Annotated in this window: 55 protein-coding genes and 1 tRNA gene (1 of these 56 cut by a window edge); 23 read left to right on the forward strand and 33 right to left on the reverse strand. The window is 57.7% G+C overall.

Going from position 1 to position 57,244, the window contains the following annotated elements; all coding sequences use genetic code 11:
- Both VEG30_18810 and VEG30_18815 read right to left on the reverse strand, forming a co-directional pair.
- The coding region (locus VEG30_18810) for a P1 family peptidase (protein HXZ81988.1) at positions 1–860 on the reverse strand (860 nt) is incomplete at its 3' end.
- Positions 853–2,301: an acyl-CoA dehydrogenase family protein gene (locus VEG30_18815; protein HXZ81989.1), complete on the reverse strand. Its 1,449-nt coding sequence runs from the start codon at positions 2,299–2,301 to the stop codon at positions 853–855. The genes VEG30_18810 and VEG30_18815, both read right to left, overlap by 8 nt.
- A 209-nt stretch (positions 2,302–2,510) precedes the next feature.
- Here VEG30_18815 and VEG30_18820 point away from each other — a divergent pair.
- Positions 2,511–2,585: transfer RNA gene (locus VEG30_18820), tRNA-Glu, on the forward strand.
- Positions 2,586–2,600: 15 nt separating this feature from the next.
- On the opposite strand, the gene VEG30_18825 is transcribed toward VEG30_18820, so the two are convergent.
- The 5 genes from VEG30_18825 to VEG30_18845 form a co-directional block, all read right to left on the reverse strand.
- Entirely contained in the window at positions 2,601–3,200 is a 600-nt protein-coding gene (locus tag VEG30_18825) for a hypothetical protein (GenBank protein HXZ81990.1), read from the reverse strand.
- A 150-nt stretch (positions 3,201–3,350) separates the two neighbouring features.
- Complete coding sequence (locus VEG30_18830; protein ID HXZ81991.1) at positions 3,351–4,712, reverse strand: carboxypeptidase regulatory-like domain-containing protein; 1,362 nt, start codon at positions 4,710–4,712, stop codon at positions 3,351–3,353.
- A 51-nt stretch (positions 4,713–4,763) separates the two neighbouring features.
- Positions 4,764–5,039: a hypothetical protein gene (locus tag VEG30_18835; protein ID HXZ81992.1), complete on the reverse strand. Its 276-nt coding sequence runs from the start codon at positions 5,037–5,039 to the stop codon at positions 4,764–4,766.
- Positions 5,036–5,509 carry a cytochrome c-type biogenesis protein CcmH gene (locus tag VEG30_18840; protein ID HXZ81993.1) on the reverse strand — a complete coding sequence of 158 codons (474 nt, stop codon included), beginning with the start codon at positions 5,507–5,509 and terminating at the stop codon, positions 5,036–5,038. Before VEG30_18840 ends, VEG30_18835 begins: the two co-directional genes overlap by 4 nt.
- Positions 5,510–7,549 (reverse strand): heme lyase CcmF/NrfE family subunit, encoded by a 2,040-nt coding sequence (locus VEG30_18845; protein HXZ81994.1) that lies wholly within the window; start codon positions 7,547–7,549, stop codon positions 5,510–5,512.
- A 280-nt stretch (positions 7,550–7,829) separates the two neighbouring features.
- On the opposite strand from VEG30_18845, the gene VEG30_18850 reads away from it, so the two are divergent.
- Together VEG30_18850 and VEG30_18855 are read left to right on the forward strand one after the other, a co-directional pair.
- Positions 7,830–8,240 (forward strand): response regulator, encoded by a 411-nt coding sequence (locus VEG30_18850; GenBank protein ID HXZ81995.1) that lies wholly within the window; start codon positions 7,830–7,832, stop codon positions 8,238–8,240.
- A 149-nt stretch (positions 8,241–8,389) separates the two neighbouring features.
- Positions 8,390–8,569 (forward strand): hypothetical protein, encoded by a 180-nt coding sequence (locus VEG30_18855; protein ID HXZ81996.1) that lies wholly within the window; start codon positions 8,390–8,392, stop codon positions 8,567–8,569.
- A gap of 245 nt (positions 8,570–8,814) precedes the next feature.
- Here VEG30_18855 and VEG30_18860 read toward each other — a convergent pair whose 3' ends face one another.
- Together VEG30_18860 and VEG30_18865 are read right to left on the reverse strand one after the other, a co-directional pair.
- Entirely contained in the window at positions 8,815–9,870 is a 1,056-nt protein-coding gene (locus VEG30_18860; GenBank protein ID HXZ81997.1) for an ATP-grasp domain-containing protein, read from the reverse strand.
- Positions 9,871–9,983: 113 nt separating this feature from the next.
- A complete protein-coding gene (locus tag VEG30_18865) occupies positions 9,984–10,997 on the reverse strand; it encodes a putative zinc-binding metallopeptidase (GenBank protein ID HXZ81998.1) in 1,014 nt (337 codons plus the stop codon).
- Positions 10,998–11,228: 231 nt separating this feature from the next.
- On the opposite strand from VEG30_18865, the gene VEG30_18870 reads away from it, so the two are divergent.
- Positions 11,229–12,566 (forward strand): DUF2252 domain-containing protein, encoded by a 1,338-nt coding sequence (locus VEG30_18870; GenBank protein ID HXZ81999.1) that lies wholly within the window; start codon positions 11,229–11,231, stop codon positions 12,564–12,566.
- Positions 12,567–12,659: 93 nt separating this feature from the next.
- Here the strand turns inward: VEG30_18870 and VEG30_18875 are convergent, their stop codons facing one another.
- From VEG30_18875 to VEG30_18915, 9 genes are all read right to left on the reverse strand, one after another.
- The gene (locus VEG30_18875; GenBank protein HXZ82000.1) at positions 12,660–13,433 is read right to left on the reverse strand and encodes an ABC transporter ATP-binding protein; all 774 of its coding nucleotides are present in this window, start codon (positions 13,431–13,433) and stop codon (positions 12,660–12,662) included.
- A 400-nt stretch (positions 13,434–13,833) separates the two neighbouring features.
- Positions 13,834–14,907: a DUF6599 family protein gene (locus tag VEG30_18880; protein ID HXZ82001.1), complete on the reverse strand. Its 1,074-nt coding sequence runs from the start codon at positions 14,905–14,907 to the stop codon at positions 13,834–13,836.
- Positions 14,908–15,175: 268 nt separating this feature from the next.
- Complete coding sequence (locus VEG30_18885; protein HXZ82002.1) at positions 15,176–17,476, reverse strand: N-acetylmuramoyl-L-alanine amidase; 2,301 nt, start codon at positions 17,474–17,476, stop codon at positions 15,176–15,178.
- Positions 17,477–18,364, reverse strand: a complete 888-nt coding sequence (locus VEG30_18890; GenBank protein HXZ82003.1) for a lytic transglycosylase domain-containing protein — start codon at positions 18,362–18,364, stop codon at positions 17,477–17,479.
- A gap of 454 nt (positions 18,365–18,818) precedes the next feature.
- Entirely contained in the window at positions 18,819–21,647 is a 2,829-nt protein-coding gene (alaS, locus tag VEG30_18895) for an alanine--tRNA ligase (GenBank protein HXZ82004.1), read from the reverse strand.
- Positions 21,648–21,862: 215 nt separating this feature from the next.
- Positions 21,863–22,387: a regulatory protein RecX gene (locus VEG30_18900; protein HXZ82005.1), complete on the reverse strand. Its 525-nt coding sequence runs from the start codon at positions 22,385–22,387 to the stop codon at positions 21,863–21,865.
- A gap of 180 nt (positions 22,388–22,567) precedes the next feature.
- The gene (locus VEG30_18905; GenBank protein ID HXZ82006.1) at positions 22,568–23,728 is read right to left on the reverse strand and encodes a type IV pilus twitching motility protein PilT; all 1,161 of its coding nucleotides are present in this window, start codon (positions 23,726–23,728) and stop codon (positions 22,568–22,570) included.
- Between the two features lie 132 nt (positions 23,729–23,860).
- Positions 23,861–24,229: an STAS domain-containing protein gene (locus VEG30_18910; GenBank protein HXZ82007.1), complete on the reverse strand. Its 369-nt coding sequence runs from the start codon at positions 24,227–24,229 to the stop codon at positions 23,861–23,863.
- Between the two features lie 504 nt (positions 24,230–24,733).
- On the reverse strand, positions 24,734–25,123 hold the full coding sequence (locus tag VEG30_18915) for a DUF5818 domain-containing protein (protein HXZ82008.1): 390 nt from the start codon (positions 25,121–25,123) through the stop codon (positions 24,734–24,736).
- A 346-nt stretch (positions 25,124–25,469) separates the two neighbouring features.
- Here VEG30_18915 and pgsA point away from each other — a divergent pair, with 346 nt between their 5' ends.
- Positions 25,470–26,135, forward strand: a complete 666-nt coding sequence (gene pgsA / locus VEG30_18920) for a CDP-diacylglycerol--glycerol-3-phosphate 3-phosphatidyltransferase (protein HXZ82009.1) — start codon at positions 25,470–25,472, stop codon at positions 26,133–26,135.
- Entirely contained in the window at positions 26,119–26,721 is a 603-nt protein-coding gene (gene amrA / locus VEG30_18925) for an AmmeMemoRadiSam system protein A (protein HXZ82010.1), read from the forward strand. Before pgsA ends, amrA begins: the two co-directional genes overlap by 17 nt.
- A 55-nt stretch (positions 26,722–26,776) precedes the next feature.
- Here the strand turns inward: amrA and VEG30_18930 are convergent, their stop codons facing one another.
- Positions 26,777–27,697 carry a hypothetical protein gene (locus VEG30_18930; protein HXZ82011.1) on the reverse strand — a complete coding sequence of 307 codons (921 nt, stop codon included), beginning with the start codon at positions 27,695–27,697 and terminating at the stop codon, positions 26,777–26,779.
- A 239-nt stretch (positions 27,698–27,936) separates the two neighbouring features.
- Between VEG30_18930 and aroE the strand changes: the two genes are divergently transcribed.
- Positions 27,937–29,511 (forward strand): shikimate dehydrogenase, encoded by a 1,575-nt coding sequence (aroE, locus tag VEG30_18935; GenBank protein ID HXZ82012.1) that lies wholly within the window; start codon positions 27,937–27,939, stop codon positions 29,509–29,511.
- Between the two features lie 152 nt (positions 29,512–29,663).
- Positions 29,664–30,086, forward strand: a complete 423-nt coding sequence (locus VEG30_18940) for a lipocalin-like domain-containing protein (protein HXZ82013.1) — start codon at positions 29,664–29,666, stop codon at positions 30,084–30,086.
- 26 nt (positions 30,087–30,112) lie between these two features.
- On the opposite strand, the gene VEG30_18945 is transcribed toward VEG30_18940, so the two are convergent.
- Positions 30,113–30,589 (reverse strand): nuclear transport factor 2 family protein, encoded by a 477-nt coding sequence (locus tag VEG30_18945; protein ID HXZ82014.1) that lies wholly within the window; start codon positions 30,587–30,589, stop codon positions 30,113–30,115.
- A 232-nt stretch (positions 30,590–30,821) separates the two neighbouring features.
- Between VEG30_18945 and VEG30_18950 the strand changes: the two genes are divergently transcribed.
- Positions 30,822–31,799 (forward strand): quinone oxidoreductase, encoded by a 978-nt coding sequence (locus VEG30_18950; protein HXZ82015.1) that lies wholly within the window; start codon positions 30,822–30,824, stop codon positions 31,797–31,799.
- Positions 31,800–31,852: 53 nt separating this feature from the next.
- On the opposite strand, the gene VEG30_18955 is transcribed toward VEG30_18950, so the two are convergent.
- On the reverse strand, positions 31,853–34,030 hold the full coding sequence (locus VEG30_18955) for a radical SAM protein (protein HXZ82016.1): 2,178 nt from the start codon (positions 34,028–34,030) through the stop codon (positions 31,853–31,855).
- 474 nt (positions 34,031–34,504) lie between these two features.
- Here VEG30_18955 and VEG30_18960 point away from each other — a divergent pair, with 474 nt between their 5' ends.
- The 4 genes from VEG30_18960 to VEG30_18975 all read left to right on the forward strand — a co-directional run bounded on the left by VEG30_18960 (position 34,505) and on the right by VEG30_18975 (position 37,877).
- A complete protein-coding gene (locus tag VEG30_18960) occupies positions 34,505–34,843 on the forward strand; it encodes a DciA family protein (GenBank protein ID HXZ82017.1) in 339 nt (112 codons plus the stop codon).
- Position 34,844: 1 nt separating this feature from the next.
- Positions 34,845–35,174, forward strand: a complete 330-nt coding sequence (gene gatC, locus VEG30_18965) for an Asp-tRNA(Asn)/Glu-tRNA(Gln) amidotransferase subunit GatC (GenBank protein HXZ82018.1) — start codon at positions 34,845–34,847, stop codon at positions 35,172–35,174.
- 130 nt (positions 35,175–35,304) lie between these two features.
- Positions 35,305–36,747 carry an Asp-tRNA(Asn)/Glu-tRNA(Gln) amidotransferase subunit GatA gene (gene gatA, locus VEG30_18970; GenBank protein ID HXZ82019.1) on the forward strand — a complete coding sequence of 481 codons (1,443 nt, stop codon included), beginning with the start codon at positions 35,305–35,307 and terminating at the stop codon, positions 36,745–36,747.
- 644 nt (positions 36,748–37,391) lie between these two features.
- On the forward strand, positions 37,392–37,877 hold the full coding sequence (locus tag VEG30_18975; protein ID HXZ82020.1) for a hypothetical protein: 486 nt from the start codon (positions 37,392–37,394) through the stop codon (positions 37,875–37,877).
- A gap of 40 nt (positions 37,878–37,917) precedes the next feature.
- Here VEG30_18975 and VEG30_18980 read toward each other — a convergent pair whose 3' ends face one another.
- The 3 genes from VEG30_18980 to VEG30_18990 all read right to left on the reverse strand — a co-directional run bounded on the left by VEG30_18980 (position 37,918) and on the right by VEG30_18990 (position 39,917).
- Entirely contained in the window at positions 37,918–38,307 is a 390-nt protein-coding gene (locus tag VEG30_18980) for a PIN domain nuclease (protein HXZ82021.1), read from the reverse strand.
- A gap of 307 nt (positions 38,308–38,614) precedes the next feature.
- Positions 38,615–39,202 (reverse strand): FmdE family protein, encoded by a 588-nt coding sequence (locus VEG30_18985; GenBank protein ID HXZ82022.1) that lies wholly within the window; start codon positions 39,200–39,202, stop codon positions 38,615–38,617.
- 55 nt (positions 39,203–39,257) lie between these two features.
- Positions 39,258–39,917: a hypothetical protein gene (locus VEG30_18990; GenBank protein HXZ82023.1), complete on the reverse strand. Its 660-nt coding sequence runs from the start codon at positions 39,915–39,917 to the stop codon at positions 39,258–39,260.
- Between the two features lie 180 nt (positions 39,918–40,097).
- On the opposite strand from VEG30_18990, the gene VEG30_18995 reads away from it, so the two are divergent.
- Positions 40,098–40,862 carry a dolichyl-phosphate beta-glucosyltransferase gene (locus VEG30_18995; GenBank protein HXZ82024.1) on the forward strand — a complete coding sequence of 255 codons (765 nt, stop codon included), beginning with the start codon at positions 40,098–40,100 and terminating at the stop codon, positions 40,860–40,862.
- 10 nt (positions 40,863–40,872) lie between these two features.
- Here the strand turns inward: VEG30_18995 and VEG30_19000 are convergent, their stop codons facing one another.
- The 3 genes from VEG30_19000 to VEG30_19010 all read right to left on the reverse strand — a co-directional run bounded on the left by VEG30_19000 (position 40,873) and on the right by VEG30_19010 (position 43,378).
- Positions 40,873–41,130 carry a hypothetical protein gene (locus VEG30_19000; protein HXZ82025.1) on the reverse strand — a complete coding sequence of 86 codons (258 nt, stop codon included), beginning with the start codon at positions 41,128–41,130 and terminating at the stop codon, positions 40,873–40,875.
- 201 nt (positions 41,131–41,331) lie between these two features.
- Positions 41,332–42,456, reverse strand: a complete 1,125-nt coding sequence (locus tag VEG30_19005) for a hypothetical protein (GenBank protein HXZ82026.1) — start codon at positions 42,454–42,456, stop codon at positions 41,332–41,334.
- 43 nt (positions 42,457–42,499) lie between these two features.
- Complete coding sequence (locus VEG30_19010; protein HXZ82027.1) at positions 42,500–43,378, reverse strand: sigma-70 family RNA polymerase sigma factor; 879 nt, start codon at positions 43,376–43,378, stop codon at positions 42,500–42,502.
- Between the two features lie 429 nt (positions 43,379–43,807).
- On the opposite strand from VEG30_19010, the gene VEG30_19015 reads away from it, so the two are divergent.
- From VEG30_19015 to VEG30_19030, 4 genes are all read left to right on the forward strand, one after another.
- Positions 43,808–44,344 carry a hypothetical protein gene (locus VEG30_19015; GenBank protein HXZ82028.1) on the forward strand — a complete coding sequence of 179 codons (537 nt, stop codon included), beginning with the start codon at positions 43,808–43,810 and terminating at the stop codon, positions 44,342–44,344.
- Between the two features lie 227 nt (positions 44,345–44,571).
- Complete coding sequence (locus VEG30_19020) at positions 44,572–45,288, forward strand: DUF4386 domain-containing protein (GenBank protein HXZ82029.1); 717 nt, start codon at positions 44,572–44,574, stop codon at positions 45,286–45,288.
- A gap of 52 nt (positions 45,289–45,340) precedes the next feature.
- Positions 45,341–45,832 (forward strand): ester cyclase, encoded by a 492-nt coding sequence (locus VEG30_19025; GenBank protein HXZ82030.1) that lies wholly within the window; start codon positions 45,341–45,343, stop codon positions 45,830–45,832.
- A gap of 299 nt (positions 45,833–46,131) precedes the next feature.
- Complete coding sequence (locus VEG30_19030) at positions 46,132–46,671, forward strand: GrpB family protein (GenBank protein ID HXZ82031.1); 540 nt, start codon at positions 46,132–46,134, stop codon at positions 46,669–46,671.
- 123 nt (positions 46,672–46,794) lie between these two features.
- On the opposite strand, the gene VEG30_19035 is transcribed toward VEG30_19030, so the two are convergent.
- Together VEG30_19035 and VEG30_19040 are read right to left on the reverse strand one after the other, a co-directional pair.
- Positions 46,795–47,868 (reverse strand): aldo/keto reductase, encoded by a 1,074-nt coding sequence (locus tag VEG30_19035; GenBank protein HXZ82032.1) that lies wholly within the window; start codon positions 47,866–47,868, stop codon positions 46,795–46,797.
- A gap of 81 nt (positions 47,869–47,949) precedes the next feature.
- On the reverse strand, positions 47,950–48,432 hold the full coding sequence (locus VEG30_19040) for a DoxX family protein (protein HXZ82033.1): 483 nt from the start codon (positions 48,430–48,432) through the stop codon (positions 47,950–47,952).
- 141 nt (positions 48,433–48,573) lie between these two features.
- On the opposite strand from VEG30_19040, the gene VEG30_19045 reads away from it, so the two are divergent.
- Complete coding sequence (locus tag VEG30_19045; GenBank protein ID HXZ82034.1) at positions 48,574–49,470, forward strand: hypothetical protein; 897 nt, start codon at positions 48,574–48,576, stop codon at positions 49,468–49,470.
- Positions 49,471–49,544: 74 nt separating this feature from the next.
- Here VEG30_19045 and VEG30_19050 read toward each other — a convergent pair whose 3' ends face one another.
- Positions 49,545–50,171 (reverse strand): hypothetical protein, encoded by a 627-nt coding sequence (locus VEG30_19050; protein HXZ82035.1) that lies wholly within the window; start codon positions 50,169–50,171, stop codon positions 49,545–49,547.
- Between the two features lie 235 nt (positions 50,172–50,406).
- Between VEG30_19050 and VEG30_19055 the strand changes: the two genes are divergently transcribed.
- Both VEG30_19055 and VEG30_19060 read left to right on the forward strand, forming a co-directional pair.
- Positions 50,407–52,011, forward strand: a complete 1,605-nt coding sequence (locus VEG30_19055) for a hypothetical protein (protein HXZ82036.1) — start codon at positions 50,407–50,409, stop codon at positions 52,009–52,011.
- 109 nt (positions 52,012–52,120) lie between these two features.
- Entirely contained in the window at positions 52,121–52,447 is a 327-nt protein-coding gene (locus VEG30_19060; GenBank protein ID HXZ82037.1) for a 4a-hydroxytetrahydrobiopterin dehydratase, read from the forward strand.
- A gap of 154 nt (positions 52,448–52,601) precedes the next feature.
- Here the strand turns inward: VEG30_19060 and VEG30_19065 are convergent, their stop codons facing one another.
- Positions 52,602–53,282, reverse strand: coding sequence for an LON peptidase substrate-binding domain-containing protein (locus tag VEG30_19065; GenBank protein ID HXZ82038.1), 681 nt, complete (start codon positions 53,280–53,282; stop codon positions 52,602–52,604).
- On the opposite strand from VEG30_19065, the gene VEG30_19070 reads away from it, so the two are divergent.
- Together VEG30_19070 and VEG30_19075 are read left to right on the forward strand one after the other, a co-directional pair.
- Positions 53,281–54,666 carry a CUAEP/CCAEP-tail radical SAM protein gene (locus VEG30_19070; protein ID HXZ82039.1) on the forward strand — a complete coding sequence of 462 codons (1,386 nt, stop codon included), beginning with the start codon at positions 53,281–53,283 and terminating at the stop codon, positions 54,664–54,666. The two genes, VEG30_19065 and VEG30_19070, sit on opposite strands and share 2 nt — an antisense overlap.
- A 59-nt stretch (positions 54,667–54,725) precedes the next feature.
- Positions 54,726–55,028, forward strand: coding sequence for a hypothetical protein (locus VEG30_19075; GenBank protein ID HXZ82040.1), 303 nt, complete (start codon positions 54,726–54,728; stop codon positions 55,026–55,028).
- Between the two features lie 199 nt (positions 55,029–55,227).
- Here VEG30_19075 and acs (VEG30_19080) read toward each other — a convergent pair whose 3' ends face one another.
- Complete coding sequence (acs, locus tag VEG30_19080) at positions 55,228–57,198, reverse strand: acetate--CoA ligase (protein ID HXZ82041.1); 1,971 nt, start codon at positions 57,196–57,198, stop codon at positions 55,228–55,230.
- A 40-nt stretch (positions 57,199–57,238) separates the two neighbouring features.
- Positions 57,239–57,244 carry the 3' portion of an acetate--CoA ligase gene (gene acs, locus VEG30_19085; protein ID HXZ82042.1) on the reverse strand. 1,902 nt of this gene lie beyond the right edge of the window, so the window shows 6 of its 1,908 coding nt (coding positions 1,903–1,908); its start codon lies beyond the right edge, outside the window; its stop codon occupies positions 57,239–57,241.

Here is a 57,244-nt window from a genome sequence, read left to right on the forward strand (position 1 = left end):
CGCGCTGCCAGGCGCTTCAGGTTGCGCGCGTCTACCGGGGCATCCGTCGCGACCACCACCATCACCGAGCCGTTGCCGCGATCCGTAGCGGCACTTCCCACTTGAAGCTCATCGCGCAGGTAGTAGCGGCCCAGCTCGCGGCCAACCGGAGCACCTGCAATCGTCAGCACACCTCCAAAGTTCGTCTGCACCAGAACCCCGACCGTGTACCCACCCAACTTCGGCGGCAGGCGCCGAGATGCGGTCCCGATCCCGCCCTTGAAGCCAAACGCTACCGTTCCGGTGCCCGCGCCCACCGAGCCTTCTTCGATCGGCCCGCTCCTGGCGTTCTTGATAGCGGCAAACACGTCCTCGCGGGTGATGTGTCGTCCGCGAACGTCGTTCAAGTAACCATCGTTGGTTTCGCCGACCAAAGGGTTTATGGACATGACGTCCAGGTTCCCTGGCAAAGCCAGCATGTAGTCGATCAGAGCATCGGCCACACGCGGCACGCTCAGGGTGGAGGTGAGCAGGATTGGGGTCTCGATCTCGCCAAGTTCGTTGACCTGGGTTGACCCCGCCAGCTTGCCGAAAGCATTGCCCACGAAAACCGCGCCCGGTACCTTTTCGCGGAACAGATTGCCGCCATGGGGCAGGATCGCGGTTACGCCGGTGCGGACATCATTCCCGCGAATTATGGTTGCGTGCCCAACCTGAACTCCAGCGACATCGCTGATCGCATCGAGCGGCCCAGCCGGCAGGATGCCAATCTTTAACCCTAGGCTCGAAGTTCGCGGGCGCGGAGTGCCAGCCGGATTCTGACCGCTAGCCGCTGCGGCGGCCGCCAGCAAGACTGCTGTGAACAAAAGCTTCTTAGTCATGTTCTGATAGCGCGTTCGCCGTGAAGGCTGCCAGTTCGGCGAACAGTGCCTCTGCTCCCGCTTCTCTCTCCTCGCGAGGCAGCGCAAGCTGTCGCTCGATCTGGGCTTTGATTTTTTCCAGAGTCGGATCTGCCGGGCTCACCGGCAGAGACTCAAACAGCTGCTCGTGCGCCCGCTTGCGCTCCATCACTTCCCAGCCATCCAGAATCTGGCGATGCGCCGGTCCCTCCCAGATGGCGAGTATCATGGCCTCCCGCAGCCAGCGCTCCGCGCGAAACTCATGCAGGGTACCCAGCCCCCCATGCACCTCCATTGCCCACTTCGCGGTTTGCACGGCGAATTCCGCAGTCCAGTATTTTGCGAGATGCGCCACAAGGCGGAAAAGATGATAGCGATCCGAATATGGAGGCTTTTGCTGCCACACTTCGTTCAACAGTTCGAGTGCCCACCACGCCAGCTTTGAAGCGGCCCGGAGTTGCCGCAGCCGATCCTCAAACTGACGCCGCATCAGGGGCTGCTCGATCAGCGCCCTGCCAAAGACTATCCGCTGCTGTGCAAACGATAGGGCATCGGCCATCGCCCGCTGCGCCAGCGCCACGCTGCCCAGGCTGTTAGCCACCCGCGAGAGATTCAGGACTTCAAGGATGAGGTAAATGCCATGTTCAGCCTGACCCAGGAGCCAAGCCTCGCTCTCCCGCAACTCAATTTCTCCCGTCGGCACGGATCGCGTGGCGATCTTGTCTTTCAGCCTACGGATCGAGTAATTGAGGCGGCCGTCCTCGCGCTGCCGCGGAAGAAGATAGAGAGCCAATCCGCGCACGCCCGCCCCAGAGCCCTCGGGCCGTGCCGCCACCACCGCCAGCTCAGCCCCGGCATTACTGGCGAAGTATTTGTCCCCAGTTAAGGACCACTGATCTCCCACGAGCCTCGCCGTAGTCTCGACCGTCGCGCCGAGGTCGGAGCCGCCCTTGATCTCCGTCATCCACGTCGCTCCTTGCCAGACAGCGTCATCCTTCCGCAGCAACCTGGCTAAAAAGCGCTGCTGAAGCGCGGCATCGCCGTACTTGATCAGCGGGACGATGGTGCCGAGGGAAACGGTATAAGGGCACGCCAGCCCGGGATCAAAAAATGATGTCACGTAGGTCCCCAAACCGGCGGGGAACAGAGTGTCCTCTTCGAAAACACGCCAGAGAACGCCGCTCTGGTAACCCTGTTTCAGCATTCGCCAGTAATCGGGTGAGTACAGAATCTCATCCACCCGGTTACTGGAACGATCGAACATTCGTAGCCACGGAGTGCCCGCGCGGTCTACCGCATCGGAGATACCTTGTCCTTCCGTCTCCCACCACGATGTGTATTCCTGCAGCCAATCCGGCATGCGCAAGCCACTCACGACCGATTGCAGAAAAGACAGTGGTGACTGGAGGCTATCAAAGCTCATGAGTGGCTCTCACTAGCGGGTTCTCACGGATTATTGATTGCTAGAGAGAGTATCAGGAAGGGCTCTTAGCGCTACCTGGAATCGCGCTTGAGCCGTTCAGCGGGCGTCAGCGTACCGGGAACCCGCTCGTGAAATCCCAAGGCCGCCCCTGCGGCCGAGGGACCTCTGGGCCCTGCGGACCCTTTGTTATAATTTCGATGACCTCAAGTGGCGCTATCGTCTAGGGGTTAGGACGTGAGATTCTCAATCTCAAAACCCGGGTTCGATTCCCGGTAGCGCTACCAAGTTTCGCCGACCGCCTAGTACCAAGCCACCGCCACTTCCACCTGCTCCAGGTTGAAGGATTTTTCTCCCTGAAAAAAGACGCGCCAGGCAGACTCGCTGCGGTCGATATCGCCAACCACGATGAATCCTCCCGGGCAGCCGTAATTGATACGCATGCCGGCGATGGGAGCGGTGGCGCCGGTGAATAGGCTGCAACGCTCGCCATTTGTCAGCTCGAGTGCCCAGGGCAAAGTGTCCTTCTTCCACTCTCGCGACGAATGCTCCGTCGGCAGCGGAGAGGTGAGTGTCACGAGAACCACATTCGTGCTCCAGGGCGATTCCGGACAGGCAAGGAGATTCGGATCTCCCATGACATTCTGAAAGCAAGGGTCATGAATTGCGTTCTCGATGCTGCACCGCCAGGCGTCGGGCCGGCCGGCGGATGCGGCCGAGGCGGCGAAGCACTTTCCATTTCCGCGCGAGCTTGCGGTGAGCCCAGGAGCAAGGCGGCCGGCCTGAAATGGCGTCATGATTTTCACTTGCGTGGCCGGGCCACAGGTCCGGTCGGCCGACAGAGACATAGTGGGGGCCAACAGCAGAATCACAACCGCAAGGGTTACGATCTTGGTGTACACGTTGATCCTCCTTGCCGTTTGACGTAGCAAGAGCTTTTGCTGTCGAGAAACGTAGTATTCAGATGCTTGATGAGACGTTAGCTATTCCAACCATAGAGCCATTTACGATCACTGCGGTTCGAGGGAAGATTGCGACATCCCAGCGGAAGCTCATCCTCGTTGCGTGCGCGCCAGGGCTCGTTTCAGCGTCTGGTCCAGTGCGGACTTCGCCTCTTCGTACTCTTGCTGGTTGACGCGTCCCTGCTGGCGATCGACCTCCAGTTGAAACAGCTCCTCTTTAAGCGCTGCCAGCAGCATCGCCGGATGGCTGCTCGGGGGCGCTATAGCTGTACTCTCAGCTGCGGTAGCTTTCGAAGTTAGTGTCACTGGCATGCCCGTCGAAAGCTTGGAGCTTTGGGTGGAACGACCAGCAGCGGTTGGAACAGGGGCCGGTTCTATGAGATCAGCTGTCGCTGCCCGAGCCCTACCTGTACCCGGCCGGGTTGCGATGTACACTCCACCGGCAACCAAGACTGCCACGACTCCTCCCAGAATCGCCCAGCGGTATTGATGGAGCGGATCAGGCGCATCCACGGGAGGTCCAAGCCCGCCACCGGGGCGATTGTCCCGTCCCATCGCCTGTGCCTGCTGATTGGCCGCGCCGGCCGGCGCTCCCGCCTCGCCTTCTTCCTGCAGCACTCCCGTACCGCTCACCCGGAATGCAAGATCCTTGCCGGGAACTACGCCGCTCGCTACCTCGACGTTCGATTGCCCCCCACCAGGATCGTTCATCGGCGAGTAGGCAGCCGAGTCCTTGGCTTCGAAATTCATCGACTTGGGAAGCACTACCACGAAGTGCTGCATATCGCTGGTTATTTTTGGCGTGATGGTCGCCTCACCGCTGTAGGGGAGATGGTAGGCAATTTCGAAGCGCGTCTCGCCCGGACGCAGGGGGAAGACAAAAAAGTACCTCCCCTTTTCTGCCGGAACAGCGGCCGAATTTACCGGCATACCTCCGGGACCTGAGGCCAGCGACTGATCGATCTGTGCGCCTTCCGGTAAGTAAAACTCATAAGTTCGGTCCGACATTAAGGAGCGCGGCGGTTTGGAATTATTCTTTACAGAAATCAATTCCAACACTTGCAGCTGACCGCCGTCCGCCTGCATGCGCATCACGTTGACGTTGGTGGTGATGCCATCCAGTTTTTTCGCTGCGTCGTAGACTTTGATTTCTACCGAATTCACTCCCGGCCGCACCGGTCCGCCAGAAGGAAAATAGTTCACACCCTGATGATTGACGCGCACCAGATGCGGAACATTTGCGTCATCTATATTCAATGAGAACTTGCCCTGAGCGTCGGTGCGCGTGCGTCCGACCTCGCTCATGCCTTGCGACAGGGCCATCAGTACGACATCGTCTCCAGCCGCGGGCTTACCGGTGGTTTCGTTGGTTACAGTTCCGGTGAGCGTCTCGGCGGACGCAAGCCCACCCGGAAGCAACAGACATGCAAACAGTGCAACGCGGAATTTCAAGTTGAACTCCAGAATTTGATCGATCAGGCCGGCTGGACGAAACACATCCCACTAACCAGCTTTAGCTTTTTCCAGGCGCTCGATTTCACCCAGAATCGCAGCTGCCTCGTCTTCCAGTGAACCTCGCATCGTCAGGTAATCACTCTCAGGGAACTTGCCGGCGTTGTACTCGAAATTCAGATCGCGCAGGTTCTCGTAGACCGCTTCCTTGCGTTCCTGCAGATAAGCCAGTCGAGTTTTCTCCGCGCCAGTATCGTAGTCGCGAGAGGGCGTAAATATGTAGAGTAGCAATCCAATCGTCAGCGCAAGACAAGCCAGCGCGGTCACAGCTGGGTCTCCTGACGCGCCCGCTGACGCAGAGCCTCGAGTTCGGCGGCGTTGAGATTGGTGGCTCCAACCGGCGTCACCCGGTACTTCCATTTCCGAACCAGCACGATTACCAGGCCGATACCCACCATCAGCGCCAAATAGGGTGTGATCCACGCAACTCGATTGAATCCTGAAGTCGGAGGCGCCGCCAGAACCGTAGGTCCATATTTCTGAACGAAGGCTTGCAGGACCAGACTGTCACTGTCGCCGCGCTCCACGCCTGCCATCAGTTCGGCACGCATGCGCTCGGAGTACGAGCAGCCAACATGATTGCACTCCAGCAGGATCTGGTTGCAGCCACACTTGCACATCAGCTTGTGCCCGAGATCCTGGAAGCGTTGCTCCGCGCCATCACCTGCGCCCATGAAAGCCAGGCTGACGAGCACAAGGATCGCGAGCTGCACCGGTCTTTGAATCAAAGCTCGCATTTAATCACCCACCGCCGCCGGATGGCCAGTCTCCTGCTCCACGGTCGCACGGGCCGGCACGCGCGTCGCGATGCGGACAGCAGTGGTGCTGGGTATCAAAGCGATCAGCGTCCCGATAATCACGATCTGGACCCCAATCCATATCCACATCACCAGCGGGTTCAGATGGGCGCGGATGATTGGCCGGCCGCTATCCTGATTCAGTCCGCTATAAACAAGGTATAGGTCCTCTTGCAGGGTCGAACGATTAGCCACAATGGTGGCTGCCTGCTGGCTGGCTTTGTAGAAGCGGCGCTCGGGATAGAGCGTATCCACATGCCTGCCGTTCTTGCTCACGTCGATGATTGCCCACTCGCTGCTGTAGTTGGGATTGTCGTCCTGAGTGTAGGACTTGCACGTCATCGTGTACGGGCCGATCGACATGCTGTCGCCATTGCCCAATTCGCGCTCGATGTCGCGATTAAAGGCGGCGCCGGAGAAGCCGATCATGATCACGATCACGCCGAAGTGCACGATATACCCGCCATAGCGGCGCGTGTTGCGCCGCGTCAGTTGCACCATGGAGGCCAGCAGATTCTGTCCCGTATGCCGTGCGATCACGCGCCCGCCGCGAATGAACTCGGAAAAGACAGTCGCCGCCACCAGCACCGAGAGGCAGATCGTGATCAGGGAATAGAAAGCCGCCGTGTCGCTAAATGGCCGGAAGCCAAAAGCAATCAGGATCACAGCGGTTGCGATCGAGAGACACGCCGGAACGAGGAAATTGCGCTTCAGACTCTCGACCGATGTTTTGCGCCAGGCCAGCAACGGCCCAACTGCCGTCAGGATCAGCAGCAGCACGGCTACAGGAATATTCACCCGGTTGAAAAATGGCGGTCCTACGGTCACTTTTGTTCCCTGTACCCACTCGGAAAGCACGGGGAAGAGCGTGCCCCAGAGAACAGTGAAACAGGCGACGAGCAGCAGCAGGTTATTGAAAAGGAAGCTGGACTCGCGCGAGACCAGCGACTCCAACCGGTTCTCACTGCGCAGATGCTCGCGGTTGCGCACAAACCAGTAAACACAGACAGCAAGCGTCAAGGCCAGAAAGCCTATGAACCAGGTGCCGATTGAAGACTGGGCGAAAGCGTGAACCGAACTCACCACTCCGCTGCGGGTGAGAAATGTCCCGAAGATCGAAAGCAGGAACGTGCAAAAAATCAACCACACGTTCCAAACTTTTAGCATGCCGCGCTTCTCCTGCATCATTACCGAATGCAGAAATGCAGTGCCCGTCAGCCAAGGCAGCAACGAAGCATTCTCCACCGGATCCCATCCCCAATAGCCGCCCCAACCCAGCACCGAGTAAGCCCAGTGCGCGCCCAAGAAAATGCCGCAAGTGAGAAATAGCCAGGTCACCATCGTCCAGCGACGCGTGATATGGATCCACTTCTCACCCGGATACTTCATAATCAGCGCTGCGAGTGCGAATGCGAAGGGCACGGTGAATCCCACGTAGCCGAGATAGAGCATGGGCGGGTGGATCACCATCTCCGGATACTGCAGAAGCGGATTGAGGCCGTTGCCATCTGGAGGAAGCGATCCCTGCATCATGGCAAACGGGTTCGCGGGAAAATTTACCAGCAGGAGAAAGAACACCTGGACCGCTGCGATCACCACTGAAGCATGCGCCACCAGTCGAGGATCGACGCGATAGCGCAGGCGAAGCACCAGTCCATAGCTGGCTAACAGCAGTGACCAGAACAGCAGCGATCCTTCCTGTCCGGACCATAGCGCCGCAAACTTGTAGGGCGCGGGCAAGGCGCGATTGCTGTGATGGAAAATGTAGGCGATGGAAAAATCGTTCTGGAAGGTCGCGACCACTAACACCGCGGCTGCTACCAGCACCGCGATGAACACCGCGATCCCGGCTCGCCGCGCGCTCTCCGCCAGACGGTCTGACGCCTCGCCCTTGCGGAGCAACGCCAACACTCCGGCAACGAACGTGAATGCGCTCAGCCCGAGGGCCAGCAGGAGAGAGTAACTGCCTAATTCGGCCATGGAATGCTACAAGGACTGCCCGATGCGGTCATTGTTTCAGAATCCGCATAGCGTCGCAAGTTGGTCGGGTTTGCGCGCGTGAGCGCAACCCGTGCCCATAGGCAAAATCCCGAGACCGCTCCGGAACAACGCCGTCCCCTTCTGGAAAGGGTTGCAGTTACGGGAATTGACTCCACTCCAAGGATTGTTTTCTTCCTGAAGGTAACCGCCTCCCGCGTTACCGTGGTGACGACTGGTTGCACCGCGAAAAAAATTGCCGTGGTGCTGTGGGAGGATGGAAGTGAAAGCAACAATCCTCATTGCTGAAGCAGACGAAACCGTGCGCAAGCTGATTCGTACAGTTCTCGAAAATGCCCATTACGACATTCGGGAAGCCTGCGACGTCAAATCCTGCCTGGAGACGGCCAGGACGGAACATCTGGACTTAGTACTGCTCGACTGCGTAAGCCTCGACCTCGGAGGCATGACTACACTAAAAAAACTGCGGGTCGGCTACCGCACGGCTGAGATTCCTGTGCTGGTGATGAGCGCCGTGGGGCAATACAGTTACGGCTTTGCGCTCTGGTCAAACGGTTGGCTGGTGAAACCCTTTCGTGTTTCGCAACTGCTGCAGAGCGTCGATCGCGCGCTGAATGGGTGGTCATTCAATCAAAGATCAACACTACCGCCGGCGCTGACGGCTGCGGGATAACCGTGTGCCTCAGTGGCTAAAGCCAGTCTGTCTGTGAACTGTCGCGTATGCAGGGCTAATGCCCTGCTCCAACCGGCCTTAGCGCCCGCGAACGTTTACGCGCTGAAGCCTCTGTCTGTCAGTACCTGCACCATCTTGGAAAGACGACGATGATCATCATTGCGCAAGACGATGAACTTGAATGGCTGCAAGGTTCCACCCACATGGGCGTCAGGCTTCAAAAGTTCAACAATTCCGCTGACGGGACCAACAGCCGTATTCAGCCTGATTTGGGCCAAGGTGCCGGCACTGACCTGGTGAGTGAGCCGGGCAAGGCCTCCGGTGGTTGAAATCTTATGCAGGACCCCAGAAATCCGTCGTCCACCCAAGGCGAAACTCACGGCTTCGGAGTTGGGGACATGCACTCGGGGAGCCCGCAAGGTGGGTTGCGGGTAAGTCACATGGGCCATACGTACAAGCTTCGCAGCCGCCGCAGCTATCGCCTAGATTACCGCGGGGCGTTGTCCGAATTCTTGTGGGTAACCGGTTTCAGAAGTGAAGCCCCAAGAAAGCTAAAGCCCAGCCAGGCAGCAACTTAGCTGATCCCATAACGGGTTTTGGCCATGTCTACGATTTCCCCGATCAGCTGGGTGTAGGACCTGCCGGACTTCTTTGCCGCCATGGCGAACTCCTGGGTGCTGGCCAACCAAGGATTGGGATTGGCTTCGATCACGTAAATCTCGCCCTTATCCGTCAGCCGCATGTCGACGCGCCCATAATCGCGTAGTTTGCAGGATCGGTACGCGCCCAGGGCGGTCTGCTGCAGACGCTGTACCGTCTCTTCGTCCAGGTCTTCCACCGGGGCGGACTTGGTGACCTTGTAGGCTTCCGTTTCTTTGTCGAATTTCACGTCCTGGCCGGCGATCCGCGGCGTGCCCTTGGGCAGCTTGGACAAGTCGAGCTCAATTAAAGGCAAGGCCTCGGTGTGCTCGTAGCTGCCAAGCACCGCGCCATAGATCTCGCGGCCTTCGATGTATTCTTCGATCAGCGCCGGAGAGTCGAACTCCTCCTGGATGTATTGCACTCTCTCCATCATCTCTTTAATGCCATTCACTACCGAGCCGTTGTCGATTCCGATCGAGCCGTCTTCCGAGATCGGCTTCACGATCAGCGGAAACTTGATGTCATCGCTGTAATCAACACGACCTTTATAAGAAGAAGCGAAATAAGGGGTTTTGATTTGATGAAAGGCAAACATCTTCTTGGCGATTGCTTTGTCTTGCGCCAGGAAGAGCCCATGCGGCCCAGTGCCGGTGTAGGGAACGCCCGCCAGATCCAGGTAGGCAGCAATGTTCATGTCCTTGGTATCGTCGCCGGCGTACGATTCGGTGAGATTGAATACCAGGTCTGCGCCGCACTTGGCTACCGCGAGCAGCGATTGGCTACGCCCGTCCAGTACCTGATAAAAAGGTTCGTGGCCTAATTTTTGTAACGCCTCAAAAATTTCTTCGCGGTCGTGCTTCTCTTTCTTCTTCTTAGTTCGCTTCTTGGCATTCTTACGCACGCGAACCTCGGGTTCGGGCTCGGGAGGCGGCGCCTCTTCCTCGCACACGTCGTACAATACCGCGATTTTCAGCTTCTCGCTGGGCATCGCTCGCTCCGAAGCATGTTCCTGATGGGGGAGAAACTACGAGTATGTCCTACCTGCGGGAAATCTTGCCCGTGATGATAGTGACGATCCCGGTACCTCATGGATCGCGAGTTCTACTCCTGCACAAATTTTCCACGCAGCAGATAATTCATTGCCAACGCCGTGGCATATACGGAGATTTCGGCCAGGTATTCGCGTTCGCGGCCGACCTCCGCAAGCAAACCCAGGGCGCCTACTCGCTGCGCTATTGACTCTATCAATTTTCTCACTAACGGGCGCTGCACGCCCGTCCAATACGTCACCTTGTCCACTAGTGTTTTCTGATTTTCGGTGAGCATGTCCGCTGCTGGGCGCACTCCCTTCTTGCGCCGCTTCGATACATTGAAGATGTCCATCAGGTCGGCATCGAGAGCCAACTCCGCCGGAGCGAGTTGCTGCTCCACCGCCTGCTGATAGAACTCCTTCACCGTGGTGGTCATCTCTTCCACGGTGACGTCCGTCTCGCCTTGGGGCTTCAGCGGTTCGACGTCCGCGAGGCGGTGAGCAATGCGGTCCACGTATTTCAACTTCTGCAGGGCGCCCCAATTTTTGTACTTCTCGCGCCAGCGGGAGCGGGGCGTCATCCAGACGGCAAAGGTCTCGGCAAAGTCCTCGTCGGGATGCTTCTGCGCATACCAGCCGGCAATGTGGCGCACGAAGCGGCGCGAAAATGCGATGGGACGATAATTCTCCCGGTAGGGCCTGCGAAACGGACCGAAAAGCTCACGCCACTCTAGCGTCTTGAAGAGCCCATACGCGTAGTTGAAAGCATGACCGGCTTCGTGCCGCAGGTACATCATGATCTCGCGCGTGTCCTCGAGATCGTTCATCTCCTTTTCCAGGCGCGCCAGTTGCGGATTGGCCAAATAAAACGGAATGCCAATTACCGGCTCGCCCGACGGACAGCCCCACTCGTCGGTGAGATAGCACGGAGGATGGAACTTCTTCAGCCCTTTGCGCTCCAGTTCGCGATACAGCTGCTGGACGAATCTCTCCAGCGGCGATCCCTCCAACTTCAGCCCGAGATCACGAATGGGCTTGCTGAGGATCTCCTGGACATCAGGCGGAGTTTTCTCAAACGCACGCACTTGGTTTCCGAAAGATTAGCACGCAGCGCCCGTGGGTACAGATGCCAGCAGGACCGGTCCGGTTGATTGGCAAGCCTTCACCATCCGTTCAACTCTCCTCTGAATTGTCATCACCAGGCCGCTCCAGCGGCCGAGGGATCTGCATTTCTTTTATCCACTGAAGTCGAGGCAGCTCGTCTTAGTGTTCTTTTGGCTAGGGGCGCGTTCTTCGCTACAATTTCCCTCCCACTTATGACGACCACCCCCAACATTCTTGACGTCCAGACTCGCAAGGGCCACGGCCAGAGCAAGCGCAGAACTGTCAAACGTTCTGACCAGGCCCAATGGGATCCCAAGCGCCGCTCTTTCGATCCGGTGTACCTGCTGATCGCCGCTAATCGCGACCGCATTCCCGAACTCCTGCCCATCAAGATGGCCCGTATGGCGGCATCTCCCTTCAGCTTCTACCGCGGATCGGTGCCGCTAATGGCTGCCGATCTGGCCACCCTTCCGGTAACGGAAATCAACGTTCGGATCTGCGGCGACGCTCATGTGCGCAACCTCGGCGCTTTCGCCGGCCCCGATGGCCGCCTCTATTTCGACATCAACGATTTTGATGAGACCGTGGTCGGCCCGTGGGAGTGGGATGTCAAACGCCTTGCCGCCAGCCTGGTTCTGGCGGGACGCGAGGCGGGAAACTCCGATCAGCTCTGCCGCCAGGCGGTTCGTGTCTTCATGAAGACCTATCGCGAGGCGATGCTCCGCTTCTCTGCCATGCCTAAGCTGGAAATGGCAAAATACCGGGTGCATCGCCCGTTCATCGGGCCGCCAGCCAAAAGTGTTCTTCGTAAAGCCGAGCACTCTACGCCGCTGCAAAATCTTGAGAAATTGACGGTCAAGAAACGCAACGGAGCGTTCCACTTCAAGAATGCAAAACCATTCCTGTATCCGGTGTCGAAATCTGTCGCGGCAGCGGTTCTGAAGGCCTTGGCCGGGTACCGCGAGACCCTCAGCCCCGAGCGACGCCATCTTTTCGATTTCTATCAACCCGTCGACGTAGCCTTCAAAATCGTAGGCATCGGCAGTGTCGGGCAGCGTGATTACGTCGTATTGCACTTCGCCGGCGGAGCCGATGACCCTCTTTTTCTCCAGGTGAAAGAAGAAACCCAGTCCTCGTATGCGCCTCTTGTGACATCGACCTCTGATTATCGGAATCAGGGCCAGCGGGTAGTGGAGGGACAACGCGCGATTCAGACCCAGTCTGATCTGCTCCTGGGCTGGACCTCATTCGAGGGCCGCGATTATCTCGTCCGGCAATTGAGCGATCACAAGGCTTCGATCGCGGATGAAGACCTGCGTGGCAAGGGCCTTACTCTCTACGCTCACACCTGCGGAGAACTGCTGGCCAAGGGACATGCGCGCTCTGGTGATCCGTGCACGCTTGCGGGATACTTCGGCACGGGACCGAACCTGGATAAAGCAATCGAACAATTTGCCGTTGCCTACGCCGACCAGGTCACGCTGGATTACGAGAAGTTTCGTGATGCCATCCGCGCAGGGCGGATCAAGGCCGCGCGGAAGGCATCGTGACTTCGGGAACGCCGGCTCGTTGACAACAGATCCCTCGACTGCGAAGCTCGTTCGCGGCGCGAACGATCTTCTTCGCTCGGGATTACGGCTGTGTTACGCCGTGCCCAGATACGCCTCCTGAATATACGAGTTCCCCAACAGCGACGCGCTCGAACCCTTCATGGCGATTCGTCCTGACTCCATCAGGTACGCATATTGGGAAATTTGCAGCGCGTAGTTTACGTTCTGCGCCACCAGCAGAATTGTGACTCCCTGTTTGCCGATGTCGGCAATGAACCCGAATATCTCATCTACCGCTTTAGGCGCCAGTCCCAGCGATGGCTCATCCAACATTAATAATTCCGGTTCAGCCATCAACCCTCGTCCTATGGCGCACATCTGCTGCTCTCCTCCAGAGAGGGTTCCAGCAAGCTGAGCGCGGCGTTCTTTCAAACGCGGCAGAAGCGCGTAAACTTTCTCCAGGTTCGCGGCTGCGCGCTTGCGAAACTCCGCCGGAAAAGCCCCCTTCAGCAGATTCTCCTCAACCGTCATCTTGGGCCATAGCTGCCGGCCCTCGGGCACCAACGTAATCCGCCGTTTCACTCGTTCATGGGGAGCTTCCCGCCCAATGTCCGCCTGTTTGAATTCAATGCGGCCCCTCTTTGCCCTTAGCACACCGACAATTGCGTTCAGCGTAGTCGTCTTACCCGCTCCGTTGGCTCCGATCATGCCTGCCACTTGCCCTCTTGCCAGTTCGAGTGACACACCCCACAACACTTGGACGCTACCGTAGCAGACCTCAAGGTCATCGCCAGCGGTTATCGAGCCGCCGTCGAAATCATCGAAGCCGCTCAGTAAAGCGGCGCGCAGCTCATGCTTCTTCGACATCACCGAGGGATCGCCAGATCGATCTGAATGATTGCGTTGGGATTGAAGTCGAGACCAGCTGAGCTACAAACGAAAAGACCGCCCGGCAACTCAGGCGGCCTTTTCTTAGGGAGAATAGTTCCGAACGGAGGCAAGACCTAACCGTCGAAACTTTCTGGCGAAATCTTATTGACGCTGAAGAAGGGGTGTCAAGAAAATTCTTGGATTTAAATACCTTTAATTTCAATCACTTGCAATTTTGCCACCAGCAAAGTTATGGCGCGAGAAAAGCCAACTTCTCAGGCCACTTGCAACAGTAAAGCGTCACTTTTCAAAAGCTTAGGCTGCAGAATCGCAGTTTGAGACACTTTCCCAAGCATGCAGCAGCCCCGGCTTTTGCCCTTCGTTCCCAGTTCCGGCTCTACTTCCCGATATCCAGGCGAATGATCTCGACGGCCTCGCTGCGATCAAAAATGCGGTCAGGGAAGAAGCGCTTGGCAAGGATGCGAACTCCTCCGAACGCAATTCCCACCACAATCGCCATACCCAGCAGGATGGCAATCAGCACAATAATGTTGACCAACAAGTTCCCAACGTTATTGCGCTTGCTGAAAAACGTATTTTCATTCCATGTGATGTCAGCGTCGTAGTTGACCGAAGCCAGCAGCGATTTGGCTTCGGAAGCAGATATCGACCCTGTTATGACCGCGAGAATCGGCCCGCTTCGCCTGGAGAAAAATGCAACACCACTGTTAGTTTTCTCGGCGTTCTGACCCTCATGGGCAGCATCGATCGTCTTCAGATGGGCAGCGGCGATCTGTGGCGTAGGATATGCGATCAACGTGAGCTGCGCCGTGCCCTTGCCGGTCGTGTATTCTCCCAACGCAATCTCTGCACCTTGCGAGAAGTCCACCTGCTCAGCCGGAAACGATGCTCCCACCAGGGAGAAGCCGATCGGACCTATCACGTACTTAGCCGAGTTGCGAACGTATCCCTGCTTGGGAAGATAGGTGGGCAGAGTGGGCAAGTTCCGAGCACTTCCCGTGGGCAGCGGGATCGAGTCCGCCAACTGCCGCAGATCGGCTGCGGTCATTGCAGTTACAGTATCCAGACTCACGTCCACGAGCACGTTGCCGCGATAGAAGAGAACCTGCAGGTACGATGAGGAAGCCTGGTCTCCAATCTTCTCCGTAGCCATTTCAGGCGTCTTATAGAACGTGAAGGCGCCATAGGATCCGCTGGCATCGTTGAAGCGGGCGGCCTTGACCTTCATCGAATGCCCTGGCTTGGTGTAGGTCGCGGATTCCCCGTCACTGAACCCGAACTCCCTCAGCAATTCTGGGTGGGCCGGATCAGCCTGGCGCGGATCGTTGCTGGTCTGGGAAGCCGACTTCTCCCAGCCAGCAAAGTTCTGCGGAAGCAGCGCTGGACCTGTCGAAGTAGCCGCATATCCCAGCGTGCTCAGCAATAGAATTGATAGAACAACTTGCTTCATGAAGACTGCAGACAACCTCTGAACATTAGACTACCCCCTCATACCGAAAGTTCCAAGTTGAGGCGCTTAGCGGGCGTCCGAGCCCGCTGCCGAAATCCCGAGCATTAGCGAGGGATCTGCAGTTGAAGCGGGAGCCTGCAGGCGAAATGCCGAGCGCAAGCGAGGGACCTGTTGTTGAGGACGATTCGTGTGGGAACGGGCAGTCTTGCCCGTTCAGGTCGAGGCGCAGCCTCGACGGACTTCCCACCTGAGTTTCTGGCAAGGAATGCTACTGGACCCCGGCCTTGCTCATCTTGGTGGCGACTTTAATTCCGCTTAGCCCATTGACGTACTTCGAAATTCCCCGGAACAGGGATTCCGCGATCTTCTGCCGGTACTCTGGAGTCTGCAGCTTTTTCTCATCGCCTGGGTTGCTGATGAAAGAAATCTCCGCCAGGATCGAGGGCATATTTGCGCCGATCAGCACAATAAACGGCGCCTTCTTCACGCCCCTGTCACGCATCGAACTGGCGTGGCCGGAGAGGCCACTATGCATCGCCTGCTGCACGTTGAAAGCGAATTCGCGAGATTCCTCGATCTTCTCCTTGAGGGCAATTTTCTTCACCAGGTCCTGCAATTCGTGAATCGATTTCTCTGAAACCGCGTTCTCTCGTGCCGCCACCTCCAGTGCATCGCGCGAGGAGGTGAAGTTCAAATAATAGGTCTCCACCCCGCGGGCGCCCGGATCGCGGCTGGAATTAGCATGTACGGAGATAAAGAGATCGGCCTCATGCTGGTTGGCGATGGCTGTACGGGTCTCCAGGGGAATGAAGGTGTCGTCGTCGCGAGTGTAGATGACCTCTGCACCCAGCCGGTTCTCCAGCAACTTCCCCAGGCGGAGACTGACATCCAGAACCAGGTCTTTCTCTTCCAGCCCATGAGGACCAATCGTGCCCGTATCGTGCCCGCCATGCCCGGCATCCACAACAATGCGCCCGATCTTCAGCCCCAGGGCACGAGTCAGTGAACGATCACCGGCTAGAGTAGGCTGCGCTTCGCGGGCGTTCGGCTTATCACTGGTCCGGCCTTTTCGAGAGCGGGACTTGGGCGAAGGTCCGGCATCGGTGACCTTCGCAACTACCTTCTTCTCTAGCTGAGGCTGGCTATTGGCTTTCGCCTGATCGTCCGATGGACTGTTCTGAGCCTTGGATTTTTCCTTCGACTGGCTTGAGGGCGGCTCGTCGTCAGCCTCAACGATAGTCTTGGCGACCTGACCGGACGGGCTTGTTTTTAGTGCCGATTGTGCGGGACCTGCCGAAGCACTCTTAGCGGCCTCTGGCTTTTCCTCGATACCTGCATCCGCAGATTTCAGATCCTGGTTGGGGGGATTCGCGCTTTTTGCCGCGGCAAGTTCTACACTCTGCTCTCCGGCCGATGATTGCTTTGCAGCCTTCACATTTGCGCTCGTAGCTTGCGATTTGTCGAACGGCTTCCTGGATAGTGGCTGCTCGGCACGCGCCACTGACTGGCCTGGCTTCTTGCCGTGAATATCAATGATCAGTCGATAGGGGTTGGGAAGCAGAAACGCGGAATATTCCGAGACGTCATCCACATCCAGCACCACCCGGGCCTGATCGGGCAGGTATTGGGCCACGCGTATCTTCTTAAGAAATCCGTCCTCCACGTCAAAGCTCTTGCCGACCAAGGTGGAAGCCAGCCGCGTATCCTTGAGGTCAAAGTAGATCCTATCGGGGCTCGGGATGCGCCAACCCTCGTACTTGACCTCCGCCTCGAGATCAATGGCTACCCTTGTATAGTCTGGAGTAGACCAATGGCGGATTCCCGTCAGAAGGGGGCGTCCCGTCCTTCCGCTCTCTTTTGGCTGAGCGTGGGAGCCTGATGAAGTATTCCTGGACGTTTCCGCCACGGTACCGGCGTCTTCCGCTTCTTTTTTGTTGGCAATCTTGTCGTTCTTCTTCTGCTCTGCAGCTGCTTTGATCTCCTCCAGCGCCTTGCTGGCTTCTGCAGCCTGGGGGGCGTGCGGGTAGAGCTTCAGCAGTTCGTCAAACGTGGTTCGCGCCTGCTCGGGATCATTCAGGTCGTCTTTGTAGATTTGCCCGATGGTGAGCAAAGCCTGTACGCGATGCTTGCTGCCCGGATACTCACGGCGAAGAAACCGATACTGGCCGATGGCGGCCTCCAGCGCGCTATCGTCGTCCAGTGTGTGCCCCTGCTCTGCCAAGAGCTCAGCCACGGCGACTACGCCGGCGACCGCCTTGGAGGAGTTGGGAGCTAGGTGATAGACACGGCGGTAGGCATCCTCCACCCGCTTATATTCGCGCGCGGTGCGTTCTTTCTCGGGGCGGCCATTGAGCGCCTCGCGCATGCGCTCGGCGGCCTCGAACTGACTCTGAGCTTGCTGTTTTCTCTGGCTAGAGTTGGCGGCAAGGCCGGGAAGAGCAGCGAAGGAAACAAGAAACAGAGCCGTAGCGAGGGGAATCCAGGCGATCTTGCTCCGGAGGTTTTCTCCGGGGAGGGTCGAGGAGTCCAATTTTTCGCAACCCGAAGCGGCTCTGGTTGAGAGCGTCATCTAATCCGTGTTCGTTATCCTCAAAACTCCATCGGCCGCCCGTGAGACTCGGATCGGCCCCGCGTTGCTCAGGTACAACTGCATGCCGGAGTTGCCGCCGGCATAAAGCTCCGTAATCCTCTTCACGTAATTGCGCGTCTCCGCATAAGGCGGAATGCCATTGCTGCGGTTCACCGCACCTTCGCCTGCGTTGTAGGCAGCAAGCGACAGCCGCACGTCGCCCCCGAAGTTGTTCAGTAGCTGCTTCAGATGGCGTACCCCGGCATCGACGTTCTGCTGCGGGTCGAAGGGGTTCTTGACCGACAGCAGACGCGCCGTCTGGGGCATCAACTGCATGAGCCCGAGAGCTCCCTTGCGCGAGACCGCGTGGGCGTTGAAGTTCGATTCCACCTTGATCAGAGCGCGGACCAGGTTGGGATCGACGTTGTGCCGCGAGGCAGCCGCTTCGATGGCGTCATCCACTTCCTTAGCAGTTACCGCGCGGCCCTGGGCGACGCCTCGATAATTAGGGTTCACCTGTGCGGGGCTGTTCTCACTTGCGGGCTGTTGTCCGATGTAGTCGGTCACCTCTGCAACCGCGCTACGTGCGGCGCTGGCGGCCGACCGGCTCGGGGCCGGCACAGCTTTCCAGCAATGCTCATTGTTGCTCCAGTAAACGAGACGGCTGGAACGAGCAGGGGAGGACGGTGCTGAAACCTGGGGGGATGCATGCGAAGCCGGCGCTTCATCGTTCACATAAACAGTGCGCCCATAGGAGTCGCGCACTGCCGTAATACCGTCGCCGGCCATGGCGTGGGGAAGGAAGGTCGCAAGAGTGATCGCCGCCAGAACCATGACAGGGAGTTTTGGCGCGGCGGATCGGGGTGGAACCTGTAGCCGTTTACCCATGCAAACGTGTTCCTCGTAAATCGCACGCCCTGGGATTGCGGTGCGCGAATTACCAGCCCCTACCGACAGAGATATCAACCAGAGTGAGTGGATTATAGGCTGCTGGATAGAGGGGTGCAATCCGGCAAAGGGCAGGGAATCTCGGAAGTGAACCTGCCCAAATAGCAGAAAAATCAGCATAAAAGCCGAAAAAAACGGAGCAAAACGCAGCCCGGGTACGGAGGAACATGAACTGCCGGATTCGGGAGGTTACGTGCCGAAATGGACTGCTGATAATGCTGGATTTAGAAGAGTGGTAATCGGGGAAAGGGTAATCGGGTAATCAGAAAGCGTAGTCAGCACTCAGCCATGCTTAATGAATCCTGAGGGTGCCCGTTCAACCCGCTCTACTAATAGCGCAGTCCCACTCTCGCGCCATGAAACCGGGTAGAGCGGGGTTGGGCGGGGTAGTTCATCACTTCAGCAACGATTCCACCACGCCATACGTTGACGCCAGGGCCTCGTCCAGGGCAGCAGCATCTTTGCCCCCGGCTTCAGCTAGATCGGGACGCCCTCCCCCTTTTCCCCCAACCCTTTGTGCGATCGGCCCGATGACCTTGCCCGCCTGCACTCGATCCGTAAGGTCCCGAGTGACCCCAACTATAAGCGCCACATCGCCATTGGAAGACGACCCCAGGGCCACCACGCCCGACCCCAGCTTCTGCCTGAGGTTGTCCACCAGGGTGCGCATCTGCGGGCGCTCGAGGTTGTCCACGCGATGCGCCAGCACCTTCACACCATTGATCACCTTAATTTTGTCGTCGACGGAAGCGGTAGTGGCCGCAGCCGACTTCATCCGCGCCTGCTCCAGCTCCTTGCGCAGGCGCTTCAGTTCCTCGTCGCGCGCCTCCAGTTCATGCTGGAGCGCCGTGGCCAGCGACCCTTCGGCCTCGTGCCCGAACCGGACCAGCTTGCGGGCCACCCCCTCAAGCTGATGGTCAGCCCGGAAGTGATGCAGTGAGCTTTCGCCCGCCACCGCTTCTACGCGCCGGACGCCGGAAGACACGCTGCCCTCGTCGAGAATCTTGATCAGCCCGATCTCGCCAGTGGCGGCCGTGTGCGTGCCGCCGCAAAGCTCGGTTGAAAAATCTCCGATCCGAATGACCCGGACCTTATCGCCATACTTCTCCCCGAACAGCGCCATGGCGTGGTACTGGTTGATCGCCACGTCGATCGGCACGTCTTCGATGACTTCCACCTTCTGGTTGGCGAGGACTTCCTTGTTGATCAGGTCCTCGATATCCTGCAGCTCTTCGTCCTCGACCGCGGTGAAGTGCGAGAAGTCGAAGCGCAGGTGGCCGGGCGAGACCAGCGATCCCGCCTGCTTCACGTGCTTGCCCAGGACCTCGCGCAATCCGGCATGCAGCAGATGCGTCGCGGTGTGGTGGCGCATGGTGGCGCGGCGGATATCGAGATCGACCACCGCATCCACCTTGTCGCCGACGTGCAGGTCCTCCTTCGCAACCACCTTGTGCGCTCGGACGCCCTGCACCGGGTAGTAGACGCCCTGGACCTCGGCGACTACAAGATTGTGCTCGTCGTCATAGAGCAGTCCGCGGTCGCCCACCTGCCCGCCAGCTTCCGCGTAGAACGGTGTGTGATCAAGGATGACCTCGCCCTGCTGGCCTGCCTTCAGCTCTTGCACACCCTGATTGTTGCGCATGAGCGCGACAATTTCGGAGCCGCTGGATTCGGTCTGCCGGTAGCCTTCAAAGACCGTAGGCCGAAGCTGCTGGTAAGCGGGATTTGCGGTCTGCTTGGCTGCGCCCTTCCAGGAGGCCTGGGCGCGAACTCGCTGCTCGGCCATGGCGGCATCGAAGCCTGCCTGATCGAAACCAATGCCAAGATCTCGCGTTGCGTCAGCAATGAAGTCCAGGGGTAGCCCGAAAGTGTCGTACAGTTTGAACGCCTTCTCCCCCGGATACTTGACGGTCTTGCCAGCTTCCTTGAGGTTAGCCACCAAACGCGGCAAGTCGTCATGCTGCTCTTTTGTGCGAAGTGCCGCACTCCTTGCCAATTGTGTTTGAGCGGCGGTCTCACCCCGGGACGCTGCCAATACTTCATCCATCAGGTCATCTTCTAAGAGCCGAAGACCCTCATCAACCGTCCTCGCAAACCTCGCCTCCTCGCTCTCCACCACCTTCGCTACGCGCTCCGTCGTCTCCATCAATTCTGGATAGGCGTCCTTCATCAGCTCACGTACGGCATACACCATCTGATACAGAAATGGCTGATTCTGCCCCAGCAATCGCCCATGCCGAATCGCCCGCCGGATGATCTTGCGCAACACATAGCCGCGGCCATCGTTCGCCGGAATCACACCGTCGGAAATCAGAAACGTCGAGGCCCGCGCGTGGTCAGCAATCACCCGCAATGACGCCGCGCCGCGGCTGCCGCTCTCCGCCTTCAACTCTTTCTCATAATCGACGCCGCACAACTCCGCCGCGCGCTTGATCAGCGGCACAAACAAATCCGTATCGTAATTCGATATTTTTCCCTGTAGCACCGCCGCCAGGCGTTCCAGGCCCGCGCCGGTATCGATCGAGGGCTTGGGCAGCGGGTTGAGCACACCGCCGGCATCACGGTCGAACTGCATGAACACCAGGTTCCAGATCTCGACGTAGCGCCCGCACTCGCAACCGAAGGCGCAATCGGTGTGGCCCTCGCCACTCGCGATTGCGCCCATGTCATAGTGAATCTCGCTGCACGGACCGCAGGGGCCGGTGTCGCCCATCTGCCAGAAGTTATCTTTGAGCCCGAACTCAAAAATCCGCTCCTTGGGCACACCCTGATCTTCGTGCCAGTGGCGGTAGGCTTCTTCGTCGCGCGGAACTCCTCCTTCGCCGTTAAAAATCGTGACGTAGAGTTTGCCCGCCGGGATGCCGAACCATTTCGGCGAGGTCACCAGCTCCCAGGCAAAGCGAATCGCGTCGCGCTTGAAGTAGTCGCCAAACGAAAAATTCCCCAGCATTTCGAAGAACGTATGGTGACGATTGGTGAAGCCGACGTTCTCCAGGTCGTTGTGTTTCCCCCCGGCGCGCACGCACTTCTGCGAACTGGTGGCGCGCTTGTAATCGCGCTTTTCGAGCCCCAGGAAGACGTCTTTGAACTGATTCATCCCCGCATTGGTAAAAAGCAGCGTGGGATCATTTGCCGGCACGAGCGACGAGGAATGGACCTCCTTGTGTCCGTTCTCGATAAAGTAGTCGAGGAACTTGCGGCGAATTTGCGAACCAGTCAGCATGAAGCACGCTAATTCTAGCAGGCAGCGAGGGAAGGAATTTGTGATCGGGTGATCTGCGATCGGGTGAAGTTCGAAGTACGAGCGTTGAGATAATACATTTCGAGCGTGAAATATCCCCTAATCTAGATCTCAGATCACCCCATCTCAGATCACCCCATCTCAGATCACCAGATCGCTCGATCTGCTGGTTAACCGATCCAGATTTACCCGATGTCTTAGCTTTCCAGGGCCGTCAGCACTTCGTCCTCGACATCCCATTTCTTCAGGATCGTGATAATCGTCCGGGAGCCAAACCCGGCCCGAACCAGCGTACGGAAGATGCGCGCCGCCTGTTTCTGGTCTGCGGGTTTCTGCAAACGCTTACGACGGAGGTAGTCACGCGCCAATCTTTCCTCGTTGGTGTCCGAATAAGCACTCGAGACAGCCTTAGCGATGATCGAATCGTGTACCCCGCGTTGCTTCAGGTCGGAGATCACGCGCCGTCGGCCAAATTTTTCGTTTTCCTTGCGCAGCGATGAATAGGTCGCAGCATATGCCGAGTCATTCAGATAGCGCTCTTCTTTGAGGCGCGCCACCACCGTCTCGACCAGAAGGTTGCCATATTCGGAGCCCTCGACTCGCTGGCGCAGGAGGCGCTTCAACTCAGCTACTGAGCGCATGCGGCGTCCCAGTGCGGCGATAGCGTACTCGTAGAGCGCAGGCTCGTCCCAGAGCTTCTGCTTGCTGCGGCCGAAGGCCATGAGGGAAATTGTAAGCGGGTAAGTGACGAACGGTAAGCTAGATCTGCGATGTTCGAAGTCCGAAATTTGCCAATTCGAACCTCTGTCGCCGGCTTGGCGACCAGCAGAATTCAGCGCTCACTTCTCACACCACGTTCAAACTTCACACTCCATCCGATCGAACTTCACCCGATCCAGGCTCTATCTGCCGAATCCCGAGCCGAATCCTGACCCGACTGATCCGAAGGCGCTCTGCTGCATCTCGTCCCGGGCGGCATCGCCGGTGCTGGCGATTCCGGCCACGCGCAGCTTGAAGTCGTCTGGATTGGTTGCATTCTCCAGCGCGGTTTCAAACGAGATCAGGTTCTGGGTATAGAGATCGTAGAGTGACTGGTCGAAGGTCTGCATGCCGTACTGCGAGGTGCCCGTGGCCAGCGCTTCGCGGATGTTGCGCGTTTTTTCCGGTGTAACGATACACTCGCGCACATAAGCGGTGGACATCAGGACTTCGCAAGCCGGGACACGTCCATTGGCATCGGCCCGGCGCACCAGGCGCTGGCTGATGACGGCTTTTAGAGTCGCCGCCAACTGCAGCCGAATCTGCTTCTGCTCGGGTGGCGGAAACACAGCAATAATGCGGTTGATGGTTTCCACGGCGTCCAAGGTGTGCAGGGTCGAGAACACCATGTGGCCGGTTTCGGCCGCGTGCAGGGCTGTGCTGATGGTCTCGAGATCGCGCATTTCGCCCACCAGGATCACGTCCGGGTCCTGGCGCAGGCAGGCACGCAGCGCTGAGGCGAACGATGGTGTGTCCACCTCGACTTCGCGCTGGTTCACAAATCCTTTTTTATCGCGGTGCAAAAACTCGATCGGGTCTTCAATGGTGATGATGTGCTCAGCGCGGCTGGAATTGATACGGTCAATCATGGCCGCCAATGTGGTCGACTTACCGGAACCGGTGACGCCGGTGACCAGCACCAGCCCGCGGGCCTCATCGCAGACCTTCTCCACGATCTTGGGAAGGTATAGCTCGTCGATGGGCTTGATCTTGGTAGGAATGACACGCAGCACCAGGCCCACGTTGCCGCGCTGCTGAAATACGTTTACGCGGAAGCGTCCCAGGCCGGCTACGCCGTACGCCATATCCAATTCCGCGTTCTCTTTGAACTTTTGCTTTTGCCGGTTGGACATCATGCTGAAAGCCATGCTCAGCATGTCCTCAGCGGTGACGCGCGGCTGGTCAGTCAGGGGCACCAGCTCGCCATCCACTCGGATGTGAGGGTAGTTTCCCACCTTGAGGTGCAAGTCGGAGGCCTTCCGCTCCATCGCGATGCGCAGCAGATCATCGATTGACATCGGCATATGGGTTTCTGCTTTCGGTGGTCGCAAAGTAGCACGGCTACAGAGGCTTAGCAATTCCTAGGGGTGTACGGAAGGGTAATAGAGACGTGGGTCTTTGGTGCAAAGGAGAGCAAAAGTCAGGTTTCACGACGATCACCCGGCTTTTTGAGCCATCGTTGTCCCCTGGATCGCGGCAATCGCTTCCTCTTCCGAAGCGTAGATCTGAAAAAGTTGCTCCAGCCCGGTTATGCGAAGGACTTCCGCCACTCGTGGCGATAGACAGGCCAGTCTGATTTTGGCATCACGCCGGTGAGCTGCCAAGAACACCGCCCCCAGTTCCCCCACGCCACCGCTGTCAATCTGACTGACTGCAGCCAGTTGTAGAACGAGCTGTTTGTTATCGTCGAGCAGGCGGCGCAGTGTGCGTCCGAATTCTTGCGTCTCTTCGCCGTAGACCAGGCGTCCCAGACAGTAAACGACCGGCACCCGCGCGTGCCATACGACCTGGAATGCGAGTTCCACTCTCACGCTCTCTTGCAACGGAAGGCTGGTGTGACCACGCGAACCAACAGCTCTGCCACACGGATTGTAAGAACCCGAGTATATCCCTGATGTCCAGAGCCCAGAGCTTGCTCGATACGGAAACATCTGACCGGCGGACTGTGGAGGCTACAGGATTTCTCTACTTGAGCTACTACATTCCGATGATTGTTCCTTCGCGCGTTCAGGTTTCTAATCCGATCAGACCGACGCGCAGAGGCAGACGCCGAGTCCATCGCATCGGATGGCGGGGCAGCAGCCGCCATCTCAAAGATGTAGCAAGATAACTCAAACTCGGCGTCTGCTTATCTGTAAAGTCTCCCCCCTTCGAAGGGCCCCCTGACAGCAAATACTCCTGTTCCAGCGATTCATAGGTGAATTGCGATTCGCAAATGAGAGCCGTCAAGCCAGGAAGAAAAGAACCAGGAAGGAAAAATAAGGGGCGCCTGGGACAGCGCCCCTTTCGTATCTATCGTTCACTCGATCTTAGGAACCGGAAGGCACGATATCGGACACGTGAATCGTGCTCGTGCTCTGGTCAACGCTTCCGTTCACCTTTACGTTCTGGCCCTCAAACGACTTCGCCTTTTCCTGGTCGTCCAGTTGATAGCTGGTGCCGTCACTGGCCTTCAGAACGTATTTCTTTCCAACCTTCTCAACCTTTCCAGAAATGGCTGTGGCTTGACCCTGCGAAGCCGGCATCCCTGAGGTGCTGGAACCTGGCGTTGATGCATCAGGCTGTGCCTGCATGCCCGAGTCGGAAGTCGGCTGCTGCGAGGTGGAGTTCGAACCCGACTGGCTGCTCGCCGAGGCTTGAGCAAAGCCGAGCGATGCCGCCAGCGCTAGTGTGGCTAGTACGGATAGTTCTTTTTTCACGCGATCCTCCAAATGCAAAATTAACTAGAGCGTCGGCGCGCTCTGCCAAGACAGCACGATGCATGCCAATGATCGAGGCCTCGCATTTGAAGCCGATATGTATCAGCCGCTCTGACCGCTGAGAGAAGTTTATTTGTTCATTACGAAGATATTACGCATACAGTAAATACCTTAAGCCTGAATCCGACCCTTCTGAGCCGCATTCAACCGGGCACCCGGCTTACCTCCTGACATCCTGATTTGGAAAAGCCTGGCCTCTGCCGGCAAACCTGCAGTTGAGCCCAGAGCTTCAGATCTGGGGCTATAATCTGGGACTGGACATTCGACTCTGCTGGCTCTGGAAGCCGTGAACCTTCCAAACTACATAACGCTCACCCGTATTTTCAGCATTCCGATTTTCATGTGGTTGTTGACCACCCGTCGCATTGTGGGCGTTCACGGGCAGCAGGAATTATTAGCCTGTGCGGTGTTTATTGCGGCTTCCATCACCGACGGCATAGACGGCTATCTTGCCCGCCGTCGCGGCCAGATCACCACCATGGGCATGTTGCTGGATCCGCTGGCGGACAAACTGATGATCGCTGCCGCCTTCATCACCCTGGTGCAATACAATCCTCATATCGTGCCCGCGTGGATGGCGGTGGTCATTATTGGGCGCGAATTTCTGGTGAGTGGACTGCGTTCCATTGCCGCCTCTCAGGGCTTCACCATCGAAGCCAGCGATCTGGGAAAATCAAAAATGGTGGTGCAGATTGTGTCCGTGGTCGCTGCCATTCTGGAACATCGCTGGAACGAGTGGCACATCCATCTCAATGCTTCCCGCGTGCTCATCTTTCCGGTGGACTTGATCGCACGCATGGCCATCTGGTTTATGGTTGCCCTTTCTTTGGCCTCGGCCATCGACTACTTTGTCGCTTTCTGGTCAAAGATTGACCGCAAGGTAGTCCGGAGCCAGCGACGGCGAAGCTTCGTGCTCAGCCGCCGCCGGAAACGCGATGTCGCTGCAACCTGATTCCGCTGCTGCTGTCCCGCCCTCCCAGGCAGAACCTCAGGAGTTCTCGCCGGAAGAACGCCAACTTCTGCTCACGGCGGCAAAAGAAGCGATTGCCGCCAACATCGATCGCCGCGAGATCGATCTCACCGCCCCCACTCCTCACTTGGCAGAACGGCGGGGTGCTTTTACGACTTTGCACATCCAGAATGAGCTGCGCGGTTGTGTGGGCTACGTTTTTCCCACTCACTCGCTCTACCGTACCGTGGCAGAAACCGCCATCGCCGCGGCATTCCACGACACCCGCTTCGCTCCCTTGCAACCCGACGAACTCACCGCTCTCGAGATCCAGATCAGCGTGCTTTCTCCCTTGCAGCCCATCGATGCAGAGGACGTCGAGGTTGGCCGCCATGGTCTGGTGGTGACCTTTGGAAGCCGCCGCGGCCTGCTGCTTCCCCAGGTGCCCGTCGAACATCGTTGGGATCGCGAGACCTTTCTCGCGCAAACCTGCCTCAAAGCTGGACTCCCCCCCGACGCCTGGCAGCGCGGGGCGACCCTGGAAGCCTTCACGGCTGAAATTTTCGGCACCTCTAACTTCACCTGGTAAAAAAAAGCGGCACTGACGTGCCGCCGTTCGGGCCTTCACAGCATTTCAGAACTGATTATTTAGGCACGCCCTCCATCTCCACCGCATCGCCGACCTGCACTGCATCGCGCGAGAAAGTAATCATGATGGTGGAACTGGCAGGCGTTACGTTAAGAACGATTCCCTCTCCGATGGCTCGGTTGGGAATCATCTTCAACTCCGCTTTGGTTATCTTGGGATAATTTTTCTGTGTGTCTTCGCCCGCAGGGTTATTGTAGGAGAGCGCGTCTACGTAATCCATTTTGTCGGGATCATACGAACGCATTACCCGAAAGTAGTCGCCCGGCTTCACACCCTGCTCCGCGCCCACATTCACGTAGACTTTGTCGCCGGTACCCGCTTCAGAATCGAAGTCTTTGCTGAGCACGATTCGACCCGACAGCGTGGAGGTGTTTGTCGGGAACATTTCCAGGCTGTGCTTGTCGTGAAAAAAGAGTGGCGGCTTCTCCTGATACGGCACTACAAGATCCCCTGCCGTCAACGACTGGCAGCTAAATTCGACGCGCGCCACAGCAATCGCTCCTCGAATCTGCAACACACGCACGTATCCCAGTTCTGCATAGGGTTGGCCTACGGCATTGATCGCCGCCTTCTGTCCGTGGAACATCTCGTACTCATTAGGATCTCTGAGCTCCCGCACAATGGCGTAGCGGGTTCCCTCCTGCAGTCCGCTGGCAGAGAGAAAAACGTATTCGTCCTGGGTAAAGTGGATGGCGTGCGGTGTGCCCAGACCACCAATCAGCGAGTTCACGTGACTGATATTTTGCTTGGTGATGAAACCGGCACAGTAAATATCGGAATAGCTGGGTCCGGCTGCCCTTTCCACCAAGTTGGTGCGGGCGATTTGCGGTTCGGGCTGCTGGGCTGGAGGGGGCGCCTCCTGTGCAAGTACCCCTATTCCCACCAACATGACCGCCAGTACAGCCGATTTCGTCATAACTCCTCCCCCTCTTCACCCCAGGCTGGAACCTTCTCAGGCGCGAACTGCCGCCGACAAGGGCAGAATTACCCAATTTTCTCCTGGACTCGTGGAAGCTAACAAAGCCGTAAGTTATAGTCAAGGAAGCAGTTAGTTACCTAAGCGGTACGCATATTGCCCTTCCGGCCCTGTCCTTCCAAGCAAATCATTGCATCTGTTGAAGTGCAACTGTAATATGGCGCGAATTTTAGCCGCAAATGACAGCCCAAGCCTCCACTTACGCGTTGCGGCCCTTTCCGCTGCGGCCACCCCGGGTCTGTGTGGCCATTTTCGGAAGCGACGCAGCCGAGCTGATCGAAAAGGCTGAAGCCATCGTCAGGGATAACCCCTTCATTGAGTTCCGCTTAGATTATCTCCGCGCCCCGGCCCTTGCCCTGCCTCGCATCAAGAATTTCATGTCTTATCACCCTGAGGTAACGGCCATTGCTACCTGCCGCCGAGCGGTCAACGGGGGAAAGTTCCGTGGGACGATCTCTTCCCAAATTGAGACCCTAACCAAGGCGGCAGCAGCGGGCTGTCAAATGGTGGATATCGAGTTGCAAACTGCCGCCTCTCTGAAGTCCGGAGATTTTGAAAAAATACGCGCTAAGGCCAGCTTGTCTCTTTCTTTCCATGATTTCCGCGCCACCAGGAAACTGCGGGAAACCTTCGAGGATATGACCAACTACCCCGCTGATGTCTTCAAGCTGGTCACCACCGCTACCAGCCTGTACGACAACGTCGCCATGATGAAGCTGCTCGAAGAAAAGAGCGCTCGGCACTCGGTAGTTGGACTCTGTATGGGCGAGCAAGGCATCATCAGCCGGATTCTCGGCGTCAGGGCAGGTAGCATGTTCACCTTTGCCGCTTTGAACCCCGGTGCGGAAACCGCTCCCGGCCAAATGACGGCGCGCATGCTGCGCGACATCTATCGCATCGGCCAAATCGACGCCGCCACCCGCGTCTACGGTGTTGCTGGCGACCCCATCGAGCATTCGCTCTCCCCCCTGATGATGAATACTGCCTTCCGCCGCGAAAACCTGAATTCCGTTTACCTGCCCCTGCACGCCAAGAAGTTGGATGATTTGCTGCGCTGCACACGCGACGTTCCTATTCACGGGCTTAGCATCACCATGCCTTACAAGCAAGCTATCATCGAGCACCTGGATAACTGCGATTCGTTTACTCAGAAGGTCGGAGCCTGCAACACCCTGATCCGCTCTCAGGATGGAAAGCTCTACGGCTTCAATACCGATGCGGCTGGCGTGGTCCGGCCGTTGGAGCAGCGCCTTCCATTGCGTGGGGCGAGGATCCTTGTACTTGGCGCAGGCGGTGCAGCGCGAGCTGCCGTATTCGGCCTCAAGGAGCGGGGTTCAGAAGTATTTATCCTCAACCGCACTGCCGCCAATGCTCAAAAGCTGGCGCGTCAGGCGCAGGCCAGGTCGATCAAGCGCGACGATCTTCGCAAACTCACCTTTGACGTGATCATCAATGCAACACCAATCGGCATGGGCAGCAACAATGCATCCTATCTGAACGAGAAAGAAATGAATGCCCGCATTGCCATGGATATGGTCTACAACCCTCTGGAAACCCGCTTCCTGAAAATCGCCCGGGAAAAAGGGCTGGCGGTAATTACGGGCCTGGAAATGTTTGTTCACCAGGGTGCGCGCCAATTCGAGATCTGGACCGGCAAGCCGGCTCCTACTCCTGATATGCAGTTCGCCGTGGTGAATGAGCTGCAGGCGCGGGCGAAAAATCTCGCCAATTCTGCCAGGAAGAGTACGAAATAGACTTCAGCCTGCTGACCGTGCGGGAACGACTTGTTCAAAAAATCCTTTTCGTATAATCCCTGCCTATGTGGATCGCTAGGGCAGGAATCTCTCTCGTGCTGTTGCACGTTAGCACTTTGCTAGCCGGACAAAATAATCTGAATGAGAGTGAGGTGCGTAGGCGAATTGTGGGCACCTGGAAGCTCATAAGCGCTGAAGACACCCTCAAGGACGGAACCAAGCGCCCTTTCTTTGGGCCCCGCGGTCAAGGATTCCTGATGTATTCCGCCGATGGCTACATGTGCGCTGCCTTAATGGATCCAGATCGGCCTAAATGGAAGAATCTGGCAAAGCCCACCATGGAAGAGAAGGCCTCCGCTTTTGATGGCTTTTATTCCTATTGTGGACGTTACGAGGTGGACGCGGGCAACAACTGCCTGATCCATCTGCCGGAGGTCTCCAGTGGGTTAGACTACGTCGGAACTCGCCAGCTCCGTCCCTACCGCTTCGAAGGAAGCCGAATGATCCTGAGCGACCGCCAGCAGGACGATCCCGAAGTCGCCTCTTGGGAGATCGTGTGGGAAAAAGTGCGGTGAAAGTTGCACGATTTTTTCCAACAACTTTAATGTGCCGGTGACGCCTGCAACGGGTTTCCTGATGGCACCGCCGACTGGCTGATCGCCACCCACGTATTGGTAGTCTCCTGCCACACCGTCGCGACATTCAGCGGGGCATTCTCCAGGGCCTGCCCCTTGCGAGTGCCGCGGAGCAGGAGCGTGTACGTCACCACCATGTCATGCCCATTAGGATGAACCTTGACCTCGCCGAGTGAATAGTCCTCAAGGGCCAGTTGCTTCAGGTATTCCAGCGTCTGCTCGCGGTTGCGAAATCCGTCGGCAGTGACCAGCGTGAAGGTGGGCGCTAACCGTCGCTCAATCTCCGCGTATTTTTTCTCCTTCACGTCCTGCCAGAACTGCCGCTCCAGATTTTCGCCGCCGGTCGCGCCCGTCCAGCCGGGCACCGGTTTGCCCCATTTAGTGCAGCCGGCACTGCTCAGCAGGAAAATTCCTCCCAGGACCACCGCCAGTTTTTTCCGCATGCGCAGATTCTAGTCGACCGGCATTCAAAATGGGCAGAGCGGCCGCTTCGGCGCTAAGGAACCCGATCAGCAGCAACGGAGAGCCCCTCAGCGGCTAAAGCCGGAGTTTTGCCGATGTATAAATGAGGGGCTGACAGCCCTGCTCCACCCCCACATCCAGACCAGTTGCACCTCCTTGTAGAATTACGGGGCGCATTTGCAACCGACCGAGACAGGAGCACTCCTCTACGCCATGAAAGCCATTCAAGTCTCGCAACCCGGCGGACCCGAAGCTCTCAAGCTGGTTGACATCCCGGCTCCTAAGCCCAAGCCCAATGAGGCGGTGGTCCAAATCAAGGCAAGCGGAGTCAACTTTATCGATGTTTACATCCGCGAGGGACGTTATCCCGCCCCCCTGCCCTTCGTTGATGGCCAGGAAGCAGCGGGGATCGTCACCGAAATTGGCAGCGACGTCGTGAACGTCAAGCCTGGCGACCGTGTCGCCTATACCAACGTGCTAGGAAGTTACGCGGAGTACGCCGCCGTCCCCGCTAATCGCCTGGTAGTAATTCCCGGACACCTCGACTTCTCTCAGGCCGCAGCCGCCATGCTTCAGGGAATGACCGCGCATTACCTGACGCACAGCACCTATCCGCTGCAGCGGGGAGAAGTCTGCCTGGTTCACGCCGCGGCGGGAGGAGTGGGATTACTGCTCGTCCAAATGGCAAAAAAAATTGGCGCTCGCGTCATTGGGACTGTGGGATCAGAAGAAAAGGCCAAGCTCGCGCGCAGTGAGGGCGCAGATGAGGTCATCGTTTATACCAGCCAGGATTTCGAAGCCGAAACTAAGCGCCTCACCGACGGCAAGGGCGTGCACGTGGTCTATGACGGCGTGGGCAAAACTACCTTCGACAAGGACCTGAACATCCTGCGGCCGCGAGGCTACCTGGTTTTATTTGGCGGCGCCAGCGGGCCTGTGCCTCCATTCGATCCTATGAAACTGACCCAGAAAGGGTCCCTATTTCTTACCCGGCCATCGCTCGGGCACTACGTTGCCACGCGTGAAGAACTGGAATGGCGAGCCACCGACGTGATGAACATGATCGCTAGCGGAGAACTCAAGTTGCGCATCGAGCATAAGTATCCACTCTCCGCCGCGGCCCAGGCGCATCGCGACCTGGAAGGGCGCAAGACCACCGGAAAGCTGCTGCTGATTCCGGACAGCCACTAAAAGCAAAGGCCGCGATTGCTCGCGGCCTATGGTCTCGAAAGATTGATAGCAGACTAGTCGCCCGGCACTCCGGCCACTTCGTCTTCGTGCACCGTTTCCGGCTTGGAGCCGTTGCCATTGCCGTTTCCATTTCCATTCACTGGAGCCACCAGGCTGCCCAACGGGATGAAGCCCTCGGGCTGCTTCTCTCCCAGCACAACTTCCCGGTATAGCTTCAACATCTGCGCGTCCTTGGCAGCCTCCTCGGGAGTCTTGGCGCGCAGCTTCAATTTAGCGTCACGGGCGCGAATCTTTTCTTCGCGGGCATTCTTGGCGATCCCCAGCTCGTCCAGATCACGCTGCTCTTCTTCCGTCACCAACTCTTCTTTCAGTTTCAGAACAGCGAGCTTGCGCGGATCTTCGTCCATCTGGACGCGCTTGCCGCCGGCAAAGATCTCGTGACGTCCATGCTCCTCGTACCACTTGGTAAGGGTCGCGGTCATGTGCATCTTCTCGACGATATTCCGCCAGCCGATGCCGGTGTTGTAGGCGCAGAAGGAAATTTCGCCTTCCTGTGTCGCGTAGGGAATGATGCACTGCTCAGTGCGGCGGAAATCGTAATTCCAAAGGTCCTGGAACCACATGCCGGCGACAAACAGCGTGTTCCAGCGATCCTGGCGACGCTGCTCCACGTCCGCCAGCGTGCGGTCGGCGGTGACTTTTCCGTATCCACCCGACCTTGCCTTCTTCGAAAAGCCCAGGTTCTTGTCCAGCTTCTTCAGCATGTCGAACATGGTGAAGTGGGTCGTAGTCTGGAAGGGATCGTAGTTGCGCAGGAAAGCCAGGGCCATTCCCAGCGCGGACCACTTCTTGCCGTGGCCGGTATCGGTGACCAGCGAGACATCGCGTGCCATCTGGTACACATCGATGAACTGCGGGACGGGAGCTGCTTCCTTCGTCTCCTTATCTACCATGACCGCGATCCCCACGCCGCAGTTGGGATGGCAGCCACAGGAGAGTTGTCCCCAGTCCGCCTGCGGACCATGAACTAAGTCGGCCCAGTCGGTAAATGTGGACATGAAGGAAATCGGGAACCAGTCGCGCGCCGGCTGTCCTATTCCAGTCTGCTTCTTCACATCATGCGCCAGGTGGCTCAGAGTGTAGCGTTGCGCATAGCGGCGCTCGTCCGTGACCTCTTCGTCGCGCCCCGTAAAGCTTACCGGCTGGAAGGAAATGAACGAAATCACGCGCGGGTTATCCAGGGCAAATTGAATGATCCGGCCCACCTGTTCGTTATTGATGCCGTTGACGATCGTGACTACAGGCACGATGTCCACGCCCGCTTTGTACAGGTTCTCGATGGCGCGCAGCTTCACATCGAACAGGTTGCCAACTTTGCGATGAGAGTTCGCCGCATTCCCGACGCCGTCAAACTGAAGATATACATACCGCAGCCCCGCGTCCGCTGCTTGCTCGCAGAACTCAAAACTCTTCGCGAATTCGATACCGTTGGTAGCAGCCTGCACACTGGTATAGCCCACTTTGCGCGAATAGCGCACGGCATCCAGGAAGTATGGAGAGAGCGTGGGCTCGCCACCCGAGAACTGCACCGACATCTGCCGCTTCGGCTTGATGGTGATGGCATTGTCCAGCAGCGTCTTGATCTCTTCCCAGCTCAGTTCATGAACAAACCCAACCTGGTTGGCGTCCATGAAGCAGGGATCGCACATCATGTTGCAGCGGTTGGTCAGGTCGATGGTGAGCACAGCCCCGCGGCCATGCTGAACGGTCGAGGTTCCGTGATTGTGCAGCTTCTCGTCGTTATGAGCGCGAATGTCGCGTCCAGGAAATACGTCTTCCAGATGCTGGGAGAAAGCCGTGTCCATGGACATCACATCTTCGAAGTGCCCATGCTTGGGGCAATCCTTGACCATCAGAATCTTGCCATCGCGCTCCAGGATCGTAGCCCTTACCTCGCCTACCTTGGCGTTGCGCAGAATTTCCTGCGGGAGCTTGCCATCCAGGATCTGCTTACGAATTTCCGGCACACACTTGGGGCAAAGCGAATCAGTAGTGCGCGGCCAGCCCAGCGGCGGCTTGCTTTTCTGGTAAGACTTCAGCATCGGCTTGTCGGACCACTTGGGGGTAAAAGCCGGGTTTTCTTTCATGCGACTGATTCCCGCATACACCACCCATGCCCCCTTCGCCGCGTAGGTCACAGCCTTTTCTACATATTTAATGGGCTTTCGCATTAGTCAGTGTCTCCATTGGGCAAACTCTTCCACGGACCCGCGGACGGTAGCCGCCCCGGACCCCACCTAAAGAAGGGGAACGCACTTCGCGTAAAGAAGCGATTTTTTTGGTTCCCTACCGTTGTCATGCTATCCAGTTGCCCCACAACCCCCAACCTTCTGCCTCTAAAGGGGAGGATTTCCATCCTCAGTGGCGTACACGTGCAGCGAATGGTTCGCTATCTGCTTGAAAAGTAAGGAGGAGATCACGAGTGGAAATTCATCCCGACCGCGTCATCGCTCCTCCAGAGATTTCCTCAGATAACCGCCGTTTTCCCCGCAATTCTCGGAATTCACAGGAAGCATTATGCCCACCCCAGATTACAATCCAGCCCTTCCTGCCAGCGATAAGGAAGTAGGTTCCGGGGCGCGAGGGAGTCCGGGATGCTGCTGCCGGTCTTCGCTGGTTGGTGTGGGGTAGCCAATAAGAGGGCCATGCAACACGCCAACGTTGATCTGCGGAAAATTTCGTACACCCTGGTTCAAACGGCTTCGGGTACCGACGCGGCCGCTCTGGCCTGGTCAATGGTTTCGGGCGCGCACGTCGCTAACCGCACACGCGTTCTGGGATTGCGCGCGGGCGTTCTCAGGGTTGAAGTCCCCGGAGCCGAGTGGCGCTCCCAGCTTGACGAACTCGCCACCCAATATTTGAGCGCCATCAACCACGTGGTCGCCCGCAAGATAGATCGAATAGAATTCGTGTTGCCGGGCCATTCGGAAGCGCCCTGCGATCGTCACGTGCGGCCAGCGAACCGTTTCCGACAGCTCGCCTGAGATGAAAGTCAGCGAAAAAGACGTCCTATACGTCGCCGATCTGGCGAACCTCGAGCTGACGCCAGAAGAACAGCAACGCATGGTCAAGGACCTCAACTCGATTCTCGATCACATCGATCGCCTGAACCGGCTCGACACGACTGACGTTCCGCCCATGGCGCAAACGTCGGACCGCTTCGGCATCGACCCCGCTAAGCAAGGCACTTCTCGTTTCGCCTACGCCATGCGCGAAGACAAGGTCGGCCCATGCCTCGATCGCGAGACGGTGATGAAGAACGCTCCCGATTCCGATGGCACATTCTTCAAGGTGCCCAAGGTAATCGAGAGGTGAGGCAAACCGTGATCGATCGCGATGAGAAGCTTCGGGGTTCGGTGATGGACGCGGTAGGGGATAACAGACCGTCGCCTCAATGAAGCTCTGAAGGAAAGATCGATTCCAGCGTCTTGCAGCTACAGAGCCCATGGACCTGAACGCCCTCACCGTTGCCTCCACTCGCACCGCTATCGCGGAGCGCAGCATCTCTCCGGTTCCACTGGTCGAAGCTTTCTACAAGAAGATCGAGACTGACGATCCCAAAATCGGCGCCTACCTCACCCTCTGCAAGGACCGAGCACTGGCCAAGGCAACTCACATCCAGAGCCTCGCTGATCGCGGAGATGCTCTGCCTCCCCTCGCCGGCGTTCCCATTGCCATCAAGGACGTGATGGTGATCCAAGGAATCCAAGCCACGGCGGGATCGAAAATTCTCAAGGGCTTCATCTCCCCCTACGACTGCACGGCCGTCAAACGTTTGGAAGAAGCCGGAGCCATCGTCCTCGGCAAGACCAACTGCGACGAGTTCGCCATGGGCTCTTCGAACGAGAACTCGGGATACTTTCCGGTGCACAATCCGCGTGACCTCTCGCGCGTTCCGGGGGGCTCCTCCGGAGGCTCCGCCGCAGCCGTGGCCGCCAACATCTCAGTGGCAGCACTCGGGTCAGATACGGGAGGATCGATTCGCCAGCCCGCAGCCTTCTGCGGCGTTGTAGGCCTCTTGCCTACCTACGGGCGCGTTTCGCGCTACGGTTTGATCGCGTTTGCCTCCTCACTCGATCACATTGGTCCTATTACTAAGACCGTGAAAGATGCCGCCATCTTGTTGCGTTATATCGCTGGCCGCGATCCCGCCGACTCCACCTCCGCCGACGTTCCAGTTCCTGATTACGAAGAAGAAATCGGCAAACCGGTGAAGGGGCTGAAGCTGGGCGTCCCGAAAGAATATTTTGGCGAGGGACTGGAACCCGAGACTCGCGCTGCAGTTGAAGCTGCGATCCAGACTATGGCGCGGGCGGGTTGTGAAATCGTGCCCATCTCCCTACCCCATACCGAATACGCCATTCCCACCTATTACGTCATCGCCACCGCGGAGGCGTCCTCGAACCTGGCGCGCTTTGACGGCGTTCGCTATGGGTATCGCTCCCCCGGAGTTCGTACGCTCTCTGAGATGTACCGGCGTAGTCGCGATCAAGGCTTCGGGGCAGAGGTGAAGCGCCGTATCCTCTTGGGCACGTATGTACTCAGTGCGGGATACTACGATGCGTACTATCTGAAAGCCCAAAGAGTCCGTACCCTGCTCACGCGCGATTTCGAAGACGCTTTTCAGAAGGTGGACGCGATCGTCACCCCCACTACTCCCACTCCTGCCTTCAAACTGGGAGAAAAAGTAGACGATCCGGTCTCTATGTATCTCGCCGATATCTATACCGTTACTGCTGATCTGGTAGGAGTTCCCGGCATCAGCGTCCCGTGTGGAAATTCACGCCAAGGCTTGCCGATCGGGGTACAGATCCTGGGTCGACACTTCGACGAAGCCACCCTGCTGCGCCTGGCCCACGTCTACGAACACGAGCGTGCGTCTGCGTGATCCAGTAACCCCGGGGCATATTATTGTTAACCACCTTGCAAACTTATCCGCTAAGTTATTTCTTGTGGGTTAGTCCGGCGGGCTAAGTGTTTTTCATTAGTATTTATGCGGGTTTTCTGCATTTCCCCAATTTCGGCACTGTATGCCAATCCATAAACATTTTTTTCGAATATTCTATGCAAGGAAGTCTGCGCGCGGCGTTCAACCAGTGAGGTTATCGATGAACGAGCGTGCCCTCTGCATGATGATCACCGTGCTAAGCCTGATCCAACTCCACGGTGACTGCTCTGACGACGCTCCTCGGCCAAGGCTGGCCCGTCGTCAGCGTACCGGATCCCACACCAAGAAGCGTTCGGTAGCAAAACGCCCTCGTAAGGGTGCTATAGCTCGCACAAAAACTCCGCAGTCCTCCATCGCGCAGCGCCAGCCTCGGCCCCGAAGCCTGGCGTCCCCCACCCTTCGCGTGCGCCAGGACTAGTTATTTCGACTTAGCTGTCACCCAGGTTCCCGTGCTCAGCTTCAGCTTCCCAAACGATGTAAGAACTTCCCGGTTACTTTAGTGTTTCCTGCTGCCTAAGTTGTTCATCCTGAATCGCGGCCTGACGGTATTCTCCTTGCACTGGTTACTCTCGGGAGAACTGGCAATGAAGTTCCATCGGGCTAGCGTATTGTTGGCACTGCTCACAATCCTCATTCTGACTGCGGGTCTTGCCACGGCCAGCGACAACGACAAAGATAGCGATCAGGGAAGAGACCATGCCACCCAACCGCAGTGGCGAGACAGCGACGAGCGCCATTGGTATGTCCGCGGCGTAAGCGCTCGCGACCAAGAGGACGAGCATCCGCATGGCAATGCTCACGGGAACCCTCATCATGATCGCGACGGCGATCATGACCGCGACGACCACTGGGCCAGCTACGGCTATCGCGAAGGAACTCCTCCGGGCTGGGGTCAGGGGCAGAAGAAGGGATGGGGCAATTGCGGCATGCCTCCGGGCCAGGCCAAGAAATACGGCTGCACCAACTACGTTTATCAAGGCAAGCAGTACGAAGTCTTCCACGACGAGGATGGCCACTACCGGTGGCGTCCGCATGTCAGCGCCCACGGCAGCGTGGATGTGCATTACTGATCCGCCATTTGTCCTCGCGCGTGAAACTCTGCTCGCCTGGTCAGTAGCGATAGAGTGCCAGGCGAGTAATTCGCGCCATCCTGGAGAAATCGTGGTCGAGCGTAAAAACGCTGGCCCTGTGTTCCAGGGCAATAGCTGCGATGATCGTATCTATCGTGGTGAGTGAAATGCCCTTGGCGCGCGCCGTCCGGTAAATTGCAGCAGCTTCTCGATAGGTCCCAAACCCCCGAGGCTCAAGCATCTCCCACTGAGCCAGAAAGTTCTCAATCTGACTGGAGTCCCGGGTAAGGCCCTGCAGGACTTCGGCAATCACGATGCCGGTAAGAGCGAAAGGTTCGCTCTCTTCAATCATTCGCCGCAATTCTTCACCGGCTCTTCCGGGCGCGGAGCTGAAGAAGTCAACCCAAACGGAGCTGTCGACCAAGATCAAGCGCGGTTTCTCCGAGACGCCTTAAGGTCACCTTTCCAGACTCCTGTTCCGTAGTAGCGCAGAATTCCTTTGCGGCTCTCACAGCGAACAAGCAATTCCAAGGCTCGGTCCACTATCTGGCGCTTTGTTTTGAGACGGGTGAGTCTGCGCGCCTTTCGGATCAAGCCGTCATCAATGTCTATGTTGGTCCTGCTCATATTACCTAAGCATACACCATTTCTTGTCTAGATGGTGTATGGAGAGAAAGGGCTTCGAGCATTGGAACAGCCAGTCTTTCCAAGCGGGCCATACTTCTATATGAATAAGTCTACGGCTCAATCACCCTGTAGTAGCTCTCCCCCGCACACCCCCGGCATAGCACTCTTCCATCACGCCGCACTTCCCGCTTGAAGTTGATTCCTTCGCCGCAAGCCGCGCACACCACGCGCTCGCCCTTGAATCCGGGAAACTCCTCTGCCGGCAACTCCACCGTCACCCACTGCACATCGAACAAGTCTTCTGCGGACATTTCGCGGTAAGCCAGCATCTGCTGCCGGTTCTTGTCCGCAACTTCGGGATGCATGCTTTTCGCCAGCACTTTAGAGGATTCCTTGGCCGCTATCCGGACCCCGCGGCCTGAATTCACATCCACAAACGTAGCCGCCACTTTGCCCCAATCACGAAATTTCAGGGCGCGCTTTCCCAGACGACAACCGGTAACTACCGCGACTGCATCCGTGGCGCATCGATCGATCTCGACGAAGGTCACCAGGCGCTTGCGGTCTTTGCCTTGCGGATCATTGATTCCCAACGTCTCCAGCCCGAGCATTGCCATGCGCACACCCAGCACCTGTCCCGCGCACAAATGACCGTGCGCCTGCTCGGCGTCTCTCAGGTACTCGTCGAGCGTCTTCATGGCATGATCTTATCCGGAAACGCGATCGGTCGCTCACCTCCAGCAGTCTGATCGATTATTCGTCAGACTCCGACTCGTTCGCCAAGTCCACCGAGCGCCCCCAAACCTCGAAGGTCAGCTTCGCTTTGCCGGTGGGTTCGAACGTTACCCGCGTCGGCTTGCGCTGCCAATCGGGTGCGGCGCATTCGGAATCTGGAGTATCTCCCCCCTGTGCCTGCCCCAGGCTTTTCTTCAGTAGTGGCTTTCGCCGGCCGAGTTGCGCGACCATGGCGTAGAGTTTTTCGCCGTCATCCGAGACGCCGCAGTAAGCCACGTAGTCGCGATACCAGCTCGCGTCCGAGTAGAAGGGATCGAATTCCGCCAGGTTGAGCTGCGCCACTTTCCCGGTGACGCGATCCACCAGCACCCAGCCACCGCGCTGCCACTTCCATCGCCCAGCATTGGGAGGATCGGCGGGCAGAGAATCATTGAGCCGGTATGCCCGGCGAACTACAAACGTGCGGTCGGTGACCTCATGGAGCTCGCCGGTTGTGAACTCGCGAATTTTCCCGTCAATTACCAGAGGCCTGATTCGAATGTTGATCGTCCTGCCTTCCTCCGGCCCGAGGAAGAACGGCACCGTGTTCCACTTTCCGAAAGCAATCACATGCGGCTTGAATGCGGCGAACGAGACAGCCGGGAGAAAAATCGCGCAAATCAGGCACTTCCGGATCATCGAGGACAGGCTATCTGACGTCTCTCGACTAGGCAAACAGCTTGCCCAGGCGATCTGAGCGTCTTGGTTCCTCTTTCGGACACCCCTGCACTGCATGTGCCATGCCGCTGCGGCTTCTGCTGTTTTCCCAACTGCACGCCTGCCAACGTTTAGAATTCATTTTGCGTCTAAGCGCGCGCCATGCAACCGGTTCGCTACAGCATTGTTGTACCGGCATATAACGAGAGCCAGCGGATTGTGCGATCGCTGGAGAGTATTCTCGCTTTTCTGACGCGAGAGAACTGGAAAGCCGAAGTCATCGTGGTGAACGATGGCTCGCGCGACAACACCGCCGAAATCGTGCGCGACTTTATGCGCCAGCACCCGGGAGTGAGGCTGCTCGAGAATCCCGGCAATCGCGGCAAGGGATACAGCGTCCGCCATGGAATGCTGGAGGCAACCGGCGACCTGCTGTTGTTCACAGATGCCGATCTTTCTTCGCCGATCGAAGAGGCCCCAAAACTGTTTCAAGCCATTCACGAGGGAGCGGACATCGCCATTGGATCCCGCTGGCTGCAAGCGGAATTGCAGAAGCAACGCCAGCCTCTGTACCGCCAACTCTTCGGCCGCATCTTCAACCTGCTGCTGCGTGCCATACTCGGACTGAATTTCAAAGACACCCAATGCGGATTCAAGGCTTTCACCCGCCAGGCCGCTCAGGACATCTTCCCCCGGCAACTTATCGATCGCTGGGGGTTCGACCCCGAGATACTCTTCCTTGCCCGCAAGCAAGGGTTACGAATTCAGGAACTGGGGGTAGAGTGGGCTCACGATGAGCGCTCCAAGATCAATCCGCTAACCGATGGCTTCAAGATGTTCCTGGAGATACTTAGAATCCGCGGGAATTATTTGGCCGGAAAATACCAAAGAACTGAAGCCAGCTATGCGGCCGGGAAGTCCGCCTGAGGCTCAGAATCTAGGCAGCCGCTCCTCCACCCGATCTGGCACCTAACGGTACGGTTACGACTCCCCGCTCGCGGTCAACCACGATCGTCATTTGCGACATGCATCTTCCGCACAGCCAAAAAAATTCCACGCGTCCGCTTCGCTTGGCTCGCAGAATGCTCGATTCTCTCAATGTCGGCAGAGAGCTGGTTTCGAATTCAAACAGCTTTCCCTCTCGCAGATAGCGGAACACTGTATGGCAGCTCGGATTAGCGCACTTGGACAACATCACTGGCCATCCTTCACCGTATAGTCGATCTCTATAGCCCCATTTTCTACCCGCTCGATTGTGGAAAAGCGAAAAAAATTCACAATTTACAAAAAGTGTAAGTTCCTCTAATCCGTCTTCGGGAAAGAAAAAAGGCGAAGCCACTTTTCAGCTTCGCCGTTCTCCGTTTTAATCCCCGGTTACTGCAGCTTTAGATCCCGGCTACCTCTGCTTCCAGCTCGCGCCGCCGTCCTTGGTCTCCCACCTCTCGCCTTTGCTGGTGATCACGGCACCATGTTGGGCATCGTCAAATTCAAGCTTAGTGATATCTCCCCGTAGTATCGTTCCGTCCGCCAGAACCGGGTGCACCTGCGTCCAAGTCTCCCCGGCATTGCTGGATCGATAAAGGGCTTCATTGTCGCCGCCCGCCCAGATGTCGGTGTCAAACGCCCAATAGGTTCTGAGCGTTGCGCGACTATCAACCGGGAGCGGTTCCCAGGTGGCTCCCGCATCCATTGACCTCAGCAGCCGGCCCTGACTAACCGACCAAGCGATACCCGGCGTCACACTCTCAGTCCACCCCAAAGTGGGTTTCGTCGGCTCGGTTCGGGCTTGGACCTCGTTGCCGCCTGCTTCAGCGCGGCTGGTAATGCCGGGAGCCTGCATCTTCTTGGCCGCTTCATTTTCCGCGCCGACTACAACCACGTCTGTGTTTAATGCTGCCGCCAGCTTTTCATCCTGTTCTCGTGCCTGGCCGGCTCTCTCATCTTGCCGGTACGCGGTCATCATATCCAAGTCGCGCCGAGCAAACGTTTTCTGAGAATCAGCTCGCGCCAATCCTTCTGCCGTGCTGTCTCTGCTTATTGTTCTCTTCTGCTTGGCCCGAATCGGCGCGGGAGCCGAGGGTCTCGACTCAGCAAGCGTATTTGCCGCTCCTGGCAGCTCCGTTTTGTTAGTTGAAACATTCTGTTGAACTTGCGAAGGCGCCTGCATCTGGGCCAAGGGCAATTGCGGTTGCGGGGTCCTCATCAGCACGGCGGCAACCACTACCGCCGCTGTAGCTGCTACCGCACTCCAGCGCACTGCGGCCAGGTTCCACCATGGACGGGAGCGGGCTGCCAGCGCTCCAACCGCCTGCAACTCAGTCTGATGGATCGGCACTGCAAGCGCCAAAACATCCCGGCAGTCCCTACACTGGGACAAGTGCGTCATCACGAACGTACGCTCGCCTGCCAGCAGCGTCTGTTCGGCAAAAGCTGTTAAAAGGTTGGGATCTACGTGCCCCGAACCGCTCGCGCCAGCCGTTTCCTTCAACCTTGCGCGCACCGTGCTGGGAATATCAATCATCCGCAGCCGCCTCCAAGCTTCCTCATCCCTAGAACGTTGAATCTCATCGTTCTTGCGACAATCTTTTCCTCACATTGACCTGCAGATCGCGGACATCAGCCTCCATCGCCTCGTCTGCCTGCCGCCGGCTCATGCCTCGCTTTACGAGCCCCTCCCGGACTGCTTTCCTCAATGTTTTCGCCAACTTATCAAGGCGGCGGCTGGCGGTGGCCTCGTGGAAGCCCATCATTCTCCCAATCTCCGCCAGGGTCCTGCCGTCCAGGTAATAGGCGGCCAGGAGCATTCGATCCTCCGGGGAAACATTCGCCAGAGCCTCATCCACCGCACCCTCCAGACGTTCATCGACGTGTGCAACTGGCTCAGCTGCAGGGGCTGCGACAACGAACTGATGTGACTCCTCTTCCTGTTCTTCCAGGCTGACCAGTCGACGCTGGCCGCGGTAGCGATTCACGAACTCCTGCGCCAGCACCGTCCGCAACCAGCCTTCCAGCGAGCCTCGTCCGGTATAGGACGTCAGCTTCGAAGGCCGTTCCCCTTCGCGCGTGGTCATCCCGTAGAGGTCGGCGTAAATGGAATCAGCCAGATCCCGCGCCTGCGATTCCTCATGCGTGATCGCGCGCGCCGAGTCGTAGAGCTTCTCGCGGAAACGCGTCAGGAAGTGCTCCCAAGCTGATTCGTTGCCTGCCGCGCAGGCCCGCGCCAGCGCCAGGTCTTCCACCCGCAGCGTACCCAACAACTCGCGGACATCTTGTTGGCTGGCCTCGGCAGAGAGGGTTTTCGCTGAAACTTCCCCCAGAAAGACCGTAAATTCTTCAATCGTAAGGCCAAACTTGGCTCCTGCGCTGCGCTCAAACAGCTCCCCAACCAGCTTCTCCAGGCCAACCAGGAGTGCCCCGGGCGCAACTTGAGAACCGCCACTCATAAATTTATTTGGGATGGTATCAATTTTCGATGCAAGGAACTGAACATTCGACGTTCTCTGTCCAGAGAGAGAAAGCCGGAAACGGCAAAAAAGATCAAAAGGACCGGGTTGCTCTCCTCCTTGAGTTATCCGGTTCGGCCATGCGACAGCTCAGCAAACGCCCCTGGTAATGCGGACCAGGGGCTTTTGCTTTGGGTCGAAAAAGTCCTTCCAATCTGCGGCCGAGTCTCCTATTGGCCAATTTGCAAGCCTTGGCTAATTTGCAGGCCCCTGATCTGTCAGTTTTTCCAGTTTGCACTTCCATTGAATTTTCCGTACCTTGTCCCGAGCATCGGCGGAGAGCAATACGGAACTCGCAACCCTGAGCCTTGAGCCCAACATCGCCGCCAATCCCTGAGACTTCGCGTTAAATCTTCGGAGGAGACCACAATGCAGAAGAAGGCTTTGCTAGCTGCCCTGGTTGTCAGCGTACTTTTCGTGTGCGACTTATCCATGTCTGCCCAGGCCACCCAGAAGCCTGCGGCGCCCCCCGCTTCTGGCGCAAACACACAACCGAGCAATGTTAGGGACCAAGATATCGAAATGCTCCGCGCCGACTTACGTTCGCAGCGCAAGCAGATTGTCGCGCTCAACCTGCCCCTCACCGCCGACGAAGCCACCAAGTTCTGGCCTATCTTTGACCAGTACCGCAAGGAAGCTATCAAACCCAATGACGAACGCTGGGCGGTGATCAAGGAATATGCAGACAACTACACCACCATGACCGATGTGCAAGCGCAGGATTACCTGAAGCGAGCGAACGCCGTTGACGAGCAACTCCTCGCTTTACGTATGAAATACGTTCCGCTGTTTGAGAAAGTCATCTCACCTAAGAAAACTGCCCTGTTCTACCAGATCGATCGCCGCATCGACCTGCTGATCAATTTGCAATTATCCAGCGTGATCCCCATGGTCGAACCCAAGTAGGCGGACCGGCGGCATTTGTCAGGGCAGCGCATCGCAAGAGGCACTGCCCTGTTGCTATTGAGACCGCCGCACGCCCCTCCCCATTGCCATCCCGACCAAGCGAGTGAGGTCGCCCGCAGGCGATCCCATCGCGCGTGGAGGGACCTGCTTCTCCCCTGAAAACTCCGCCAGAAAGAAAAGCCGTAATATCCCCGCCTCGCGCTCGTCTGACTGTAAAGGAGGGGCGTATGACTTCGCTCAGCAGGAACGCCCGCGTGGCGGGGCTCCTATACATTTTGGCCTCCGCAGTTGGCGTGGTACGCCTCATGTACATTCCCAGCGCCCTGTTTGTGCGCGGAAACGCGGCGGCAACGGCCAACAACATCGCTGCCCACGAGTCGCTCTTCCGCTGGGGCATCGTGAGCTCCCTGGTCGGCGCGATCCTGTGGCTCTTCGTCCCCTTAGCTCTTTATCGGTTGTTCAAGGAAGTTGACCAGACACTCGCCGTGCTGATGGTGATCCTCGGCAGCTTGATGCAAACACCTCTGTACGTGGTCAACACCGTGACCGACGCAGCCGCCCTGCTATTCGCTCGCGGGGCCGATTTCCTGTCAATTTTCGACAAGCCGCAGCGCGATGCCTTTGTCCGGCTGTTCCTCAACCTGCATCACCAGCTTGACCTCGCCAACCTGGCGTTCGCGGGCCTGTGGCTCTTCCCCTTCGGGCTGCTGGTCTACAGGTCGCGATTTCTGCCGCGCGTTCTGGGCGTCTGGCTCATGATCGCCTGCTTCGCATGGCTGACCTTCAGCCTTTCAGGATTATTGTTCCCAGGCTCCGAGGACAAGGTGCTTGCCATCACTCAACCTGTGGTGCTGGGAGAGCTGGTCGTTATGCTCTGGCTGGTGCTCATGGGCGCCGGACCGAAGACCTTAGCAGGCCCGTCGCCACTCACAGCGGCGGGTTAGCCAGCCTATGCAGCACGGACCGATAAGCATCGCTGGCAGTAAAGGAGTCTTTATGCTGAAAAATCCTTCACTTCTCTTAGTTCTGTTACTTCTTGCGACGACTGCCTTTTGCCAAACTCAGCCTCCAAGCGAGCAGGAGAAAAACAAGACTGTTGCCCGACTGTTCCTCGAAGACGTACTGGGCCAGGGAAGGCTTGACCAGTATTCGGACTCGCACACAGCCGATTTTGTGGCCCACGGAACTGACCGGGACTTCAGTCTGGCTGAAGACATGGCGGCAGCGCGTGAAGAACGCACAGCGATGCCGGACATGCAGATGGCGGTTAACCGTATGGTCGCCGAGGGGGATTTGGTTGCCGTGCATTGGACGGCGTGGGGTACGAACACGCAGCCGGGAATGGGGCTTCCCGCGACCGGCAAAAAGATTAAAGTTTCGGGAATAACCATCTTCCGCTTCAAGGCAGCAAAGATTTCTGAAGAGTGGAGCGCCTGGAACATGCTTTCGGTGTTAAAGCAGGCTGGCCTCTTTCCTCCGAACCCATAAGCTGGACAGGGCGTTCGGGGTAACTGAGGGCTGCGCTTGCTGCGAGCCTTCGGTGATATCGCCGCCTCGACGCCTGATCCGAGGTACCGGAGGATACTCGCGGAGCACGGAATGCGGACGGTGGCAGGCTGCGCCGAGAAGCTCGGCGAAGAGGAACTCAGAGAGTTGCGCGCTCGCCAAGCCACGCTGGAGGGCCTCGCTGCGAATTCGGAGTTGGCGTAACATCCCACTACACAAGTAATTCCACACGAGATCTAAAACCGGCTAGCGTAATATTCCCCACGAACACTCGAATCCTCATGCTCCAACCACTCCAGATCTGCGCCTACGATCCGCATTGGGTTCAGGAATTTGCGGCGGAGCGGGACCGCATTGCCCAAGTCCTCGGCGAACTGGCGCGCCGTATCGACCACAACGGCTCGACGGCTGTCCCGGGACTGGAAGCCAAGCCCATCATCGACATTCAGGTTTCCGTGGAACAGCTGCAGCCTATCGCTGCTTACGGCGAGCCGTTCGCCACCCTCGGTTATGTTCACGTGCCGCACGCTGACGACGCTTTCTGTCCCTTCTTTCATCGCCCAAAGGACTGGCCGCACACGCACCATGTTCACGTGGTTCAGTCGGGCGGCGAGGAAGAGCGACGCACCCTGGCATTCCGTGATTACTTGCGCGAGCACAGCGATACCGCAAGGCAATACGCCGCTCTCAAGAAAGCGCTGGCCACTCTGGCCGACGCCGCAGACTCTTCATCTCGTGAAAAATACGCGAATGCAAAAAGCGAATTTATTGAGCGGGTGATTCAGATCGCGCTGGCCGCGGGATATCCCCGCGGGTTGTGACTCATCATCTCTGCCGTCGGCTGCCCGCTATGCCAGGTGGTTATCCTTAGTGGAAACGTCCGCTACCAATCCTGTGCGTTCAGCACGATTCTGCTCTCGACAACCATTTCAAATAAACGCCGCTCATGCGTGTTCGTAGAAGCGGAAGAACAGCGATTGCTTGGATACCGGCTGAGTTTTCTCGGTAAGGGCTGCCATCTGTTGCTGGCTGAGCGGGGTGAATTCCCGGGCCAACTGCACATTTTCCTCGAGCTGGGAGGTAGAGTCGCAGCCGATGATGACGGTACTGACGGGCAGCGAGAGAGAATAATACATAGCCTGACGCATGGTGATTGTCCCGGGGGTCGGCGCCAGGACCATTCCTTCCCACATGTGTTTCTGTTTCTCGATTGGTGGCGGAGTCCAGCTCGACAGGATGCGCCCTCGCGCCGGCACCTTCATTCCCACAATGCCCATTCGCTTCTCGACGGCCAGGGGCAGCAATTGATCCGAAAAGCTGTAGTGATGAGGATCGGCAGCATTCACAGCCATCAGAATCGTGTCGAATGGGTAACGATGGATGGCCGCGATGAGCGGTTCGGGCCGGAAGTGCCCGGTGATACCAAGATAGCGCACGATCTTCTGGTCGCGAGCCTGAAGCAAAGCCTCCATGGCGCCGCCCTTGGCGAAGATCTTGTCGATTTCCCCCATCGTCCCTATGTCGTGCAGTTGCCAAATATCGATGCGGTCGGTTTGCAACAGTTTCAGCGAGGTTTCGAGCATACGCATTGAACCGTCGCGTGTACGGTCAATTGTCTTTGTCGCCACAAACGTCTCGGCTCGGCGGCGTTTCATTACCTTTCCGATGTATTGCTCGCTCCAACGCTCAGGACCACCGTATATGGAAGACGTGTCAATGTAATTCACACCGAGATCCAGGGCCTTCTCGATGATGGGGACCGCGATCTCCTCGTTGTGCGGACGTTCAAGGGCGGCCTGTCCGCCTAGACTGAAGATGCCGACCTTGTAGCCAGTTTTCCCCAGATTGCGAGTTGGCATGCCATTACGGCCTCGCGAATCGGCTTGTACCGCTCCCGCCGCGGTAGCCACCTTCGGAAAAGCCGACGACCCGATTACCGCGGCTGTCATCGCGCCACTTGACTTTAGAAATGTCCGACGGCTGCTTTGGGATGGCTCGTTAGCCCTGTCTTTCTTCATGGTCGCCCTCCACCAGGGGTCCGGAAGCTCGACATCAATGACGCACTTCCAAGCCTTTGCGTCAATGGCTGGCGGCTTGCGCTATCGCTGCCGAAAAATTCGGATGTATTCGCTCTCCACGGGGATGGTCTGGCGACTGCGGCTTACCATCTCATCCACGCTGTAGGGCCACGGCTGCTGGATGAACAATGACATCAGGACGCCGCCCAGCAATCCCACATTCTTGGTGAAGTTATTCAGATCGTCGGCGAATTGTTGCGGGTTGTTGACGTCAGCCCAAAAATTGTTTACCAGGGGCGTAACGAATACCAGGAAGATGACGATCAGCCAGGCGCCCACTCGGGGCCAGGCTCCCAGCAGGATACTGGCCCCGCCCAGAAAGATGAGCACGCCGGAGCCGATCACCGCCAACTCGGGCAAAGGATAGCCAGCCGCCGCTACCATTTCCGCCAACGCCGTGTGGTGTACGAAGTGGTTCAACCCCGATCCCAAAAAGAAGCCACCGAACAAAAGGCGGCCGAGCAGAAGCAGGACCTTCATGGTGGTCTCTTTTGCGGTGTCCATGAGCTACCCCCGGTGGAGCGAAACTCTACCTCAGCGCCTGGCCATCAGACAATGGGGACCGACCTCATAAAATTTAAGCATGTGACCGTAATAATCTGGCGCTTGCCGCCGTCCTCCATGCGTACACCAATGAGGATAAGTATGTCTTGCCTCCGCTTGCTGATTTTGCTCCTGCTCTCTGCGGCATCGTTTGCGGCCGTCGAATCCAGTTCGCCCCTCACCGCGGACGAAATCATGGCGCGCGTGGCTGCCAACCAGGACCGCGCAGAAGATCTGCGCAAGAACTACATATATAAACAGCACGTCCACGTGGTCACCCACAAGACCAATGGCAAGCTCATGCGCGAGGAAACCACGGATTACACCGTGATCCCGATCCCTGATGGCGCCAGGAAAGACTTACAGCTCCTCACTGGCCGTTATCTTCATAAAGGCAAGTATCAGGACTTCAGCGGTGAGCCGCGACCCGACGCCGACAGCATCGACGCCGAACTGGTCGATTCTTTCCGCGGGGACCTGACCGGGGACATCAGACGAAGACCCGATCATCAACACGGGGTGCACATCATTCTGGACGAAGACACTCACACCAAGGACGGCATCGGCGGTGACTTATTTCCACTCACCACCGCACAGCAGAAAAAGTATGAGTTCCGCCTGGTTGGTGAACAGATGTTTCAGGGCCGCGAAGCCTACCATATTGCCTTCGGGCCGAAGAACAAGCATGAGATTGACTGGGCAGGCGAAGCCTACATCGACAGACAGGAATTTCAGCCCATGCTGGTGTTTACCAAATTATCTCGGCAAATCCCGTTTCCGGTCAGAACTGTGCTCGGTATTGATCTGCCCGGTGTCGGTTTCAGCGTGCAATACAAGCGCCAGGAGGACGGGGCTTGGTTTCCATCAAGCTTCGGAACCGAATTTCACCTGGAGGTGCTGCACTTTCTCAAGCGGGACATTTCCCTGTCGCTTGACAACCACGACTTCCAGCACACGCACGTGGACACCAAGATCGAATATGGGGGAGGGTTACGGTAGGGCAGCTTCCAGAAGTTGACCGGGGCGCCTGCGGGCTAGCTTCGTGGAATGCTCTCGACCTGAGCAGACATGCTCTAGTTCGCGGCCGCTTTGCACGTGTCGCTTCCCAAGCCCGTCAACTGCACTGCCATGATGGCCACCTTGACCGCGCGCGTGCGCATCTGCTCCAGGGTGGTGCTGATTTCCGGCGAGCCCAGCGGAAGATTGGCGGTGTCACGGCGCATCTCCAGCAGGTCGTGCCGCTCACGTTCCACTTTGAACTGCAGCTCCTGCGTCAGTGACTTATCAGCCTCGGCGTCCTGCTTGCCGGATTTCTTCTCGGCGCAATTCTGCGTTTTCACGCGTGCAAACAGGTCTTGCCACTCACGATCGTCGGAAACGGCATCGACAGCATTGGCGAACGTCTCGCTCCAACCGGCTTCGTTCTCGTGAACTCCCAACCCTGTCTTTACTTTCTCCTCACAACTCTTGTCGCAACCTGCGATCTGGCCTTCGCTCGCGGAGGCACGCGTCTTCTGACGCAAATCAGTCATATCCTCGTCGGTCAGCACGCGATGCGTGCCAGCGGCTTTCGCCTTGCTCTCGGCAGCAACATCTCCCAGCGATTGCGCCCTGCAATTCGTAGTCACACCAAATCCAACCGCGCACAGCAGGCCTGCCAATAACGTGCTCTTACCTACAGCCACCAGTGTTCGTCCCATTGGTCCCCTCATTTTCTATTTTCTTGCTTGCGGAAGTAGAGCATTGATCGGACCTGCGAGCCTAGTTACCGACGTACTCGCGTCTTGCGTTTTGCCTGATTTCTTGCGGGTTTCCAGGGGAGAAATTGCTGATGAGCCCCTGTTACCGAAGACGCAGTCCGCGAGTAATTATCGGTAGTCGGCGCCCCGCCCTATGATGCGGCTGAGACCCGCAATTCCGGAGCGACGACAAAAAATGCGCAAAGGGACCAACCTGCTTGTCCTTATTCTGTTGAGTTTTATCCCCGCTCTCGGCCACGCCCAGACTGTTCAACCTGCCACTTCCGACGACAACCGCAGCCTGGGCGACATCGCTCGCGAGCGGCGTGCTGCCCACAAGGTGGAAATCAAGGTCACGCAGGACGACTCCAAAAAATTGTTCTCGTCGATCAGCGAGACACTCGACTTTGCCAGTGACGATACAGGTTTTCCCAAGCGCAGCGAGGTGAAGCACCAACTGATCGGCCAGGAAGACGTGAAGCGCCACATGTCCGAGGCAATGTCAGAGAGCGCGGCGGCCCAGCGTTTGGCACGCTCAGAACTTGTGCTCAAAAAGTTTGGCTTCCTCCCCCGCGATTTCGATCTGAAAACCTTCCTGGTTGGCGCCAGCGGCCAGAGCATCGCCGGCTATTACGACTTCAAGACCAAAACCATGTGCCTGCTGAACTGGATTGCCTTGGATCAGCAGATGCCCATCATGGCCCACGAGCTTACCCACGCGCTGCAGGACCAGAACTACGATCTGCAAAACTGGCATCACCACGACAAGCAATCCCAGTCCCGGCAAGCGGAAATGAAGTTACACGTGGACGCACAGGATGACCAAGAGGACGGCGCCCGCACCGCTGTGGTGGAAGGTCAGGCCATGGTGGTGTTTGTGGATTACACCCTGAAGCCGATCAACCGCCGGCTGGCAGGTTCACCCGATTTAATGCAGGTCCTGAAAGGCCGTCTCGATGGCAGCTACGACACGGCAGTGGTGGTCCATAACGCTCCTTTCATGCTGAAAGAAAGCTCCATCTTCCCCTACCGGGAGGGATTGAATTTCGAACTGGAGCTGCTGAAAAAGGGCGGCACGCGGATGGCTTTTGCCGGAGCCTTTGCCCGGCCGCCGCGCGATACCCACGAGATCCTCCAGCCTGAAGCGTACCTGGAACATGAGAAGCAAACTCCGGTGATCATTCCCGACCTGCGGGCCGTTCTTCCGCCGGAATTTCAGCCTTACGACAGCGGCACCATGGGCGAACTCGACGTCCGCATCTTCGCGAAACAATTCGGACGCGATAACGACGTGTATGTTCTCGGCCAGAATTGGCGCGGCGGATCGTACATCGCTGTGAAGCGGTCTCCGGCCGACCCTCCCAACACCAAGGCCTCTACCGCCGATCTGGGATTGCTCTACGTTTCGCGCTGGAAGACCACCGAATCAGCCGAGCGTTTCATTCAGCTCTATAAGACTTCACTCTCGAAGCGAACCACAGTGCAAAGCGAGAAAACGTTTGAGCCCACCAGCTGCGCCGGCAGTGGTCAGGACTGCGGTCCAAGGCAATCCCTGCGCGTGAATACTGACGAGGGTCCAGTATTTATCGAACTCTGGCCCGGAAATCTCGTGTTCATCGCTCACACGTTCGACGAGCAAACCGTCAGCCGCTTGCGGCAGACTGTGTTGAAGCCGACCAGCACGCCTGCGCCGTCGAGCACCGCCGAGCTCAGCCTCAGGCTGTACGAGCTGCCCGCATTTCGCGCCTTCCAGCAAGAGCTTTGGCGGGAAGTGGTTGAGAAGCTCAACCAGGAACGGTGAGGGAGAGTATTCGCGGGAAAATCTTCGCGCCGTCTTGCGGCTTCACTCTGTGATGCTGAGCGGCGCAATATCCAGCCAGTATTTAGAATGGTCCACGGAGGATGGATCCATGTCCGAACTGGCTGCCAAGAGTTGCGTTCCCTGCCGCGGAGGCGTGCCCCCGCTGGCTGGGGAGGAGCTGAACAAGTTGCACAAGCAAGTATCGCAATGGCAGGTGGTCGAAGGTCATCACCTCAAGCGCGCTTTCACCTTTCCCGACTTCCGCCAGGCTCTCGATTTCACCAACCGTGTCGGCGAAATCGCCGAACGCGAAGGCCATCATCCCGACATCTGCCTCTCCTGGGGTAAAGCTGAGATCACCATCTGGACCCACAAAATTAATGGGCTGACGGAAAGCGATTTCATCCTCGCAGCCAAGATCGATCAGATCCGGTAGGTTTGCCAGCTCTGTTTTCCCTTGTCATCACGAGGCCCCCACGGCGGCCGAGGGATCTGCAGTTCTTCAGTCGGCAGTACGCCAAACATTCCTATTTCGTTGGTGTAACTGTGACAGGATGGATCCGCAACAGAGAAAAATTCGGGGGACAAGCTCACACATGCCCATTCCCCCGCGCCTTATCGCGCACCTTCAGTGTGCGGCGCACCCGAGGCAGCAGAGCCGTGTAGTACTCGATCAGTGCGGTCACCCGCTGCGGCTCGGAGCGCATGCCGAGAAGCGTCTGCTTGAAGTCCAGATCCAGGGGCAACATCCCGGCGATGTGGAACGAAATTTGGGGTTCGTCCACTTCAGGAGCCTCCGCCGACTCCGCCCCGGCTAAAGCCAGCAGCTCCTGGTGCATGGTGAGCAACTTCTCCACGTCCGAAGGCGGGGGGTTGCCGGGATCATCGTCAAAATAGCGAACCTCCGCCTGCAAGAACGATCTCTCCTCGTTGACCTGCATAATCTCGAAGCGTTGGCGTCCCTCGGCCACGATATCCATGCGGCCATCCTCGTATTTCTTGGTGACCTCCATGATCTCGGCTGTGCAGCCCAGCTCGGCCAGCGAGTTCTCTTTGGCGCGCACCAGGCCGAAAGGCTTGTTCCCAGCCAGAGCCTCCCCGATCATCTCCTTGTAGCGAGGCTCGAAGATATGCAGTGGAAGCGGCGCCCCGGGCAACAACACCATATCCAATGGAAACAGCGGCAGCAGACTCACAAGCAGATTGTACGACAGACCCCGAAGCTGGGCGGGACACACAAATAGTGGCACCTGCGTTAGCATGGTTGCCATGAATGTGGTACTCGTCTCGACCTACGAGTTGGGACACCAGCCTTTCGGACTTGCTTCGCCAGCGGCATGGCTGCGCCACGACGGTGCCCGCGTGACCTGCCTCGATCTCTCGCAGCAGGCATTGAAGGACAATGAGGAATGCCTGCGCAATGCAGATCTGATTGCTTTCTATCTGCCGATGCACACCGCCACCCGCGTCGCCCTGTACGCTATCAGCCGCGTTCGCAGCCTGAATCCGCGCGCGCATCTGTGCGCCTACGGCCTCTACGCGCCCTTAAATTCAGATCAACTCCGCGAGCTTGGGATCCAGAGCATCTTCGGCGGCGAATTCGAAGCGCCATTGGCTGCTTTTGTCAGCAAGCTGATGCGTCACGAGGGCAACGGCACCGACACGAGTTCCTCGGCTTCGATTTCCCTCGACCGTCAGCAGTTTCTCGTCCCAGACCGCTCCAGATTTCCGCGCCTGAACAAATACGCAAAATTGATGCTGCCCGGTGGACGAGAGAGAGTCGTGGGCTACACCGAAGCCAGCCGCGGGTGCAAGCACCTTTGCCGGCATTGCCCGGTCGTCCCGGTTTACAACGGCGTGTTTCGCATCGTGCAGCGCGATGTGGTGCTGGCAGACATACGGCAGCAAGTTGAGGCTGGAGCCGAGCACATTTCTTTCGGTGATCCCGACTTCTTCAACGGTATCGGACACTCACTGGGAATCGTGCGCGCACTTCACACCGAGTTTCCCACTCTGAGCTACGACGTGACCATCAAGATCGAGCACCTCCTCACGCACGCGGAGCATCTCTCCACCCTGCGCGAGACCGGCTGTGCTTTCGTGGTCAGCGCCGTCGAGTCATTTGACGATAACGTTCTCCGCCTGCTCGATAAGGGGCACACCCGCGCGGATTTTGTGGAAGTATTGAAGCTCATGCGCGAGATCGGTGTTCCGCTCTCGCCCACTTTCGTTGCCTTCACTCCCTGGATTTCGCTGGCCGGATATGAGGACTTTCTGCTCACCCTCGCTGAGCTCGACCTGATAGAAAACGTCCAGCCGATTCAGCTTGCGATACAGCTGCTGATTCCCTCCGGATCGCGCTTGCTTAAACTGCAGGAAGTACGCGACCTGATCGGGCCATTCGACCACGCTGCACTTTGCTATCGTTGGCTACACAGCGATGCCAGAGTCGATCTGTTGCAGCAACAATTGGAGGCATTCCTGCAGCAGTCGCGCAAGTGGGGAATGCCACGTCGAGCCATATTCGAGCACGCGTGGAGCTTGCTGCAATCCTTCCGCAGGAACGAACGTGCGGCTGATTCGAGAGAGCCTGCGCTGCCTCCGATGGCGGCGCGGACAACAATTCCTTACCTCACCGAGCCCTGGTACTGTTGAGCTGAGCCCACCACGGGGCAGTTGGCCCCGTTCTGATTCTCCCTGTCATACTCGCAGCCATGGCGCGTAAGCAAATCATCTGCCTCACGCGGCGCATGAAGGATGAAGATCCGCACCGCCACATCTCCCACCTGGGCATTGGAGACGAGAACGGCTGGTCTGAAGTTCTGATGGCGGAAGAAGTGATCTGGCAGCTCAAATCAGAATCGGGCGATCGTTATTTTCTGCGTGGCCGCGACGGCTGGGAAGCTGACGTGAAGCTGGGAAAGTGTCCTTTCTGCTCCGCGGACCACGTGTTTCTATGCTCTGCCCCGGATCTGACGGCTACAGACAAACTGCTGACACTGCCCGTGTGCGGCTGAATATCATCTATTCGTCATGCTGAGCGATGCGCCCGCTTTTGCTTTTCGACCCCGCGATTCTTGCGGGTCGCGGGCGCAGAGTCGAAGGACCTCGCGTTTGTTCCTACCGCTGAATGCCTGTTCCGGGACGACCAAACCACCCCAAGAATAGGGGCCTGATTCTCTAAGTCAGGCCCCACCCCTGGCATGGGGTTCAGAACTACTCTTCTTCCTGTCGCAGCTTTGCGATCACGCCAAAATCTTCCAGCGTGGTGGTGTCGCCCTTGACGTCGCCGCTGGTGGCCAACTCGCGCAGCAGGCGGCGCATAATCTTGCCGCTGCGTGTCTTCGGCAGAACATCGGTGAAGCGGATGTCGTCCGGTCGCGCCAGCGCTCCGATTTCCTTCACCACCCACTGCCGCAGCTCTTCTTTTAGCTGCGGACTGGGTGTCTGGCCGCCCTCGAGCGTCACAAAGGCGGCGATCGCTTGTCCTTTGACTTCGTCTGGGCGTCCCACGCAGGCCGCCTCCGCCACCATGGGATGCGCTACCAACGCCGACTCCACCTCCATGGTGCTCAGCCGGTGACCGGAAACATTGATCACGTCATCCACACGGCCCATGATCCAGAAGTAGCCGTCCTTGTCGCGCCGCGCGCCATCGCCCGTAAAGTACGTGCCCGGAATCTGCGACCAATACTGGCGGACATAGCGGTCAGCATCACCCCAAACCGTGCGCAACATCGCTGGCCACGGCTTACGGATCACAAGGTAGCCACCCGAACCCGCCGGCACCGGCTTGCCATCCATGGTCACTACTTCGGGGATCACCCCGGGGAAAGGCTTGGTAGCCGATCCCGGCTTCGTGGCGATCGCCCCTGCCAACGGGGTGATCATGATCATTCCGGTTTCCGTCTGCCACCACGTATCGACAATCGGGCAGCGGTTGCGCCCGATCACTTCCCGGTACCACATCCAGGCTTCCGGATTGATGGGCTCGCCCACGGTACCCAGCAGGCGCAGGCTGTCCATCTTGTGTTTTCCCGGCCACGACTCGCCCCACTTGATGAACGTGCGGATTGCCGTCGGAGCCGTATAAAACACGTTCACCTTGTGGCGGTCGATGATGCTCCAGAAGCGGTCCGGCTCGGGGAAGTTAGGTGCGCCCTCATACATCACCGAGGTCGCACCGTTCTGCAGCGGGCCGTAGACGATATAGCTATGCCCGGTGACCCAGCCGATATCGGCGGTGCACCAGTAAACATCTTCCTCTTTAAGATCGAAAACCCACTTGCAGGTGAGATAAGTACCGACGGAATAGCCGCCCGTTGTGTGCACGACGCCTTTCGGCTTTCCTGTCGTACCGGAAGTGTAAAGGATGTAGAGCGGATGCTCGGCATCAACCGGCGTGGCGTCGCACTTGTCGCTCGCCTTGGACATTAGATCGTGCCACCAGTGATCGCGGCCGGCTTTCATCGTTACCGGAGTCTTGGTCCGCTGATACACGATCACGTGTTTCACCGAAGGACACGAATCCAGCGCCTCATCGACAGCAGGCTTCAGCTTGACTTCATTGCCACGGCGATAAGAGCCATCCTGGGTGATTACGGCCACTGCCGTGGCATCATTGATGCGGTCCACCAGTGCGTTCGACGAAAAGCCGCCAAATACTACCGAGTGGATGGCACCTATACGGGCGCACGCCAGCATGGCCACTGGAAGCTCCGGCGTCATACCCATATAAATGGCCACCCGGTCGCCCTTCTGGATCCCCAGGGACTTCAGCACGTTGGCAAACTTCGAAACCTCGGTCAGCAACTGGGCATAGGTGAGCGTCCGGATCTCGCCTGGCTCTCCTTCCCACAGCAGAGCGGTCTTGTTGGCGCGGCCACCCTTCACATTGCGGTCGAGGCAGTTGAAGGACAGGTTGATCTCGCCACCTACGAACCACTTCGCCCAAGGTGCGTTCCACTCCAGGACCTTGGTCCAGGGCTTGAACCAATGCAATTCGCGGGCGATATTGCCCCAGAACTTCTCCGGATCTTCAGATGCTTCCTTGTAGAGGCGCTCGTAATCTTCCAGGCTCCGGATGTGAGCTTTCTGCCGGAACTCCGCCGGCGGCTCGAACGTGCGTGCTTCCTGCAGTACGGAATCAATGCTTTGCTGTGGTGAGGTAATCGTCTCTTGTGCCATTCTGACTCCTGCCGCGAGCTGAGTAATATCGTAGTACGATTTACTG

The organism is Terriglobales bacterium, from assembly GCA_035624455.1.
In the GTDB taxonomy this organism is placed as follows: Bacteria; Acidobacteriota; Terriglobia; order Terriglobales; family Acidobacteriaceae; genus DASPRM01.

Coding starts and splice junctions, on each gene's coding strand:
- VEG30_18985 (HXZ82022.1), bottom strand. CDS start 39,202: ATGAAGACGCTCGACGAGTACCTGAGAGACGCCGAGCAGGCGCACGGT.
- VEG30_18975 (HXZ82020.1), top strand. CDS start 37,392: ATGAAGTTCCATCGGGCTAGCGTATTGTTGGCACTGCTCACAATCCTC.
- VEG30_19020 (HXZ82029.1), top strand. CDS start 44,572: ATGACTTCGCTCAGCAGGAACGCCCGCGTGGCGGGGCTCCTATACATT.
- VEG30_19040 (HXZ82033.1), bottom strand. CDS start 48,432: ATGGACACCGCAAAAGAGACCACCATGAAGGTCCTGCTTCTGCTCGGC.
- VEG30_19005 (HXZ82026.1), bottom strand. CDS start 42,456: ATGATTGATATTCCCAGCACGGTGCGCGCAAGGTTGAAGGAAACGGCT.
- alaS (HXZ82004.1), bottom strand. CDS start 21,647: ATGCTGACTGGTTCGCAAATTCGCCGCAAGTTCCTCGACTACTTTATC.
- VEG30_19050 (HXZ82035.1), bottom strand. CDS start 50,171: ATGGGACGAACACTGGTGGCTGTAGGTAAGAGCACGTTATTGGCAGGC.
- VEG30_19070 (HXZ82039.1), top strand. CDS start 53,281: ATGAATGTGGTACTCGTCTCGACCTACGAGTTGGGACACCAGCCTTTC.
- VEG30_19035 (HXZ82032.1), bottom strand. CDS start 47,868: ATGAAGAAAGACAGGGCTAACGAGCCATCCCAAAGCAGCCGTCGGACA.
- VEG30_19060 (HXZ82037.1), top strand. CDS start 52,121: ATGTCCGAACTGGCTGCCAAGAGTTGCGTTCCCTGCCGCGGAGGCGTG.
- VEG30_18950 (HXZ82015.1), top strand. CDS start 30,822: ATGAAAGCCATTCAAGTCTCGCAACCCGGCGGACCCGAAGCTCTCAAG.
- VEG30_19025 (HXZ82030.1), top strand. CDS start 45,341: ATGCTGAAAAATCCTTCACTTCTCTTAGTTCTGTTACTTCTTGCGACG.
- VEG30_19075 (HXZ82040.1), top strand. CDS start 54,726: ATGGCGCGTAAGCAAATCATCTGCCTCACGCGGCGCATGAAGGATGAA.
- VEG30_18955 (HXZ82016.1), bottom strand. CDS start 34,030: ATGCGAAAGCCCATTAAATATGTAGAAAAGGCTGTGACCTACGCGGCG.
- VEG30_18875 (HXZ82000.1), bottom strand. CDS start 13,433: ATGTCGAAGAAGCATGAGCTGCGCGCCGCTTTACTGAGCGGCTTCGAT.
- VEG30_18990 (HXZ82023.1), bottom strand. CDS start 39,917: ATGATCCGGAAGTGCCTGATTTGCGCGATTTTTCTCCCGGCTGTCTCG.
- VEG30_18855 (HXZ81996.1), top strand. CDS start 8,390: ATGATCATCATTGCGCAAGACGATGAACTTGAATGGCTGCAAGGTTCC.
- VEG30_18905 (HXZ82006.1), bottom strand. CDS start 23,728: ATGCCGATGTCAATCGATGATCTGCTGCGCATCGCGATGGAGCGGAAG.
- VEG30_18860 (HXZ81997.1), bottom strand. CDS start 9,870: ATGCCCAGCGAGAAGCTGAAAATCGCGGTATTGTACGACGTGTGCGAG.
- VEG30_18845 (HXZ81994.1), bottom strand. CDS start 7,549: ATGGCCGAATTAGGCAGTTACTCTCTCCTGCTGGCCCTCGGGCTGAGC.
- VEG30_19030 (HXZ82031.1), top strand. CDS start 46,132: ATGCTCCAACCACTCCAGATCTGCGCCTACGATCCGCATTGGGTTCAG.
- VEG30_19045 (HXZ82034.1), top strand. CDS start 48,574: ATGTCTTGCCTCCGCTTGCTGATTTTGCTCCTGCTCTCTGCGGCATCG.
- gatC (HXZ82018.1), top strand. CDS start 34,845: ATGAAAGTCAGCGAAAAAGACGTCCTATACGTCGCCGATCTGGCGAAC.
- VEG30_19055 (HXZ82036.1), top strand. CDS start 50,407: ATGCGCAAAGGGACCAACCTGCTTGTCCTTATTCTGTTGAGTTTTATC.
- VEG30_19000 (HXZ82025.1), bottom strand. CDS start 41,130: ATGTTGTCCAAGTGCGCTAATCCGAGCTGCCATACAGTGTTCCGCTAT.
- VEG30_19010 (HXZ82027.1), bottom strand. CDS start 43,378: ATGAGTGGCGGTTCTCAAGTTGCGCCCGGGGCACTCCTGGTTGGCCTG.
- VEG30_18840 (HXZ81993.1), bottom strand. CDS start 5,509: ATGCGAGCTTTGATTCAAAGACCGGTGCAGCTCGCGATCCTTGTGCTC.
- VEG30_18960 (HXZ82017.1), top strand. CDS start 34,505: ATGCAACACGCCAACGTTGATCTGCGGAAAATTTCGTACACCCTGGTT.
- aroE (HXZ82012.1), top strand. CDS start 27,937: ATGACAGCCCAAGCCTCCACTTACGCGTTGCGGCCCTTTCCGCTGCGG.
- VEG30_18945 (HXZ82014.1), bottom strand. CDS start 30,589: ATGCGGAAAAAACTGGCGGTGGTCCTGGGAGGAATTTTCCTGCTGAGC.
- VEG30_18880 (HXZ82001.1), bottom strand. CDS start 14,907: ATGAAGCAAGTTGTTCTATCAATTCTATTGCTGAGCACGCTGGGATAT.
- gatA (HXZ82019.1), top strand. CDS start 35,305: ATGGACCTGAACGCCCTCACCGTTGCCTCCACTCGCACCGCTATCGCG.
- VEG30_18995 (HXZ82024.1), top strand. CDS start 40,098: ATGCAACCGGTTCGCTACAGCATTGTTGTACCGGCATATAACGAGAGC.
- amrA (HXZ82010.1), top strand. CDS start 26,119: ATGTCGCTGCAACCTGATTCCGCTGCTGCTGTCCCGCCCTCCCAGGCA.
- VEG30_18900 (HXZ82005.1), bottom strand. CDS start 22,387: ATGGCCTTCGGCCGCAGCAAGCAGAAGCTCTGGGACGAGCCTGCGCTC.
- VEG30_18870 (HXZ81999.1), top strand. CDS start 11,229: ATGACGACCACCCCCAACATTCTTGACGTCCAGACTCGCAAGGGCCAC.
- VEG30_18890 (HXZ82003.1), bottom strand. CDS start 18,364: ATGGGTAAACGGCTACAGGTTCCACCCCGATCCGCCGCGCCAAAACTC.
- VEG30_19015 (HXZ82028.1), top strand. CDS start 43,808: ATGCAGAAGAAGGCTTTGCTAGCTGCCCTGGTTGTCAGCGTACTTTTC.
- VEG30_18885 (HXZ82002.1), bottom strand. CDS start 17,476: ATGACGCTCTCAACCAGAGCCGCTTCGGGTTGCGAAAAATTGGACTCC.
- acs (HXZ82041.1), bottom strand. CDS start 57,198: ATGGCACAAGAGACGATTACCTCACCACAGCAAAGCATTGATTCCGTA.
- VEG30_18815 (HXZ81989.1), bottom strand. CDS start 2,301: ATGAGCTTTGATAGCCTCCAGTCACCACTGTCTTTTCTGCAATCGGTC.
- VEG30_19065 (HXZ82038.1), bottom strand. CDS start 53,282: ATGGCAACCATGCTAACGCAGGTGCCACTATTTGTGTGTCCCGCCCAG.
- VEG30_18930 (HXZ82011.1), bottom strand. CDS start 27,697: ATGACGAAATCGGCTGTACTGGCGGTCATGTTGGTGGGAATAGGGGTA.